The 57,120-nt window shown below is 64.0% G+C and carries 54 protein-coding genes and 1 riboswitch (1 of these 55 only partly in view); of the genes, 42 read left to right on the plus strand and 12 right to left on the minus strand.

Annotation, left to right across the window (positions count from 1 at the left end):
- Positions 1 to 13 carry the beginning of a 30S ribosomal protein S21 gene (rpsU, locus tag P9239_RS17220; RefSeq protein ID WP_159837708.1) on the minus strand. The gene continues 200 nt to the left of window position 1, outside the view, so the window shows 13 of its 213 coding nt (coding positions 1-13); it begins with the start codon at positions 11 to 13; the stop codon falls past the left edge of the window.
- A 370-nt stretch (positions 14 to 383) separates the two neighbouring features.
- Positions 384 to 1,334 (minus strand): aldo/keto reductase, encoded by a 951-nt coding sequence (locus P9239_RS17225; RefSeq protein WP_309753004.1) that lies wholly within the window; start codon positions 1,332 to 1,334, stop codon positions 384 to 386.
- Between the two features lie 182 nt (positions 1,335 to 1,516).
- On the opposite strand from P9239_RS17225, the gene P9239_RS17230 reads away from it, so the two are divergent.
- The 9 genes from P9239_RS17230 (at position 1,517) to P9239_RS17270 (ending at position 11,161) form a co-directional block, all read left to right on the plus strand.
- Entirely contained in the window at positions 1,517 to 3,850 is a 2,334-nt protein-coding gene (locus P9239_RS17230) for a tetratricopeptide repeat protein (RefSeq protein ID WP_309753006.1), read from the plus strand.
- Positions 3,847 to 5,010, plus strand: a complete 1,164-nt coding sequence (vioA, locus tag P9239_RS17235; RefSeq protein ID WP_309753008.1) for a dTDP-4-amino-4,6-dideoxy-D-glucose aminotransferase VioA — start codon at positions 3,847 to 3,849, stop codon at positions 5,008 to 5,010. The genes P9239_RS17230 and vioA overlap by 4 nt, the downstream gene beginning before the upstream one ends.
- 2 nt (positions 5,011 to 5,012) lie before the next feature.
- Entirely contained in the window at positions 5,013 to 5,537 is a 525-nt protein-coding gene (locus P9239_RS17240) for a GNAT family protein (RefSeq protein ID WP_309753010.1), read from the plus strand.
- Positions 5,538 to 5,550: 13 nt separating this feature from the next.
- Positions 5,551 to 6,330: a phytanoyl-CoA dioxygenase family protein gene (locus P9239_RS17245; RefSeq protein ID WP_309753013.1), complete on the plus strand. Its 780-nt coding sequence runs from the start codon at positions 5,551 to 5,553 to the stop codon at positions 6,328 to 6,330.
- Positions 6,331 to 6,366: 36 nt separating this feature from the next.
- The gene (locus P9239_RS17250) at positions 6,367 to 7,089 is read left to right on the plus strand and encodes a class I SAM-dependent methyltransferase (protein WP_309753014.1); all 723 of its coding nucleotides are present in this window, start codon (positions 6,367 to 6,369) and stop codon (positions 7,087 to 7,089) included.
- A complete protein-coding gene (locus P9239_RS17255; RefSeq protein ID WP_309753016.1) occupies positions 7,086 to 7,781 on the plus strand; it encodes a WbqC family protein in 696 nt (231 codons plus the stop codon). The genes P9239_RS17250 and P9239_RS17255 overlap by 4 nt, the downstream gene beginning before the upstream one ends.
- Before the next feature lie 217 nt (positions 7,782 to 7,998).
- Positions 7,999 to 9,129 (plus strand): flagellin, encoded by a 1,131-nt coding sequence (locus tag P9239_RS17260; RefSeq protein WP_309753017.1) that lies wholly within the window; start codon positions 7,999 to 8,001, stop codon positions 9,127 to 9,129.
- Between the two features lie 180 nt (positions 9,130 to 9,309).
- Positions 9,310 to 10,851 carry a flagellar filament capping protein FliD gene (gene fliD / locus P9239_RS17265; protein WP_309753020.1) on the plus strand — a complete coding sequence of 514 codons (1,542 nt, stop codon included), beginning with the start codon at positions 9,310 to 9,312 and terminating at the stop codon, positions 10,849 to 10,851.
- 10 nt (positions 10,852 to 10,861) lie between these two features.
- Positions 10,862 to 11,161, plus strand: coding sequence for a flagellar protein FliT (locus P9239_RS17270; RefSeq protein WP_309753022.1), 300 nt, complete (start codon positions 10,862 to 10,864; stop codon positions 11,159 to 11,161).
- Between the two features lie 106 nt (positions 11,162 to 11,267).
- Here P9239_RS17270 and P9239_RS17275 read toward each other — a convergent pair whose 3' ends face one another.
- The gene (locus tag P9239_RS17275) at positions 11,268 to 12,278 is read right to left on the minus strand and encodes a sodium:calcium antiporter (protein WP_309753023.1); all 1,011 of its coding nucleotides are present in this window, start codon (positions 12,276 to 12,278) and stop codon (positions 11,268 to 11,270) included.
- Positions 12,279 to 12,373: 95 nt separating this feature from the next.
- A riboswitch (yybP-ykoY riboswitch) is annotated at positions 12,374 to 12,542 on the minus strand.
- 220 nt (positions 12,543 to 12,762) lie between these two features.
- Between P9239_RS17275 and P9239_RS17280 the strand changes: the two genes are divergently transcribed.
- Positions 12,763 to 14,358 (plus strand): ABC transporter substrate-binding protein, encoded by a 1,596-nt coding sequence (locus tag P9239_RS17280; RefSeq protein ID WP_404979994.1) that lies wholly within the window; start codon positions 12,763 to 12,765, stop codon positions 14,356 to 14,358.
- Between the two features lie 18 nt (positions 14,359 to 14,376).
- Here the strand turns inward: P9239_RS17280 and P9239_RS17285 are convergent, their stop codons facing one another.
- Positions 14,377 to 15,450, minus strand: a complete 1,074-nt coding sequence (locus P9239_RS17285; protein ID WP_309753025.1) for an MBL fold metallo-hydrolase — start codon at positions 15,448 to 15,450, stop codon at positions 14,377 to 14,379.
- Positions 15,451 to 15,555: 105 nt separating this feature from the next.
- On the opposite strand from P9239_RS17285, the gene P9239_RS17290 reads away from it, so the two are divergent.
- The 15 genes from P9239_RS17290 (at position 15,556) to P9239_RS17360 (ending at position 29,610) form a co-directional block, all read left to right on the plus strand.
- On the plus strand, positions 15,556 to 15,978 hold the full coding sequence (locus tag P9239_RS17290; protein WP_250532817.1) for a MerR family DNA-binding transcriptional regulator: 423 nt from the start codon (positions 15,556 to 15,558) through the stop codon (positions 15,976 to 15,978).
- A gap of 39 nt (positions 15,979 to 16,017) precedes the next feature.
- A complete protein-coding gene (gene aceK / locus P9239_RS17295; RefSeq protein WP_309753029.1) occupies positions 16,018 to 17,811 on the plus strand; it encodes a bifunctional isocitrate dehydrogenase kinase/phosphatase in 1,794 nt (597 codons plus the stop codon).
- A gap of 49 nt (positions 17,812 to 17,860) precedes the next feature.
- Entirely contained in the window at positions 17,861 to 18,625 is a 765-nt protein-coding gene (can, locus tag P9239_RS17300) for a carbonate dehydratase (protein ID WP_309754119.1), read from the plus strand.
- Positions 18,618 to 19,811, plus strand: coding sequence for an acetyl-CoA C-acetyltransferase (locus P9239_RS17305; protein ID WP_309753033.1), 1,194 nt, complete (start codon positions 18,618 to 18,620; stop codon positions 19,809 to 19,811). The genes can and P9239_RS17305 overlap by 8 nt, the downstream gene beginning before the upstream one ends.
- Before the next feature lie 22 nt (positions 19,812 to 19,833).
- Positions 19,834 to 20,511, plus strand: coding sequence for an SDR family oxidoreductase (locus P9239_RS17310; protein WP_309753035.1), 678 nt, complete (start codon positions 19,834 to 19,836; stop codon positions 20,509 to 20,511).
- A 28-nt stretch (positions 20,512 to 20,539) separates the two neighbouring features.
- Positions 20,540 to 21,148: a glutathione S-transferase family protein gene (locus P9239_RS17315; RefSeq protein WP_309753037.1), complete on the plus strand. Its 609-nt coding sequence runs from the start codon at positions 20,540 to 20,542 to the stop codon at positions 21,146 to 21,148.
- Complete coding sequence (locus P9239_RS17320; protein ID WP_309753040.1) at positions 21,145 to 21,564, plus strand: YchJ family protein; 420 nt, start codon at positions 21,145 to 21,147, stop codon at positions 21,562 to 21,564. The genes P9239_RS17315 and P9239_RS17320 overlap by 4 nt, the downstream gene beginning before the upstream one ends.
- Positions 21,565 to 21,888: 324 nt before the next feature.
- The gene (locus tag P9239_RS17325) at positions 21,889 to 23,133 is read left to right on the plus strand and encodes a prolyl oligopeptidase family serine peptidase (RefSeq protein WP_309753042.1); all 1,245 of its coding nucleotides are present in this window, start codon (positions 21,889 to 21,891) and stop codon (positions 23,131 to 23,133) included.
- Between the two features lie 293 nt (positions 23,134 to 23,426).
- A complete protein-coding gene (locus P9239_RS17330) occupies positions 23,427 to 24,731 on the plus strand; it encodes an adenosylmethionine--8-amino-7-oxononanoate transaminase (protein WP_309753044.1) in 1,305 nt (434 codons plus the stop codon).
- Entirely contained in the window at positions 24,728 to 25,918 is a 1,191-nt protein-coding gene (bioF, locus tag P9239_RS17335; RefSeq protein ID WP_309753046.1) for an 8-amino-7-oxononanoate synthase, read from the plus strand. Before P9239_RS17330 ends, bioF begins: the two co-directional genes overlap by 4 nt.
- Positions 25,915 to 26,616: a dethiobiotin synthase gene (gene bioD / locus P9239_RS17340; protein WP_309753048.1), complete on the plus strand. Its 702-nt coding sequence runs from the start codon at positions 25,915 to 25,917 to the stop codon at positions 26,614 to 26,616. The genes bioF and bioD overlap by 4 nt, the downstream gene beginning before the upstream one ends.
- Positions 26,617 to 26,622: 6 nt before the next feature.
- Positions 26,623 to 27,666: a biotin synthase BioB gene (gene bioB, locus P9239_RS17345; RefSeq protein ID WP_309753050.1), complete on the plus strand. Its 1,044-nt coding sequence runs from the start codon at positions 26,623 to 26,625 to the stop codon at positions 27,664 to 27,666.
- A gap of 288 nt (positions 27,667 to 27,954) precedes the next feature.
- Positions 27,955 to 28,518: a PAAR domain-containing protein gene (locus P9239_RS17350; RefSeq protein WP_309754122.1), complete on the plus strand. Its 564-nt coding sequence runs from the start codon at positions 27,955 to 27,957 to the stop codon at positions 28,516 to 28,518.
- A 1-nt stretch (position 28,519) separates the two neighbouring features.
- Positions 28,520 to 29,293: an N-acetylmuramoyl-L-alanine amidase gene (locus P9239_RS17355; RefSeq protein ID WP_309753052.1), complete on the plus strand. Its 774-nt coding sequence runs from the start codon at positions 28,520 to 28,522 to the stop codon at positions 29,291 to 29,293.
- Positions 29,290 to 29,610 carry a hypothetical protein gene (locus P9239_RS17360; protein WP_309753054.1) on the plus strand — a complete coding sequence of 107 codons (321 nt, stop codon included), beginning with the start codon at positions 29,290 to 29,292 and terminating at the stop codon, positions 29,608 to 29,610. Before P9239_RS17355 ends, P9239_RS17360 begins: the two co-directional genes overlap by 4 nt.
- A 93-nt stretch (positions 29,611 to 29,703) precedes the next feature.
- On the opposite strand, the gene P9239_RS17365 is transcribed toward P9239_RS17360, so the two are convergent.
- Together P9239_RS17365 and P9239_RS17370 are read right to left on the minus strand one after the other, a co-directional pair.
- Positions 29,704 to 30,702 carry a sulfate ABC transporter substrate-binding protein gene (locus tag P9239_RS17365; RefSeq protein ID WP_309753056.1) on the minus strand — a complete coding sequence of 333 codons (999 nt, stop codon included), beginning with the start codon at positions 30,700 to 30,702 and terminating at the stop codon, positions 29,704 to 29,706.
- A gap of 73 nt (positions 30,703 to 30,775) precedes the next feature.
- Complete coding sequence (locus tag P9239_RS17370; protein WP_309754124.1) at positions 30,776 to 31,384, minus strand: alpha/beta hydrolase; 609 nt, start codon at positions 31,382 to 31,384, stop codon at positions 30,776 to 30,778.
- Between the two features lie 146 nt (positions 31,385 to 31,530).
- On the opposite strand from P9239_RS17370, the gene P9239_RS17375 reads away from it, so the two are divergent.
- From P9239_RS17375 to P9239_RS17400, 6 genes are read left to right on the plus strand one after another with little or no spacing between them, the layout of a single operon-like run.
- Complete coding sequence (locus tag P9239_RS17375; RefSeq protein ID WP_309753058.1) at positions 31,531 to 32,013, plus strand: VOC family protein; 483 nt, start codon at positions 31,531 to 31,533, stop codon at positions 32,011 to 32,013.
- Positions 32,014 to 32,018: 5 nt separating this feature from the next.
- On the plus strand, positions 32,019 to 32,963 hold the full coding sequence (locus P9239_RS17380; protein WP_309753060.1) for a glyoxylate/hydroxypyruvate reductase A: 945 nt from the start codon (positions 32,019 to 32,021) through the stop codon (positions 32,961 to 32,963).
- A gap of 37 nt (positions 32,964 to 33,000) precedes the next feature.
- A complete protein-coding gene (locus P9239_RS17385; protein ID WP_309753062.1) occupies positions 33,001 to 33,921 on the plus strand; it encodes a hydroxymethylglutaryl-CoA lyase in 921 nt (306 codons plus the stop codon).
- A 23-nt stretch (positions 33,922 to 33,944) separates the two neighbouring features.
- Positions 33,945 to 34,457, plus strand: coding sequence for a YbaK/EbsC family protein (locus tag P9239_RS17390; protein WP_309753064.1), 513 nt, complete (start codon positions 33,945 to 33,947; stop codon positions 34,455 to 34,457).
- A 35-nt stretch (positions 34,458 to 34,492) separates the two neighbouring features.
- Entirely contained in the window at positions 34,493 to 35,050 is a 558-nt protein-coding gene (locus tag P9239_RS17395) for a MaoC family dehydratase N-terminal domain-containing protein (RefSeq protein ID WP_309753066.1), read from the plus strand.
- Positions 35,047 to 35,958 (plus strand): MBL fold metallo-hydrolase, encoded by a 912-nt coding sequence (locus P9239_RS17400; protein WP_309753067.1) that lies wholly within the window; start codon positions 35,047 to 35,049, stop codon positions 35,956 to 35,958. The genes P9239_RS17395 and P9239_RS17400 overlap by 4 nt, the downstream gene beginning before the upstream one ends.
- A gap of 144 nt (positions 35,959 to 36,102) precedes the next feature.
- Here P9239_RS17400 and P9239_RS17405 read toward each other — a convergent pair whose 3' ends face one another.
- Positions 36,103 to 36,990: an alpha/beta hydrolase gene (locus P9239_RS17405; RefSeq protein WP_309753068.1), complete on the minus strand. Its 888-nt coding sequence runs from the start codon at positions 36,988 to 36,990 to the stop codon at positions 36,103 to 36,105.
- 219 nt (positions 36,991 to 37,209) lie between these two features.
- On the opposite strand from P9239_RS17405, the gene P9239_RS17410 reads away from it, so the two are divergent.
- On the plus strand, positions 37,210 to 38,172 hold the full coding sequence (locus P9239_RS17410) for a nitronate monooxygenase family protein (RefSeq protein ID WP_309753070.1): 963 nt from the start codon (positions 37,210 to 37,212) through the stop codon (positions 38,170 to 38,172).
- 73 nt (positions 38,173 to 38,245) lie between these two features.
- On the opposite strand, the gene P9239_RS17415 is transcribed toward P9239_RS17410, so the two are convergent.
- Both P9239_RS17415 and P9239_RS17420 read right to left on the minus strand, forming a co-directional pair.
- Positions 38,246 to 39,352 (minus strand): porin, encoded by a 1,107-nt coding sequence (locus tag P9239_RS17415; RefSeq protein WP_309753072.1) that lies wholly within the window; start codon positions 39,350 to 39,352, stop codon positions 38,246 to 38,248.
- Between the two features lie 510 nt (positions 39,353 to 39,862).
- Entirely contained in the window at positions 39,863 to 40,249 is a 387-nt protein-coding gene (locus tag P9239_RS17420) for a hypothetical protein (protein ID WP_309753074.1), read from the minus strand.
- A gap of 484 nt (positions 40,250 to 40,733) precedes the next feature.
- Between P9239_RS17420 and P9239_RS17425 the strand changes: the two genes are divergently transcribed.
- The 8 genes from P9239_RS17425 to P9239_RS17460 all read left to right on the plus strand — a co-directional run bounded on the left by P9239_RS17425 (position 40,734) and on the right by P9239_RS17460 (position 47,183).
- Complete coding sequence (locus P9239_RS17425) at positions 40,734 to 41,753, plus strand: bile acid:sodium symporter family protein (RefSeq protein ID WP_309753075.1); 1,020 nt, start codon at positions 40,734 to 40,736, stop codon at positions 41,751 to 41,753.
- A 529-nt stretch (positions 41,754 to 42,282) separates the two neighbouring features.
- Positions 42,283 to 42,810, plus strand: a complete 528-nt coding sequence (locus tag P9239_RS17430; protein WP_309753076.1) for a PIG-L family deacetylase — start codon at positions 42,283 to 42,285, stop codon at positions 42,808 to 42,810.
- Positions 42,810 to 42,959, plus strand: coding sequence for a hypothetical protein (locus P9239_RS17435; RefSeq protein WP_309753078.1), 150 nt, complete (start codon positions 42,810 to 42,812; stop codon positions 42,957 to 42,959). Before P9239_RS17430 ends, P9239_RS17435 begins: the two co-directional genes overlap by 1 nt.
- Before the next feature lie 416 nt (positions 42,960 to 43,375).
- Positions 43,376 to 44,395 carry a LacI family DNA-binding transcriptional regulator gene (locus P9239_RS17440; RefSeq protein ID WP_309753080.1) on the plus strand — a complete coding sequence of 340 codons (1,020 nt, stop codon included), beginning with the start codon at positions 43,376 to 43,378 and terminating at the stop codon, positions 44,393 to 44,395.
- Positions 44,392 to 45,654 carry an AGE family epimerase/isomerase gene (locus tag P9239_RS17445; protein WP_309753082.1) on the plus strand — a complete coding sequence of 421 codons (1,263 nt, stop codon included), beginning with the start codon at positions 44,392 to 44,394 and terminating at the stop codon, positions 45,652 to 45,654. Before P9239_RS17440 ends, P9239_RS17445 begins: the two co-directional genes overlap by 4 nt.
- 5 nt (positions 45,655 to 45,659) lie before the next feature.
- The gene (locus P9239_RS17450; RefSeq protein ID WP_309753083.1) at positions 45,660 to 46,571 is read left to right on the plus strand and encodes a carbohydrate kinase; all 912 of its coding nucleotides are present in this window, start codon (positions 45,660 to 45,662) and stop codon (positions 46,569 to 46,571) included.
- Positions 46,572 to 46,667: 96 nt separating this feature from the next.
- Complete coding sequence (locus P9239_RS17455) at positions 46,668 to 46,889, plus strand: hypothetical protein (protein ID WP_309753085.1); 222 nt, start codon at positions 46,668 to 46,670, stop codon at positions 46,887 to 46,889.
- A 48-nt stretch (positions 46,890 to 46,937) separates the two neighbouring features.
- Positions 46,938 to 47,183: a hypothetical protein gene (locus P9239_RS17460; protein ID WP_309753087.1), complete on the plus strand. Its 246-nt coding sequence runs from the start codon at positions 46,938 to 46,940 to the stop codon at positions 47,181 to 47,183.
- Between the two features lie 16 nt (positions 47,184 to 47,199).
- Here P9239_RS17460 and P9239_RS17465 read toward each other — a convergent pair whose 3' ends face one another.
- Positions 47,200 to 47,838, minus strand: a complete 639-nt coding sequence (locus tag P9239_RS17465; RefSeq protein ID WP_309753089.1) for a glutathione S-transferase — start codon at positions 47,836 to 47,838, stop codon at positions 47,200 to 47,202.
- Between the two features lie 243 nt (positions 47,839 to 48,081).
- On the opposite strand from P9239_RS17465, the gene P9239_RS17470 reads away from it, so the two are divergent.
- Positions 48,082 to 51,660, plus strand: coding sequence for an indolepyruvate ferredoxin oxidoreductase family protein (locus P9239_RS17470; RefSeq protein ID WP_309753090.1), 3,579 nt, complete (start codon positions 48,082 to 48,084; stop codon positions 51,658 to 51,660).
- 6 nt (positions 51,661 to 51,666) lie between these two features.
- Here the strand turns inward: P9239_RS17470 and P9239_RS17475 are convergent, their stop codons facing one another.
- Positions 51,667 to 52,986 (minus strand): EAL domain-containing protein, encoded by a 1,320-nt coding sequence (locus P9239_RS17475; protein WP_309754126.1) that lies wholly within the window; start codon positions 52,984 to 52,986, stop codon positions 51,667 to 51,669.
- A 320-nt stretch (positions 52,987 to 53,306) separates the two neighbouring features.
- Here P9239_RS17475 and P9239_RS17480 point away from each other — a divergent pair, with 320 nt between their 5' ends.
- Positions 53,307 to 54,974, plus strand: a complete 1,668-nt coding sequence (locus P9239_RS17480) for a Na+/H+ antiporter (RefSeq protein ID WP_309753092.1) — start codon at positions 53,307 to 53,309, stop codon at positions 54,972 to 54,974.
- Positions 54,975 to 55,674: 700 nt separating this feature from the next.
- On the opposite strand, the gene P9239_RS17485 is transcribed toward P9239_RS17480, so the two are convergent.
- Positions 55,675 to 56,976, minus strand: coding sequence for a solute carrier family 23 protein (locus P9239_RS17485; RefSeq protein ID WP_309753094.1), 1,302 nt, complete (start codon positions 56,974 to 56,976; stop codon positions 55,675 to 55,677).
- Between the last annotated feature and the right edge of the window lie 144 nt (positions 56,977 to 57,120).

The following is a 57,120-nucleotide window of genomic DNA, read 5'->3' on the forward strand; positions in this document are numbered from 1 at the left end:
CAATAGTGGTCATGAAAATCCTGATTTGCTAAACGTATTTCTAAGTGCGCAACGGAAAACCCGCCGCGCGCCGGCACTCCGATCGTCCGCCGGGCGAAATTGGCCGAATAGCCCAAAGACGCAGCGGACACGAGCAAAGCGGCCACGGAGGCCGGAAAAGAGAGAGTTGAGATTCAACCGCAGAGCGGCATGTGCGGTGGAAAGAACAGCCTGACCGCACACTTTCGGCGCCGTTCCCCGCTGGCGATTAACGTTTTGACGTTGTCATTTTCAGCGGAAGAAGGCGAGAAATCGGACACATTTCTCGATTCGGGCGCGATGTTACCAGAACACCGCGCCGCTGCCAACACTTCGAAGCACGCCAACTCGTTGATGCAACAGATTTATTTCTGCCAAGCGCTCGCTTCGTCGAGCATGTTGACTTCTTCCGGGTCCAGCTGAAGGCGCGTGGCGGCCGCGAGACTTTCCAGCTGCTGCACCGACGTTGCGCTCGCAATCGGCGCCGTCACGCTGGGCCGCGCGATGATCCACGCGAGCGCGACCGTCGCGGGTGTCGTGTCATGGCGCTTCGCGGCTTCGTCGAGCGCATCGAGAATTTTCAGGCCGCGCTCGTTCAGATACTTCTCGACACGCGAGCCGCGCGCCTTGCCCTGCATGTCTTCCTTCGAGCGGTACTTGCCCGACAGAAAGCCGCTCGCCAGGCTGAAATACGTGACGACCGCGATCTTGTGCGCCTCGGCGACGGGTTCGAGATCGGATTCATAGCCTTCGCGGTCGTAAAGGTTGTACTCCGGCTGAAGGATCTGATACGCCGGAAGCGCCGATTCCTTTGCCACCTTCAGCGCCTCTTCCAGCCGCGCGCCCGTGTAGTTCGACGCCCCGATCACGCGCACCTTGCCTGCCTGAATGAGCTTCTGATACGCGCTGAGCGTTTCGTCGAGCGGCGTCTGGTCGTCGTCGAGGTGAGAGAAGTAGACGTCGATGTAATCGGTCTTCAGACGCCGCAGGGAATCGTCGACGGCTGCGGCGATGTTCGCTGCCGACAGCCCTTTGCGCGTGCCCAGCATGCCGACTTTTGTCGCGAGCACGATTTTCTGGCGCTTGCCGCTCTCCTTGAACCACTTGCCGATGATCGTTTCCGACTCGCCGCCCTGGTGCCCCTCGACCCACGCGGAGTAGACATCCGCCGTGTCGATGAAATTGAGGCCGTGGTCGACGAACGCGTCGAGGATGGAGAACGAGGTGCGCTCGTCCGCGGTCCAGCCGAACACGTTGCCGCCGAAAACGAGCGGCGCGACTTTGAGATCCGATGTGCCGATGCTGCGAGTTTGCATGGGGACTCCGTGTGCAAGAGGAAACGGATAGGCAAGCATACGCGGTGTCGGCGGCGGCTGCCGAATGCGTCACGACAAATCCCCTGAACAGAACCGGTTTTTCCGCGCAGTTCCCCGATTTCGATCGCGCGGCGGCGTCTGATAATTCTTCTCGAACCACTATCAGGCGCAATCCGCACACCATGACTGCTTCGACCGAGCTCCCGGACGCACCGGCCTCCACCCACGATCCAGAATTCGAGCAGGCGCTGGCGCACGTGCTGTGCGCCGCGATCGAGCATCATCAGAAGAACGAAGTGGAAGAGGCGCAGGCACTTTATCGCATCGTGCTCGATGCCAGCCCCGCTCATGCCGATGCTCATCACAATCTCGGCGCGCTCGCGTTGCAGCAGCACGATTTCGAGCGCGCGATCCCGCACTTCGAAGCGGCCGTCGGCGCGAATCCCGATCAAGGCCATTACTGGGCCAGCTATATCAATGCGCTGACCGTGAGCGGACAGACATCGGCGGCGTGGGTCGCGCTCGAAATGGCGCAGCAGCGCGGGATGAAAGGACCGGCGGTCGATCGGCTGATTCAGCAACTCGTGTTGTCCGGGAACGCGCCCACGCCCGCGCCCGCTGCGCTCGCCGCGCCTGCGCCGGTCGAGACAGCCGTCAGCGCGCCCGAGAAGAAAGAGGCGTCCGCCATGCGCATGGCCGTGCCGCCGCAGCAGCAGATCAACCGCGTGACGACGCTCTATCACCAGGGCCGCACTGCCGAAGCGCTTGAAATCGCGCGTCAGATGACCGAGCGATTTCCGAATTTTGCGCTCGGATGGCGAGCGATGGGCAGTTCCCTGCACTCCCTCGGACGCACATTCGAGGCAATCGAGCCGTTCGCGCGGACCGTGGAGCTCGAGCCGACGGACGTGGAATCGCGCAAGGTGCTCGCCGACTGCTTGCGCCTGCATAACCGTTTTGCCGATGCCGAAGCCGCGTGCCGCGAAGTCCTTGCGCAGGCACCGGAGCACGCGGAAGCGTATCGCATTCTCGGCATGACGTTGCAGTCGATGGGCCGCCACGAGGAAGCCGAAGCGTGCTGCCGCAAGACGGTGGAACTCACGCGCTCGGTGGTGGCGTACAGCACGCTCGGCGTCATGCTGCTCGACCAGGGGCGCCTGAAGGAAGCGCAGATCGAACTGCGCCGCGCGCTCGAGATCAAGCCGGACTACGGCATCGCGCACGAAAACATCCTCTTCTGCATGAGTCACGACGAAGACGTCGACGCAAATGCGCTCTTCGCGCAACACGTCGCATTCGGCGAGCAATGCGAGGCACCGTTGCGCGCGCAGTGGAAACCGCATGCCAATTCGCGTCATCCGGAGCGGAAACTGAAGGTCGGTTTCGTGTCCGGCGACCTCTTTCACCACGCAATCTCCACGTTTATCGAGCCTATCTTCGAGCACCTTGCGCATGACGCCGGCCTGGAGATTCACGTCTACTACAGCCACTCGATCAACGATGACGTGACCGCGCGCCTGCGCCAGAACGCGGCGCGCTGGAATCCGGTCAACGGACTGACGGACGTGCAACTCGCCGACAAGATTCGCGCCGACGGCATCGACGTGCTGATCGACCTTTCCGGGCACACCTCGCGCAATCGGCTGCTCATGTTCGCGCGCAAACCGGCGCCGATTCAGGCGAGCTGGATGGGATATCCCGGCACGACCGGTCTGACGGCGATGGACTATTACCTCGCCGACTCGTTCCACGTTCCCGAGCACCACGCACAAGGTCAGTTCGTCGAGAAGATTGCGTATCTGCCGGCCAACGCTCCGTTCCAACCGGCACGGTACGCGCCGCCCGTCAACGGACTGCCCGCGCTGCACAACGGCTATCTCACATTCGGCAGTTTCAACCGCATCAACAAGATCCAGCCTCGCGCCATCGCGCTGTGGGCCGAACTGCTTCGCGCGCTGCCCGACTCACGCATGTTGCTCGGCGCGATGCCGCCGGATTCGGGCCACGAGACGCTCACCGAATGGTTCGCCAGAGAAGGAATCGCGCGCGAACGGCTCGATTTCCGCACGCGCTCGAACATGCCCGTGTACTTGCAGCAGCATCATCACGTGGATCTTTGCCTCGACACGTTCCCGTATTCGGGCGGCACCACGACGCTTCACGCCATGTGGATGGGTGTCCCGACGATCACGTTGCCGGGCCGTCTGATGGCAAGCCGCGGAAGCACCGCCGCACTGTCGCTGGCGGGGCTGGGCGACTTCGTCGCGAAAGACAACGCCGACTTCGTCGCGAAGGGCCTGGCGTGGGCAAACGATCTCACAGGGCTCGCGCAGTTGCGCGCCAGCATGCGCGAGCGCTGTGCCGAATCGCCGATGCTTCAACCGGCCGTCATCGCAGCGGGCCTGTCCGCTTCGCTGCGCGAAATGTGGCGCCGCTGGTGCGCGGGGCTCGCGCCCGCCGCGCTGGAGGCGCAACAGCCCGGCGAAACCGCGCGCAACTCTCAGGAAAAGTCATGAGCAGCCTTCCCGTCCGTATCGTAGAGCCGATCGTAGACGAACGCATTTACGTCACGCAGCCGCATCTCGCGCCGCTTGCCGAATTCCTGCCGTATCTGGAAAAGATCTGGGACAGCAAGGTACTGACCAACGGCGGCCCGTTCCATCAGCAACTGGAAAAGGCGCTGTGCGAGTACCTCGGCGTCGAGCATCTCGCGCTGTTCGCCAACGGCACGCTCGCGCTCGTGACGGCGCTGCAGGCGCACCGCGTGACGGGCGAAGTCATCACGACGCCGTATTCCTTCGTTGCCACCGCGCATTCGCTGTTGTGGAACGGCATCAAACCGGTGTTCGTCGATATTGATCCGAACACGCTCAATCTCGATCCCGCGAAGATCGAAGCGGCCATCACGCCCCAAACCACGGCGATCATGCCGGTGCACTGCTATGGCCGTCCGTGCGATGTCGAAGCGATTCAGAAAATCGCCGACAACTACAACCTGAAGGTGATCTACGACGCAGCGCATGCATTCGGCGTGAAGACGCTCGGCGGGAGCGTGCTCAAACACGGCGATCTTTCCGTGTTGAGCTTCCACGCGACGAAGGTGTTCAACACGTTCGAGGGCGGTGCGATCGTCTGCCCGGACGCGAAGACGAAGCAGCGTATCGACCATCTGAAAAACTTCGGCTTCGTGGACGAAACGACGGTTGTCGCGCCGGGTATCAACGGCAAGATGAGCGAGATCAACGCGGCATTCGGCCTGCTCCAGCTCAAGCATATCGACGAGGCGCTCGAACGCCGCCGGCGGATCGACGCCAGATACCGCGCCATGCTCGCCGATGTGAAGGGCGTGCGCTGTCTTCCGGAACCGCGAAGCGCGGACGAATACGTCGCCAATCACTCGTATTTTCCGATACTCGTCACGGACGAGTATCCGCTCGAGCGCGACGCGCTGTTCGAGCATCTGCGCGATCACGACATTTACGCGCGCCGCTACTTTTACCCGCTCATCTCCGAGTTTCCGATGTATCGCGGCCTGCCGTCGGCGCAACGCGCGAATCTGCCCGTTGCGGGCGATGCGGCGCGTCGCGTGCTGTGTCTGCCGATTTATCCCGCGCTGGAAGATCACGACGTGGATCGTATCGTCGGCCTGATCGCGAAGCCGCCACGCCGAGCGTAAAGATGAACATTTTCCTGCGCGAAATTCAGGCCTCCGATCTGCCCGCCATCACTGCATGGCGCGCCGATCGCGAGGTGGTCGACGCTCTCGTCGGCAACTTCCGGCACGTGAACGAGGACGTCGACCGCCGCTGGTACGACGCGTATCTCGCGAGCCGCGCGAACAACGTGCGCCTCGCAATTTGTCTGCGCGAAAGCGGTGAATGCGTCGGCGTGGTGTATCTCCTTCAGATTCACTGGATCAACCGGACCGGCGAGTTCGGCATTCAGATTGGCGACGCGGCGGCGCGCGGCCGGGGTATCGGCGAAGCTGCAACGCGGCTCATGCTGCGGCACGCGTTCGCGGATCTGAATTTGCGCCGTGTCTCTTTGTCGGTGCTGGCGGACAACACGCGTGCCATTCGCCTGTACGAACGCGTCGGCTTTCGCCACGAAGGCGTGCAGCGCGAAGCGGTATTCAAAGGCGGACGCTACGTCGACTTGCTGATGATGGCGACGCTTGCCGACGATCAGGACGCACAGCAGTAAGGAGCAACACGCAATGGACATGACCTCGTTCGACCACAGGCTCGCCGAGCACGGCTGGGTTGTCTTTCCCGATGCGCTCGACGCCGGTTTCGTCGATCGTCTGCGTCGCGATTGCCTGAAATGGGTCGATATCTGCACGCAGTATCAGATCGCGAGCGGCATCAATGCGAACGGCGACGGTACCGCGCATCACAGCATCGGCGCCAACGACAGCATCGACGAATTCGTCGCAATGCATCTCTTTCATCCGTGGCTCACGCATTTCTTCTTGAACAAGCCGTACATCCTGCACGCGTGTAACCCCGTAGGCGGCTTTCCGCGCGCGCAGAACTATGTGCATCGCGTGCATCGCGATGTCGCGACGTTCATTCCGAACTTCAATCTGCGCATGAACATGCTCGTGATGCTCGACGATTTCACGATCGAGAACGGCGCCACTCAAGTGCTGAGCGGCTCGCACATGCAGAACGAACAACCCGACGAGGCGACCTTTTCCGCCCGCGCGGAATACGTGACAGGCCGCGCCGGCTCCGTCGTGCTCTTCAACTCCTACTTGTGGCATCGCGGCACGCTCAACACGACGGCGCGTAATCGCGTCGCACTGACGCTCAGCTACGGACCCGCGTTCGTAAAACCGCAGATGGACTACGCGCGACTCGTCGGCGAAGAGCGCGGTGCGCAGCTCGCGCCGCTGACGCGTCAGGTGCTCGGCTTCAATTCCCGGGTACCGGTGAGCTTGTCGGAATGGTATCGACCCCGTACTGAAAGACTCTATCTGCCCGACCAAGGCTAACCCGGCCAAGACCCAACCAGACATACAAGGCAAGCGATGCGTGACTACAATGCCGAGGCCCAGTCGCGGCCCGACAAGCGATACGACTACAACTTCGACGAGATCGTGCGCGACTACATGATGAAGCGGTTCGCGCCGCATTTCGAACCCGGTCCCGCGCTGGAACTCGGTTGCCATGAAGGCCGCTCGACGACCCTGCTCGCGCAACACTTCCCGGACCTCACGGTCATCGAAGCGTCCTCCGATGCCATCGCCATCGCGCAGCGCAATTCACCGGATCACGTGCGCTTCGTCAACGCGACGTTCGAAGTGGCCGAGCTGGACCGCAAGTATCGCTCGATCTTCCTGATCAACACGCTGGAACATCTGGAAGAAACGGGACCCGTGCTGCGCAACATTCACGACTGGCTCGCGCCCGACGGACGCTTCTACGTCCTCGTCCCAAACGCCGACGCGCCCTCGCGGCAGATTGCCGTGCGCATGGGACTCATCGCATCGAACAACGCGGTCACGCCCGGCGAATGGGCGCACGGGCATCGCCGGACGTATTCGTTCGATACGCTCGAAGCCGACGTGCGCGCCGCCGGTTTCAAGGTCGAACAGCGCGGCGGCCTCATGTTCAAGGCGCTCGCGAATTTCCAGTTCGATCGCGCGCTCGAAGCGGGCATCATCGACAGTAAATATCTCGACGGCATTTACGACCTCGGCATGATCTATCCGCAAATGTGCGCGAGCATTTACCTCATCTGCGGCAAATGAAAGTCGCGATCATGCAGCCTTACTTTCTGCCCTATATCGGCTACTTTCAGCTGATCGGGGCAGTCGACGTGTTCGTCGTCTACGACAACATCAAATACACGAAGAAAGGCTGGTTCAACCGGAATCGCTTCCTGCAAAACGGCGGCGATGCGTATTTCAGCATTCCGCTCGTCGCCGATTCCGATTCGCTCGATGTCGTCGCGCGCTCGATCGCCCCTTCTTTCGACCGGCAAAAGCTGCTCAATCAGATACAGGGCGCATATCGGCGCGCGCCGCATTTCGCGCAAGGGTTCGAATTGTTGCGCGAATGCGTCGAGCAGGAAGAGCGCAATCTTTTCCATTTCCTGCATCACTCGATTCGCGCGACGAACAAAAGGCTTTCGCTCGACACGCGGATCGTCGTTTCGTCGACATTGCCGATCGACCATTCGCTTCGCGCGCAGGACAAGGTGCTGGCGATATGCGGCGCACTCGGCGCGACGACGTACATCAACGCAATCGGCGGCACCGCGCTTTATTCGGCGCCGGATTTCGCCGAACGCGGAATCGAGCTGCGTTTTTTACAGCCGCGCGCGCTCGAATACCGGCAGTTCGGCGAGCCGTTCGTGCCCTGGCTTTCCATTCTCGACCTTTTGATGTTCAACCCGGCTGACGAAGTTGAGGCCATGTTGGGCGAATTCGATCTCGTTTGAGCGACGCGACACGGGCGCCAACCCGGCGCGCGACCGCGCAGCAGGGCGGCGCAAACCGCGCAAAGCATCGTCCAAAAAATTTCTGAATTGCCTCAACGTCGAGCCTAAAGTTTTCTTCGAACGCCGCCGAAAACCTAAACAAGCGGCCAAGCAACTAGCCGCCCCGACCAAAAACGGCGTTGTTTGAGATACAGCGCCAGACCCTTGGAGATTGAAAATGATCGGTATCAACAGCAACATCAACTCGCTGGTTGCCCAGCAAAACCTGAACGGCACGCAAAGCGCACTGTCGTCGGCCATCACGCGTCTTTCGTCGGGCAAGCGCATCAACAGCGCAGCAGACGACGCAGCCGGCCAGGCAATCGCTTCGCGCATGACCTCGCAGATCAACGGCCTGAACCAAGGCGTGTCGAATGCGAACGACGGCGTGTCGATGACGCAAACGGCATCGAGCGGTCTTAGCCAGATCACCGACAACCTCCAGCGTATTCGCCAGCTGGCTGTTCAGTCGGCAACCGGCTCGCTGTCGCCGAGCGACCAGACCGCGCTGCAAAAGGAAGTCGCCCAGCGTATCGCTGAAGTGAACCGCATTGCATCGCAGACGACTTACAACGGCACGAACGTGCTGGACGGTTCGGCAGGCGTGGTGAGCTTCCAGGTTGGCGCGAACGTCGGCCAGACGATCTCGGTCGACCTGAGCCAGAACGTGTCGTCGGCCAAGATCGGCGGCGGTTTCGCGCAGTCGGGCACGGCCATCGGTTCGATCACGGGCCTGAGCCTCGACGCATCGGGCGCAGCAACGACCGGCACGGCAGCAATCACGACGATCAACGTTCTCGCGGACGGCAAGGGCGGCTTCACGTACACGGACCAGAACAACCAGGCGATCACGTCCGGCGTGGCAACCGCCTCCGAACTCTCCGTGACGGCTGCTTCGGGCACGACCCCGGGTTCGATCGCGTTCAAGACGCCGACGGCTGCAACCAGCGCGCAGACCACGCAACTTGCGTCGCTCAACTCGAACAACAACCCGCCGCTCGTTTCCGCCATCGACATCAGCACGACCAACGGCGCGAACGGTGCAATCGAAGCGATCGACAACGCGCTGAACTCGGTCAACGCCATTCAGGCAAACCTGGGCGCCGCGCAAAACCGCTTCACGTCGATTGCCGCCACGCAGACGCAACAAGCGACGAACCTGTCGTCGGCACAATCGCAGGTCACCGACGCGAACTTCGCGCAGGAAACCGCGAACCTGTCGAAGGCTCAAGTGCTGCAACAAGCTGGTATCTCGGTGCTGGCTCAAGCCAACTCGATGCCGCAGCAGGTTCTGAAGCTCCTCGGCTAAGCATTTCGCCGACGCTGTAAGGCGCGCATTCGCTGTCCAATGCGCGCCGCTGTAGAAATAGCCGCAACAAGAAGCACCGCAGTCAGCGCCCGGGGAGCTCGTCTCCCTGTGCGCATTTCCGGGAGATGACGACTCCCGCCCAATTCGAACGATCGCGAACACGTAAGCACCGGAGTACACATGACCACCGTAGCCACGACAACGGGTTCCACTGTCGATCCGACGAGCGCCGTCCAGCAGGCGGCGCAGTCCATCATCAGCGGCTCCACGAACTCGACGATGGATGTCAACTCGCTCGTGAGCGCGATCGTCAACTCGAAGGTCGCAGGCCAGACGGACGCGCTCAACAACAAGAAAACGACCGATAACACGCAGCTCACCGCCATCGGCACGCTGAAGTCGATTCTCTCGTTGCTGCAAAGTTCGCTCGCGAATCTCGCGAACGGCACCACGCTCTCCCAGTTCACGGCCACCGCCAGCGGCAAGGGGCTTTCGGCCACCGCGGCGACCGGCGCGGTGACGGGCAGCTACGCCGTGAGCGTGCAGAACATCGCGGCGTCGCAGTCCATCACGTCGGGCGCCTTCCAGTCGACCGATACGCTCGGCACCGGCTCGTTGACGTTGAGTGTCAACGGCAAGAGCAGCACCATCAAGATCGACAGCACCAACGACACGCTATCGGGCATCGCCTCGGCGATCAACTCGGCGTCGGACAATCCGGGCGTCACGGCGACCATCGTCAACGGCACGGACGGCGCGCACCTCGTGCTGCGCTCCTCGTCGACGGGTTTGGCCAACGGCATCAACGTCGCGGTCAATGCAGACGACAGCACGTCGTCGATCAACAAGCTGGCAGTCACCACGACGACCGTGGCCGCCAGCACGACGACCGATCCCAACGATTCGACCAAGACGATCTCCACGCCCGCGCAGACCTCCATCGGCGGGTCGACCAACTGGACGCAGAACACGGCGGGCCAGGACGCCAATCTGACCATCGCGGGCACGGCGGTTTCGAGCGCGACCAATTCGGTCAACAATGCGATCACGGGCGTGAACATGACGCTCACGTCGGACGCGGTCGGCACGTCGCAGACGCTCACGATCGGTCAGGACGTCAGCGGCCAGAAGACGACCATCGACGCGTTCGTCACGGCGTACAACAACTACGTCAGCACGGTTTCGTCGCTGACTTCGTTCGATTCGACGCAGGCGGCAGGCTCGCAAGGCGGCGCGCTGCTCGGCGACTCGATGATGAACACGATCAAGAACACGATCGCGAGCACGATCAGCAAAGCTATCGGAACCGGTACGAGTCAGGTCAACCTGGCGTCCATCGGCATCGCGCTGCAGCCCGACGGTTCGCTCAAGACCGATGAAGACGCGCTCACCAATGCGCTCACGAACAACACCGGCCGCGTGGCTTCGCTCTTCAACTCGACCGACGGCGTGGCCGCGCAGTTGAACACCAGCCTGACGTCGTTCCTGCAGACGGGCGGCGTCATCGACACGCGCACGACCGCGCTCAATGCCGACCTGTCGAGCATCGCGGATCAGCAGACGCAGTTGACCACTTACACGCAGCAATTGACGACGTCGTACAACGCGCAGTTCACGGCGCTCAACACACTGATGTCCCAAATGGCGACGCAGGGCAGCTATCTGACTGCGCTCTTCGGCGGCACCAACAGCGCAGGCGCGCTGGCAACCAACAAGTCGTAAGGACAGCGTCATGCAACAGCACGAGATCATCCAGCGCGCGTGGGCCCTCACCGAGGCGATCGAAGCGGCCGCGCAGGCGCAAGACTGGGCGCGCGCCGCCGAAATCGACGCAGCGCGGGCTCCGCTCGTGATGGCGCTAACGGCCGATCAGCCGGAAGACGCGCTCGCCGTCGTTGGCAAGATTCAGGCGAGCATCGAGGCCGTCACCGCACGTGCGCAGACGGCACAGACGACGCTCGCAGCGACGTATCGGCGCGCGATGGACGGAGCGAAAGCCGCAAGCCGCTACCATCAGGCCGCGCGGTTCTAAAGTTCCGCTTTTTCGCGCCGTTATAGAGACTAACAACAACAACGACGCGTCGATGTCATGACGCAGCTTCGCTCTCGATGCCCGCCTCGCGCGGGCATTTTTGTTTTCACCGTCCGAGCGTCAGCGTCAGATACGCCGCATACAGCACGCCGTTGCCCAACAGCGCCCACAGCGCGACACCCTTCCCCCTCGCATTGAAACGCAGCCACGCCGCCGCCGCGAGCGTGATGAGCACGCCGGTCAGCACTTCCACGCGCGGCTCCCACGGCGTCAGCATGATGCCGATGGACGGCAGCAACGTGCCTTGAAACACCATCGCGCCGGTGATGTTGCCGAACGCGAGCGTGTCCTTGCCGCGACGCGCCCAGAGAATGCTGTTGACCTTCTCCGGCAACTCCGTCGCGATCGGAATGATGATGAGCGACAGCAGCAGCGCCGAGACGCCCAGCGCCTCAGAAACGCCCTCGACGCCGTGGATGAAGCCTTTCGCGCCGCCGACGAGCAACACGATGCCGATCAGAAATTGCAGCATGATCGAGCCGAGATTCGTCTTCAATCCCACGCGGGAAATGAAGAGCGTCTCGGGCGCTTCGGTGCCGTGTCCGCTCTCGACGAGATTCGCCGATGCCCTGAACGTCGCAATCACATAGATCACGTACAACGCGACGAGTCCCGCCGCGAAGAGCGCGCGCACTTGCCATGCGTGATGCGGCACGAACATCGCACCGGCCGCGATCAGAAATGCGAACAGGAAGAAGTTGAGGTCGCGCGTGAAGCCGCTGCGTTCGGGCTCGATCACGCCGCGCAAGCCGCGCGACTTCACGATGGCGAGCGTCATTAGGAACGTGGAGAGCGTCGCGAGCATCAGCGGTGCGCCGAGAATGGCGCCGACGCCGATCTCTTCGTTGACCGCGCGGCTGGCCGTGCCGCCGAGGAGCGCGATAATCGGTACCGTCGTTTCCGGCAATGCCGTGCCGACCGCCGCGAAGAGCGAGCCGGTCACGCCTTCCGAAATACCGAGCCGTTCGCCGAGATGCTCGAGCGCGTTAGTGAACAGCTCCGATGCGATCAGAATGATCGCGAGCATCAACGCGAGTTCGAGGAAAAGCATCGTCATGCGGCACCTCGCATGGTACGACGCGGCACGCAGACACTGTCGGCGCGTAAGCGAATGAAGTCTTGTAGTTGTGGGGACACGATAATTCCACGGTCGGACGTCAGCGAACCATGATGCGCCACGCGCCGTCCGACCGAGAACGACATAGCGCATCAGTGGTCTCGCCAAACCGGACCGGTCGAACGCGCCACGGCAGCAGAGCCGAGGATGTTGACGCGTTCTCCTTCGCAAGCGGAAGGAAGGCTACTCCCCAAAGACCGGGGCAGTGTAGCGTGACGCGTGGCATTCGGCAAGCCGATGCGCCATGCGCGGGCATATGGGTATGCGCAACCGTTCGTTGTCGTGCTCACGCGCGTTCGCTAAGCTACGCGCGCGGGCGCGGTGCTTGCTCGGCATCGCGCGACTGCAACCATCGAGCAACAAGAACGAACGATGTGATTCACGGGGTGCGCGAAAGCGCGCGCGCCTGTCGACCGGAGAACCCATGCGCATGAAACGCTTGCCTGCCCTTCTCGCTGCCTTCGCCATGGCCGCGCCCATGCTCGCGCAGTCCAAGCCCCTCACCGTCTGCACGGAATCGAGCCCGGACGGCTTCGACGTCGTGCAGTTCAATTCGCTCGTCACGACGAACGCATCGGCGGACGTCGTTTTCAACACGCTCGTCTCCTATGACGAAGCAGCGAAGAAAGTGGCGCCGTCGCTGGCGCAGAAGTGGGACGTATCGAGCGATGGCCTGACCTACACGTTTCATCTCCGGCCGAACGTGCAGTTCCAGAGCACCGACTACTTCAAGCCGACGCGCCCGCTGAATGCCGACGATGTCGTCTTCACGTTCGAGCGCATGCTTTCCGAGAGCAATCCGTGGCACAAGGTGGCGGGCGCGAGCGGCTTTCCGCACGCGCAGTCGATGGGCCTCGTCAAGCTGATCAAGAGCGTGTCGAAAGTGGATAACAACACCGTCAAGTTCGAACTGAACGAGCCGAACGCCACCTTCGTGCCGATTCTCACGATGGGCTTCGCGTCCATCTATTCGGCGGAATATGCGGATCAGTTGCTGAAGGCGAACAAGCAGGTGGATCTGAACAGCAAGCCCATCGGCACGGGTCCGTTCGTGCTGAAGAGCTATACGAAGGATGCCGTCATCCGCTATGACGTCAATCCGACGTACTGGGGCGCGAAGCCGAAAATCGACCGTCTCATCTACGCGATCACCCCGGACGCCACCGTGCGCGCGCAGAAGATCAAGGCCGGCGAATGCCAGATCGCGCTTTCGCCGAAGCCGCAGGACGTGCTCGACGCGAAGAAGGACACGTCGCTCAAAGTCAGCGAAACGCCTGCGTTCATGACGGCGTTCGTCGCGCTCAACACGCAGAAGAAGCCGCTCGACAACCCGAAGGTGCGTCAGGCGCTGAACATGGCGTTCGACCGCACGACGTACATGAAGACGGTCTTCGACAACACCGCGACGGCCGCCGTCAATCCGTATCCGCCGAATACGTGGAGCTACGACAAAAACGTGCAGGCGTATCCGTATTCCGCGGACCGCGCGAAGAAGCTGCTCGCCGACGCGGGCTTTCCGAACGGCTTCGACACGACCATCTGGGTGCGCCCGAACGGCAGCGTGCTGAACCCTAACCCGAAGGCGGGCGCGGAATTGCTGCAAGCCGATCTCGCGAAGATCGGCGTTAAGGCGCAGGTGAAAGTGATCGAATGGGGCGAGCTGATCAAGGAAGCGAAGCAAGGCCAGCACGACATGCTGTTCATGGGCTGGGCCGGCGACAATGGAGACCCCGACAACTATCTGTCGCCGCTCTTTAGCTGCAACGCGGTGAAGTCGGGCATCAACTTCGCGCGCTTCTGCGACGCGCAACTGGACAAGCTCATTGCGGACGGCAAGGCGACGCCCGATGTCGCCAGGCGCACGAAGGCGTATGTGGATGCGCAGAAGATCATCCACGATCAGGCGCTGTGGATTCCGCTCGTCTATCCGACCGCCGCCGCGCTCGCGCGCGCGAACGTCAGCGGCTATAACGTGAGTCCGTTCGGGCGGCAGAACTTCGGCGTGGTCTCAGTGCAGTAAAGCGTTCAGCGCGAAGGCTCAGGCCGGCGAGAAGCGGATCACGCCGTCATCGCCGGTCCGGCACGCGAGCGTGCCGTCGAGCCACAGCAGATTGAGATGTGCGAGCGCCTCGCCGAGCGCGAACGTCATCTGATGAATATCGAGTGCGCGCCTGAACATGATCGGCACGATATCGGCGGCGCTGCACGGCTTCGCAGCGCACGCCTCGCGCACTTCCGCAAGCCGCGCCCGATGATGTTCGCGAAGCTGCGCGATTCGCGTGTGCACACCGCGAAACGGCTTGCCGTGCGAGGGCAACGCGAGCACGCCGGCGGGCATGGTCTCGTAGCGCGCGAGCGATTCCAGATACAGCGCGAGCGGATTGCCTTCCGGCTCAATGGCGAACACCGACACGTTCGTCGAGATGCGCGGCAGCACCATGTCGCCGGAAATGAGCAGCGCGTCGGTCGCGCAGTAGAGCGCGGCATGTTCCGGCGAATGGCCGTAGCCCGTCACCACTTCCCACTCGCGCGCACCGATGCGCAGCCGGTCGCCGTCGCGGATACGGCGGAATTCGCGCGGCATCGAAGGCACGAGCGTCGGGTAATAGCTGTCGCGTTTCTTCAGCGCATCGAGCGATGCAGCGTCCGTCAGGCCGTGCGCCGCGAAGTGCTGCGCCGCGCGCTCGCCGCCCGCGTTCGAGCCGTCGCCCGCAGCCATCACGCGGCCCATCGCGTATTCGCCGAGCGAGATCCACAGCCGCACGTTCCAGCGCTTCTTGTCGCCGCCCTGACAGATCCAGTCCGCGAGCCCGAGATGATCCGGATGGCAATGCGTGACGATCACTCGCAGCACCGGCTGACCGTCGAGCACCGTGTCGAACACGCGTTCCCAGTTGGCGCGAATGCCCTCGTTCGCGATGCCGCAATCGATAACCGTCCAGCCCTTCACGCCGTCGATTTCATCGCGCAGAAGCCACAGGTTGATGTGATCGAGCGCGAACGGCAGCGGCATGCGCAGCCAGTAGACGCCCGGCGCCACTTCCTTCGCGCCGCCGGGTGCAGGCAATTCGTCGGCAAAGACATAGTCGAGCTGATGTTCGAGTGCATTCATCGGTCGTGGCTCTGAGGGTTTGCGCCGCCGTTGCAATCAGGCGAAGTTGACGATAACGTAAACGTCATTCTAACGTTGCATGCGCTTGCGCGCCGCGCTTTTCCGATGACTCAGCCCACCCATTTCACGATCACCGAACTGGCGCGCGAGTTCGACATCACGCCGCGCGCCATCCGTTTTTACGAAGATCAGGGTCTTCTCGCGCCGCGGCGAGAAGGCGCGAACGGCTTGCGGCGCGTGTATTCATCGCGGGATCGCACGCGGCTGAAGCTGACCTTGCGCGGCAAGCGGCTCGGCTTCACGCTCTCGGAAATTCGCACGCTGCTGGACCTTTACGATTCGCCTACCGGCACGACCGCGCAATTGCGCGGATTCGTCGATACCATCGCGGCGCATCGGCAAGTGCTCGAACGACAGCTGGAGGACATCAACACGACGCTTGCCGAACTCGCCGCCTACGAAAAGGAAGGCCGCGCGCTGCTCGCAGCCGGCATGGACAAGCGCGCCCGCAGAGCGAAAGCCGCATGATGTGACCTGACCCTCGACCCACGACCCGCGCACGCCGACATGAACCACTTCCCCAAGCTGCTTTCGTCGCAGATCGGCTTCGATGTCGCAGAGACGCTGCTCGATGGGTTCGACCGCCATTACCGCGTGTTTTGCGATGCCGCCATCGAAGCGAAGCCGCTTTTCGAGCGCGGCGACTGGCATGCATTGGCGCGGCTGGCTCGCGAGCGCATTGCGTCGTATGACGAGCGCGTGGCGGAATGCGTGGCGCGGCTAGAGGACGAATACGATGCCGAGCATATCGACGACGGCGTCTGGCAGCAGATCAAGCTGCATTACATCGGGTTGTTGACGACGCATCGGCAGCCGGAATGCGCCGAGACGTTCTTTAATTCGGTGTGCTGCAAGATTCTGCATCGCTCGTACTTCAACAACGATTTCATCTTCGTGCGCCCGGCTATCTCGACCGAATATATCGAGAACGACGAGCCCGCCGCGAAGCCGACGTATCGCGCGTATTATCCGGACACCGACGGCCTCGCCGCGACGCTTGCGCGCATCGTCACGAACTTTCAGCTCGAGCCGCCGTTCGAGGATTTAGCGCGCGACGTGCAGTGCGTGATGCAATCGCTGCATGACGCGTTCGGCGATTTCGCGCCTGCGCCGAACTTCCAGATTCACGTGCTCTCGTCGCTGTTCTTCCGCAACAAGGCCGCGTATATCATCGGGCGCATCATTCACGGCGATTCGCTGCTGCCGTTCGCCATCGCCATTCGCCATACGCAGCGCGGGCTTCTCGCGCTCGACACCGTGCTGACCGAACGTCAGCAACTGCTCATCATCTTCAGCTTCGCGCACTCGTATTTTCTGGTGGATATGGAAGTGCCGTCCGCATACGTGAACTTTCTGCGCACCATCATGCCGGCCAAGCCGAACGCGGAAATCTACACGTCGCTGGGCCTGCAAAAGCAGGGCAAGAATCTGTTTTACCGCGACCTGCTGCATCATCTGAAGCATTCGAGCGATCAGTTCATCATCGCGCCGGGCATCAAGGGACTCGTGATGATCGTCTTCACGCTGCCGTCGTTCCCTTATGTGTTCAAGCTGATCAAGGACGCGTTCCCGCCGCCCAAGGAAACCACGCGCGAGAAGATTCAGGACAAGTATCAGCTCGTGAAGCGGCATGACCGGCTCGGGCGCATGGCCGATACGCTCGAATATTCGAGCGTCGCGCTGCCGCTTGCGCGCCTCGATCACGCGCTCATCCGCGAACTGGAGAAAGAAGCGCCCTCGATGATCGAATACGAAGGCGACAATCTGGTGATCCGCCACGTGTATATCGAACGGCGCATGGTGCCGCTCAATCTGTTCCTGACGAACGGCCAAGCAGACGACATCGACCACGGCATTCGCGAATACGGCGACGCCATCAAGCAGTTGATGCAGGCGAACATCTTCCCCGGCGACATGCTGTACAAGAACTTCGGCGTGACGCGGCACGGGCGCGTGGTGTTCTACGACTACGACGAGATCGAGTACCTCACGGACTGCAACGTGCGCCGCGTGCCGCCGCCGCGCACCGAGGAAGACGAGCTTTCCGGCGAACCGTGGTATACCGTCGGGCCGCACGACATCTTTCCCGAAACGTACGGCACGTTCCTGCTGGGCGATCCGCGCGTGCGCGAAGCGTTCATGCGCCATCATGCGGATCTCCTCGACCCTGCTTTGTGGCAGCGTCACAAGGAACAATTGCTGCAAGGCGAACTCGCCGATTTTTTCCCTTACGACCGTGCCATTCGCTTTTGCATCCGCTATCCGGAGCGATTCGATAAGGCACCGGCGCGCGCCGCTTAATGCGCGCGCCAATCGAAACAAGAAACACGAACACGACATGACTGACCGAATCAACGAAGCCGCCCATCCCCTCGTTCATCTTTTCGAGAACAATCAGACCTGGGTCACGCGCAAGCTCGCGGAAGACGCCGAGTTCTTCGAGCGCCTCGCCCATCAGCAGGCGCCGGAGTATCTGTGGATCGGCTGTTCGGACTCGCGCGTGCCCGCGAACCAGATCATCGGCTTGCCGCCGGGCGAAGTGTTCGTGCATCGGAATATCGCGAACGTGGTCGTGCACTCGGACCTCAACTGTCTTTCCGTCATCCAGTTCGCCGTCGATCTCCTGAAGGTCAAGCACATTATGGTCGTCGGCCATTACGGTTGCTCGGGCGTAGGGGCGGCGCTCGTCGGGCGGCGCGTGGGCCTCGCGGACAACTGGCTGCGCCATGTCGAGGACGTGCGCGAAAAGCACGCCGCCTTGCTCGACGAATGGCCGATGGGCGAAGCGCGGCATCGCCGGCTGGTCGAGCTGAATACCATCGAGCAGACGCTCAACGTCTGCCGGACCACCGTCGTCAACGACGCCTGGTCGCGCGGGCAGGCGCTGACCGTGCATGGCTGGACCTACGGCGTTCACGATGGCCGCCTGCGCAACCTCGGCATGATGATCAGCGAGCAGGAAAGAGTGGATTCGACGTATCAGGCGTGCCTCGCCGCGTTGAAGCGCGACGGCGCACATGCAGCGGAGAACGACGTGATCGCGTCCGACGCGGCGCGCCTCGGCGATGTTCCCGCAGTCATTCAGGGCGTCATTCAGGAGCTAAAACATGAGTGAGACACAGAACGATCCGGTGGTCATCGTTTCGGCCGCGCGCACGCCGATGGCCGCGTTTCAGGGCGATTTCGCCGCGCTGACGGCACCGCAACTGGGCGCGGCCGCGATTCGCGCGGCGGTGGAACGCGCGGGGCTTACACCTGAGCAGATCGACGAAGCCATCATGGGCTGCGTGCTTCCGGCAGGGCAAGGCCAGGCGCCCGCGCGACAGGCTGCGCTCGGCGCGGGCTTGCCGCTGTCCACCGGTTGCACGACCATCAACAAGATGTGCGGTTCCGGGATGCGCGCCGCGATGTTCGCGCACGACATCTTGCTCGCGGGCTCGGCGGATGTGATCGTCGCGGGCGGCATGGAGAGCATGACGAACGCGCCGTATCTGCTGCCGAAGGCGCGCGGCGGAATGCGCATGGGTCATGGGCAAGTGCTGGATCACATGTTCCTGGACGGCCTCGAAGACGCCTACGAAAAGGGCCGTCTGATGGGTACGTTCGCGGAGCAGTGCGCGTCGTCGTATGAATTCTCGCGCGAATCGCAGGATGCGTTCGCCGTGGAATCGCTGCGCCGCGCGCAACGCGCGAACGAAGACGGTGCGTTCGCGTGGGAAATCGCGCCGGTGACGGTGGCGGGCAGGAAAGGCGATACCGTCATCGACCGCGACGAGCAGCCGTTCAAGGCGAATATCGAGAAGATTCCGTCGCTGAAACCGGCCTTCGCGAAGGACGGCACCGTGACGGCGGCGAATTCGTCGTCGATATCGGATGGCGCAGCCGCGCTCGTGATGATGCGCGAATCCACCGCGAAGCGCCTCGGCGCGACGCCCATTGCGCGTGTCGTCGGACACAGCACGTTCGCGCAGCAGCCCGCGCTCTTCACGACCGCGCCCGTCGGCGCCATTCGCAAGCTCTTCGAGAAGAACGGCTGGCGCGCGAACAATGTCGATTTGTACGAGATCAACGAAGCCTTCGCCGTCGTGACGATGGCCGCGATGCGCGAGCACGATCTGCCGCACGACAAGGTCAACGTGAACGGCGGCGCGTGCGCGCTCGGGCATCCGATCGGCGCGTCGGGCGCGCGCATTCTCGTGACGTTGATCGGCGCATTGCGTGCGCGCGGCGGCAAGCGCGGCGTGGCGACGCTGTGCATCGGCGGCGGAGAGGCGACGGCGATGGGTATCGAACTGGTTTGAGACAGACAACCAAGGACGACTGATGAAAACCGCTCTGATTCTCGGCGCGTCTCGCGGCATCGGCCACGAATTCGTGCGTCAATATGCCCGCGACGGCTGGCGCGTGCTCGCCACTGCCCGCGATAAAGCCGCGCTATCCGCGCTCGACGCGCTCGGCGCGCAGACGTTCTCGCTCGATGTCACGCAGCCCGAGCAGATTGCCGCGCTCGCGTGGCAGCTCGACGAGGAGCGGCTCGATGCGGCGATCATCGTGTCCGGCGTCTACGGCCCGCGTACCGAAGGCGTCGAGACGATCGGCGCCGAAGATTTCGATCACGTCATGCACGCCAACGTGCGCGGTCCGATGCAACTGATACCCGTGCTGCTGCCGCTCACCGACGCCGCGCATGGCGTGCTCGCTGTCGTATCGAGCAAGATGGGCAGCATTAGCGAGGCGAGCGGCACGACCGGCTGGCTGTATCGCGCGAGCAAGGCGGCGCTCAACTCGGCGCTGAAGGTGGCGTCCTTGCAATCGCGGCATTCGGCGTGCATTGCTCTGCACCCCGGCTGGGTGCGCACGGAGATGGGCGGACCGTCCGCGGCCATCGACGTCGCGCGCAGCGTCACCGGTATGCGCGCAATCATCGCAGAAGCGCACGCACTGCACGACGACTACAACGGCCGCTTCATTCAGTACGACGGCACGCGGCTCGACTGGTAAGCGCGGCGACAAACATGAGAAACGCGAAGTGACTTATCACGTGCATGGCGTGGCAGCGTCCGGCAACTGCTACAAGGTGCGGCGCGCGCTCGAACAACTGAACCTGCCCTATGTCTGGCACGAGGTAGACATGATGCACGGCGCCACGCGCACCGACGCCTTCCGCAAGCTGAACGCGAACGGCAAGGTGCCGGTGCTCGTCATCGACGAAACGACGACGCTTTGCGAATCCGACGCGATTCTCTGCTATCTGGCCGAAGGCTCCGCGCTGCTGCCCGACGATCGCCTCGAACGCGCGCAAGTGCTCCAATGGATGTTCTTCGAGCAGTACAGCCACGAGCCGTATGTGGCGGTGGCGCGCTTTATCCGCGAGTTCCTCAAGCAGCCGGACGATCCGCGTCTGCCCGAGAAGACCGCCGGTTCGTATCGCGCGCTCGACGTGATGGAGCAGCATCTTGCGACGCGCACGTTCTTCGTCGGCGAGCGGTACACGGTGGCCGACATCGCGCTGTACGCCTACACGCACGTGGCGGACGAAGCGGGGCTCGATCTGTCGCGCTATCCGGCCATTCGCGCGTGGCTGGAACGCGTGCGCAATCAGCCGGGCCATGTCGAAATGCCGGGAGTCGATGCATGAAGCCGGCGGAGTGTCCTTGCGGCGGCGCATCAATGTCGCAGCGCCCGAACACGCGCGCACCGCGCTACGAAGAATGCTGCGGCCGTTTCATCGACGGTCATGCTTTTCCGGCGAACGCCTTGGAGTTGATGCGTTCGCGCTACAGCGCCTATGTGCTCGGCGACACCGCCTATCTGCGCGCGACGTGGGACGCCAAAAACTGCCCGCCGGATCTCGACGCCTACGGCGACGGCACCCGCTGGCTCGGCTTGCAGATCAAGCGCCACACGGTGATCGACGGCGATCACGAAGAGGTGGAATTCGTCGCGCGGTATAAGGTCGGCGGGCGCGCGCATCGTCTGCATGAAGCCAGCCGTTTTACGCGCAATGCTGATGGGCATTGGATTTATATCGACGGAAGAAGCATCGAGAAGTAAATCTTCGCTTAATATGACGCGGTATTAATTTCCTGAAGTTTCCCTTTCAGGTTAAGCGGTTACGGGGTTTCCTTTATTGTGCAGTGCAATTTTGAGCGGGTAATCTGTGTTTGCGTCAGGCGCTGTCATTTCTCGCGCCCGGCCAAATGCGGCAACCCGTTTTTTCCAGTCTGAAGCCATTTGTCATGCCTTATCGAGGCATGACTCCAAAGCCCGGCATTCGATACTGCTCATCATCAGCAGCGCGGCCAGCTTGTGACTTCAACCGGCGTTTCCGGGCCCGCGTCATATCAACATATCGATGAGTGCGGTCGGAGTTCACGGATGGCGATCAGAACCTGGTTGGTCGGATGCAGCATGGCGTGCTCGCTCGCGGCGTCGCTTGTCACGTCCGTCGTCCACGCCGAACCGATCGGCGGCATCCGCCAATCCGAAGGGCTCACGGCACCTGTCTTCAGCCAGATTCCCGATGCGCTCGACGCGCGCCTGCCGGTGGTCGCGAACGGCCTGAACGAAACGGTCATCGACGTGCCGGAAGACGACATCGCGCTCGAAACCACCGTGTTCAAGCCGGACGGCGCGGGTCCGTTTCCGATGATCGTCTTCAATCACGGCAAGCTCCCCGGCGATTCGCACGCCCAGCCGCGCAACCGGCCGGTCGCGCTCGCGCGTGAGTTCGTGCGCCACGGCTATGTCGTGGTGGTGCCGAACCGCCGCGGCTTCGCAGGCTCCGGCGGCGACTACGCGGGCCACGGCTGCAACGTCGAAGCGAACGGCTTTGCGCAGGCGCGCGATGTCGCCGCCACTGTCGAGTACATGAGCGCGCAGCCATACATCGACAAGACGCATATCGTGGTGGCGGGCACGTCGCACGGCGGGCTGACGACCATCGCTTACGGCGCGCGCGATGCGCTGTCCGCGCCGGGCGTGCGCGGTCTCATCAATTTCTCGGGCGGCTTGCGTCAGGACGAATGCGCGGGCTGGCAGAAGAATCTCGTCGATGCCTTCGGCGCTTACGGCGAAAACGTGCGCCTGCCGTCGCTGTGGCTCTACGGCGATAACGATTCGGTCTGGCAAGGCGATCTGTCATCGCAGATGTATGCCGCGTTCGTCTCGCACGGCGCGCGCGCGAACATGATCGACTTCGGCAACTACAAGAACGACGCACACCGGCTCGTCGGCGATCGCGACGGCGTGCAGGTCTGGTGGCCGCGCGTGAAGGCGTTTCTCGCGCAAATCGGCATGCCGACCACCGTGCAGTATCAGGTCGCCGAGCCGCACGCGCCGAACGCGACAGATTTCGCGAGCCTCGACGCGGTGCAGTCTGTCCCGTTCGTCGATGAAAACGGCCGCGCCGGGTATCGCAATTTCCTGAACCAGTATTCGAGCCGCGCGTTCGCCGTGTCGGACTCGGGCGCGTGGTCATGGGCGGAAGGCGGCGACGATCCGATGGCCGTGGCCATTGCCGGTTGTCAGAAGCAGAGCAGCGACCCGTGCAGGCTGTACGCGGTCGATAACGCGGTGGTCTGGAAGGACAAGTCCGCCGACACGCAGACGGCTTCGCGCTGAACACGCGCACTCGACACCGCCAGACACGCCGGCCGCTGCGCCGGCGTTTTTGCATCTTGCGGCGGCAATGCCTCTTTTAAGCGTCGCGTTCAGCGACGTTGTGCGCCGAAGTGTGTTTTCGCACGTCGGATGCGCGCGGCTCTATTGTCCAAAACGTGGGCGAAAAGCGAAGGCCGCGCTCAATTTCGGGATAATTGCAGCGCGCGACAGTCTCGCGCAGTTTCCTTGAAAAGCGCAGGCCGCCGCGCCTGCCCGATGTACCGGTTCGCGCTCGCGCGGGCCTGGGAGCCGTTTTGAACACAGAAGCCAATCAAGACTGGGTCGCGCGTTCGCTCGCCGCCGTGTGGCACCCGTGTACCCAGATGAAGCATCACGAGCGCATGCCGCTCGTGCCCATTGCACGCGGCCAGGGCGCGTGGCTCTACGATCCGGCGGGCAACCGCTATCTCGACGCCATCAGTTCGTGGTGGGTCAATCTTTTCGGCCACGCGAATCCCGACATCAACCGCGCGCTCAAAGATCAACTCGACACGCTGGAACACGCGATGCTCGCGGGCTGCACACACGCGAGCGCCGTCGAACTGGCCGAGCGCCTTTCCGCGCTCACGCAACAGACGCTCGGCCACGCGTTCTTCGCATCGGATGGCGCGTCGGCGGTCGAGATCGCGCTGAAAATGAGCTTTCACTTCTGGCGTAATCGCGGCCAGAGCGAGAAGCGCGAGTTCGTCTGTCTCGCGAACAGCTATCACGGCGAAACCGTCGGCGCGCTCGGCGTGACGGACGTCGCGCTGTTCAAGGACGCATACGATCCGCTGATTCGTCATGCGCATGTGGTCGCGTCGCCGGCTGCGGGCGTGGACCAAGCGATCGACGCGATGCGCGCGCTCTTCGCCGAACGCGCGACGCATCTCGCCGCCGTGATCGTCGAGCCGCTCGTGCAGTGCGCGGCAGGCATGGCGATGTATGACGCGTCGTATCTCACGCGCCTGCGCGCGCTCTGCGACGAGTTCGACGTGCACCTGATCGCGGATGAAATCGCGGTCGGCTGCGGGCGCACCGGCACCTTCTTCGCGTGCGAGCAGGCAGGCATATGGCCGGACTTGGTATGCCTTTCGAAGGGCATCAGCGGCGGCTATCTGCCCCTTTCGCTCGTGCTCACGCGCGATGAAATCTACGCCGCCTTCTACGACGACGACCTCACGCGCGGCTTCCTGCATTCGCATTCGTACACTGGCAATCCGCTCGCGTGCCGCGCCGCGCTCGCGACGCTCGACTTGTTCGAAAGCGCGAACGTGCTCGCCGAAAATCGCCGCAAATCGGCGCTACTGCGCGAAGCGTCGCAGCCGCTCGCGAAGCACGCGCGCACGCGCAACTTCCGCGAGCGCGGCACGATCTTCGCGTTCGATGTCGATACCGAAGACCGCGCGTTCTCGCGGCGCTTCTTCGCGAACGCGTTGCAGCGCGAACTGCTGATGCGCCCCATCGGCAAGACGGTGTACATGATGCCGCCGTACATTCTCTCCGACGACGAACTCGCGTTGCTCGCGCAGCGCACGCTGGATACGCTCGACGCCACGCTCGCGGAGTGCGCCGCATGAACGACACCACGCAGGCGCTTTTCGACACGCTGAACGAAGGTCTCGCCGATATCGATGCACGCGATTTGCGCCGCCGTCGCAGGATCATCGACGGGGCGAATTCGGCGCACATGACCGTCGATGGCCGCGCGATGATCGGCTTCGCGAGCAACGATTATCTCGGCCTGGCCGCGCACGAAGCGATCCGCGCGGCGCTCGCCGAAGGCGCTGCGCTTTACGGCGCGGGCAGCGGAGGTTCGCATTTGCTGGGCGGCCATTCGCGCGCCCATGCTCAACTCGAAGACGATCTGGCCGCATTCTCGGGCGGCTTCGTCGACGACCCGCGCGCGCTCTACTTCAGCACCGGCTACATGGCGAATCTCGCCGTGCTCACGACGCTGGCCGGGCGCGGCACGCTCGTGTTCTCGGACGCGCTGAATCACGCGTCGCTGATCGACGGCGTGCGGCTTTCCCGCGCGCAGACGCAGATTTATCCCCATGCGGACGTGGCTGCGCTCGACGCGATGCTGGACGCCTCGCGCGACGAGACCGCGACGAAACTCATCGTCACCGACACGGTCTTCAGCATGGACGGCGACATTGCGCCGCTCGCGCGTCTCGTCGAGCTGGCGGAGAAGTACGGGGCGTGGCTCGTCGTCGACGATGCTCACGGCTTCGGCGTGCTCGGCCCGCAAGGTCGCGGCGCGCTTGCGCACTTCGCGCTGCACTCGCCGCATCTCGTCTATGTCGGCACGCTCGGCAAGGCGGCGGGCGTCGCGGGCGCGTTCGTCGCGGCACACGCCACGGTCATCGAATGGCTCGTGCAGCGCGCGCGTCCGTATATCTTCACGACGGCCGCGCCGCCTGCGGTCGCGCATGCGGTGTCGGCCAGCATCAAAATCATTGCCGGCGATGAAGGCGACGCGCGCCGCGGGCATCTCGCGTCTTTGATCGACACTACGCGCGCCATGCTCAGGCGCACGCGCTGGCTTCCGGTGGATTCGGAGACAGCGGTGCAGCCGCTCGTGATCGGCGGCAACGACGAGACGCTCGCCATTGCCGCCGCGCTCGACGCGCAGGGCCTTTGGGTGCCCGCCATTCGACCGCCGACGGTGCCGTCCGGCACGTCGCGCCTGCGCATATCGCTTTCCGCCGCGCACAGCCGCGAAGACCTCGACCGTCTCGACCACGCATTGAATACGCTATGACCGCTTTATCCCTTTTCGTCGCCGGAACCGATACGGAGATCGGCAAGACGTTCGTCTCCTGCGCGCTGCTGCACGGCTTCGCGCACCACGGGCTTCGCGCCGCCGCGATGAAGCCGATCGCCTCGGGCGCCGTCATGCGCGACGGCGTGCTGCACAACGAAGACGCCGACCAACTGGACGCCGCCGCGACCGTCGCGCTGCCGCCCGACATGCGCACGCCGTTCATGATGCGCGAGCCGATCGCGCCGCATATCGCGGCCGCGCGCGAAGGCATCGCGCTGGATATCGGGCGCATCGTGGAGGCGCATCGTGAGGCTTCGACGCTCGCCGATATCGTCGTGGTGGAAGGCGTCGGCGGCTTTCGCGTGCCGCTCGACGAAACGCACGACACCGCCGATCTCGCCGTCGCGCTGAACGTGCCGGTGGTGCTCGTCGTCGGCATGCGGCTCGGCTGCATCAGCCATGCGCTGCTCACCGCCGAAGCGATTGCTGCGCGCGGGCTGACGCTTGCGGGCTGGGTGGCCAATCGCGTCGATCCGAATATGCTGTATCCCGAAGAAAACATCGCCACGCTGAAACAACGCATCGCCGCGCCGCTCCTCGGCGTGATCCCGCATCTCACGTCGCGCGATGCGGCGCTCGCCGCCGATGATCTCGACGTGCGCACGCTGCTCGACACGCTTCATCTCAAGGACTGAACTCACATGACGCAGACTCTCACTGCCGGCACCGCTCAACACGCTCAAGCACAACCGCAAACGCCGGCGCAAACGCAAGCGCCCGCGCGCTGGCGCGTCGCGGATGTCGTCGCGCTCTACGAACTGCCGTTCAACGATTTGCTGTATCGCGCGCAGACCGTGCATCGCGAGCATTTCGATCCGAACGCCGTGCAGCTTTCCACGCTGTTGTCGATCAAGACGGGCGGCTGCGAGGAAGATTGCGCGTATTGCCCGCAGTCCGTGCATCACGAAACGGGCGTGAAGGCCGACAAGCTGATGGAAGTCGATGCCGTGCTGAAGGCCGCCGAAACCGCGAAAGCCAACGGCGCGACGCGCTTCTGCATGGGCGCAGCGTGGCGCAATCCGAAGGACCGCCATCTGGAGCCGATCAAGGAAATGATTCGCGGCGTGAAGGCGATGGGCCTCGAAACGTGCGTGACGCTCGGCATGCTGGAGTCGCATCAGGCGCAGGCGCTGCGCGATGCGGGCCTCGATTACTACAACCATAACCTCGACACGTCGCCGGAGTTCTACGGCCAGATCATCTCGACGCGCACGTATCAGGATCGCCTCGACACGCTGGAGCACGTGCGCGACGCGGGTATCAACGTGTGCTGCGGCGGGATCGTGGGCATGGGCGAATCGCGTCGCGAACGCGCCGGGCTGATCTCGCAGCTCGCGAACATGGAGCCGTATCCGGAATCGGTGCCGATCAACAATCTCGTGCAGGTCGCGGGCACGCCGCTGACCGGCACGGAGGCGCTCGATCCCTTCGAGTTCGTGCGCACGATCGCGGTGGCGCGCATCACGATGCCGAAGGCGATGGTGCGTCTGTCGGCGGGTCGCGAACAGATGGACGAGGCGTTGCAGGCGCTTTGCTTTGCGGCGGGCGCGAATTCGATCTTCTACGGCGATCAACTGTTGACGACGAGTAATCCGCAGGCGGAAGCGGACCGGAAGCTCATCGAGCGGCTCGGGATGCGCGCGGAAGCGGCGCAGGATACGGCGGCGCGGCACTGCGGGGAATAAGCGTTGATGGCGGGGCTTGCGTCGATGGTCGCGAGCCCCGCGGGTCTTATTCGGCGAAACGCTGAAGACTGTGACCGGGCGGGACTTCCCCATGTCGTCACAGTTTGACGATTTCGACAAACCTCAACCGACCTTTACTTGCGGCCTTTCGCTGTTGTCGTATTCTGATGGTTTCGTTTAAGACGCGAAGCGTTTGGGTACAGGATCGCGATACATGCCACAAATCAAGCAGAACGAATCGTCGTCCGAGCTCTTCTGATGATGCGCCGAATAGCTGTCGTCGGCGACATGTTGAGTAATGGAGGCCAGATCTGCTCCGGCATAGGGCCGCTTTTTACGTTGGGCGATGCCGGAACGCGAGCGGCACTTATTAATGGGTCTGCCTACTGTCCGGTCTGCCGGACCACGGGTTACATCGCGAAAGACGGGGGTCCGCGTCGCATGACCATTGGCGGCAGCGAGATAGCTCTGGACAATGACGTAGTTGTCTGTGACTGCGCCGAGTATCCACGTCTCTTCGCGCGGCTCGCAGGAGAGGCTTGGTACGACGATCTCGCAGAAAGCCTTGGCGTGGTCGGCGCTACGGCGATCGCGGCAGGTTCAGCCCAAAGCGCTGGGCGCCAAAACAAACAACGCTCAACATGCGCTGCTTGGTTCTGCGTGCGGGACAGTGCGAGCGGCCTTCCTTTGCGACACCAAAATTTCATCGCCGTTGTATCGGGCGTCGAACACGCATCTAAGACGGATGGGAATGGCTTCGCGATGGTCGAAACCGACGGTCCACAAAGTATTGATTTACACGTCGTGTTTTCATCTCCCAAGCGCAAGCTGATTCCAGTGCAAGGAGACTGAAGTGGCGTCGGACTATGAGATTAGCCATTGGACGACAGCGCATACTGCCGCAGGCAACAGCCGCGACACGGCCGCTGCAATTACGGTAAACAATCAAGGCGCGACTCGGAAGGCGGTTATCAACGCGCTGGCCCGCAGCGGCTACCCTCTGATCGAGCGTTCCGCATGGCACGCGAAACCGCCGAGAGGAGCGTTGCGCGAGAGTCATTGGGACTATCACGACATCGTGCTGCATCACGCGGGCCGCAGTTACTCGTGCGGTTCGCCTTCCATTCAGCAGATGCAACGTGTACAGGCGGAGGATATGGGAAGGAGCCCGCCGTTCGACGATGCAGGGTATCACTATGCGATATCGTGCCAGGGCGAAATCTACGAGGCCCGAGACGTGAGGTTCACCGGCGAACACGTTGCTGGCGATAACACCGGAAAGTTGGGAATCGTTCTTCTCGCCGATCTCGTACAGGCAGGGGAGGCGTACGACCAGGAATACAGTCGCCTGTCACTTCCGAACAAGCTCAAAAATATCGGCGGAATCCTCACGGATCGAGTTGTAGTTTGGCACGACGAGCCAACACACCGTCAGATTACGGCGTGCCGCGCGCTGTGTAGCGTGCTCATGGACTTCTTCCATATCGAGCGGTTAGGCGGCCATCGAGAGTATCAACAGCTTGCAACGCATAAGGGACGAGCATGCCCAGGCAACCTCGGAATGGACGTGGTCAAGCTGCTACGCACAGAACTATCGCTATCTGCGCCGCAAGCGAACGGCTCATGAAGAGAAGAAAGGTGGCAACCGTGCTCCTCGGCGTTGCCGCATTGCTATCGCTCTGGTTTTACTTGGGCGTCGGCTACTACTACTCGTCAATCGATCACGAGGAACACGCCGTCTACTTCATCAAGAAAGGCCTGACGCGCGAGAGAGCGTTCATCAACCCTTTCGCGAATGAAGGTGATCCATCGCCCGTCAACCGGTTATCGCCTCAAGTTCGAAGCGACCTTGCTGTGTTGTGCAAGTACGCGTATGGGATAGAGCACTACGACAATAGGTCGCTTGAGGACTGCCGAACTCGGATCATTGAAGATGTGCAATGAGCGACGCGCAGTCCCCTTGATGCGGGCGTTAAAAGGTAAGCCAGCCCTTGCTTCGTCAGCCTCGCTGAGTCGATTGCCGGCCGCGCGCCGATCTCACTTCTTCTCCGCCACCACCTGATCAAACGTCCCCCCATCGGCAAAATGCGTTTGCTGCGCCTTCTGCCAACTCCCGAACACCTGCTCCACCGTAAACGTCTTCAGCGGCTTGAACTCGCTTGCATGCTTCGCGAGCACGTCCGCGTTGCGCGGCCGCAAGTGGTGCTGCGCGATGATCTCCTGCGCTTGCGGGCCGTATAGGAAGTCGAGATACGCCTGCGCTTGCTTGCGCGTGCCGCGCTTGTCCACCACCTTGTCGACGATGGACACCGGCGGCTCCGCCAGCAAGCTCGACGACGGATACACCGCGTCAAAATCCTTCGCGCCCGCGCCGGTTTCGATCAATCCCACTTCGTTCTCGAACGTCACGAGCACGTCGCCGATGCCGCGCTGCGTGAACGTCGTCGTCGCGCCGCGCCCGCCCGTGTCGAGCACCGGCACGTTCGCGAAAATGGCTTTCTCGAAGTCCTGCGCCTGCGCATCGGTCGCGCCCTGCTGCTTCTTGTAGCCCCACGCCGCGAGATACGTGTAGCGTCCGTTGCCCGATGTCTTCGGATTCGCGATGATCGCCTGCACGCCGGGCCGCGCGAGATCGCTCCAGTCCTTGATGTGTTTCGGATTGCCGTGGCGCACGAGAAACACCATCGTCGTCGTGTACGGCGCGCTGCCGTTCGGCAGGCGCGTGCGCCAGTTGGCCGGCACGAGCTGTCCGCGCTCGGCGAGCAGGTCGATGTCGTTCGGCTGGTTCATCGTCACGACATCCGCCTGCAAGCCCTGCATCACGGACAACGCCTGCGCACTCGACGCCCCATGCGACTGTCTCACTGACACGGTCTCGCCCGTGCGCTTCTTGTAGTCCGCGACGAACGCCGCGTCGATGTCCTTGTATAGCTCGCGCGTCACGTCGTAAGAGACGTTGAGCAGCGTGGTGTCCGCGTGCGCGACGCCCGTCGCCATGATCAATGTCGCGAGCGCGACTTGCCTGAATGCCGCCATGAGTCTCCCCGTCATCAAAAGCGAAAGGCCGCTCGGAGGCGGCCATCTATGTTATCGAATGCGCGGAGAAGCATCAGCCATACGCATGTTCACGCTGCAACCGCTCGCGCTCGCCGTTCGCTTCGCGCGGCGCGTAATGCGCGAGCGTATCGACGAGATACTTCGCGTGCGGCCACGGACCGAAGCCCGCCGCCGTGTTGATGTGCCCGGCATCGCCGAAATTCACGAACGCGCTGCCGAGATGCTGCGCGAGGTCGCGCGCCCGGTCGACGGGCATCCACGGGTCCGTTTCGCTGCCGACGAGAACCGACGGCACGGCAAGGCGCGCTGGCTCGAAATACCCCGCGAGCCTGAACTTGTCAGGGCTCGCCGGCGCGACCAGCAGTACGCCGCTCACGCGGTTGAGCGCACGGCTGCGCGCTCGCCTGAACGCATGGGCGACCGCGAGACAGCCGAAGCTGTGCGCGGCCAGCACGACGGGCCGCTGCAAGGCATCGAGCCGCGTTTCGACAGCGCGCGCCCACTCGTCGAGATGCGGCGCGTCCCAGTCGGCCTGCTCGACGCGCGACGCGTCCACGTATTGCCGCTCCAGCCAGCTCTGCCAGTGCGCGCCTTCGCTGCCATGCAGTCCCGGCACGGTCACGAGCACGGGCCGCCGCAAGGGTTCGTCGTTCATGTTCATGCGTGCCTCGGCTGCTTTCGATTCAGGCTTCATTCTCGCGTGATGCAGCGCCGCCGCGAACGATTCAATCGTCATTTGGTTATTCGAAGCCGCGCGCCGGGCGCGCCGTCACCGTAAAATGATCCGAATCGTCACAGGGAGGCACCATGTCCGATCTACCCGATGAATCCGCCGGCCGCTTCGAGCACGCGGACCATTCCAGGACGCAACGCACGCTGCAGCCGTTTCACCTGGCCTTTCCCGTCACGAGCCTCGAGAACGCCCGCGCGTTCTACGGCGAGTTGCTCGGCTGCCCCGAAGGCCGCAGTTCGCCCGACTGGGTCGATTTCGATTTCTTCGGGCATCAACTGGTCGCGCACCTTTCGCCCGACGAGGCGCGTCCCGCCCCAAAGAACGCCGTCGATGGCGACGCCGTGCCGGTGCGCCACTTCGGCGTCGTGCTTTCGATGAGCGACTGGCACGCGCTCGCCGAGCGCCTGAAAGGCGTGGGGACGAAGTTCATCATCGAGCCGCATATCCGCTTCAAGGGCGAAGTCGGCGAGCAGGCCACGATGTTCTTCCTCGATCCCTGCGGCAACGCGCTCGAATTCAAGGCATTCAACGACATCGGCCAGTTGTTCGCGAAATGAGCCGCATGAAAATCATCTTCCACGAAGAGAACACGGACACGGACGCGTGGCTTGGCGACTTCGCCCGCGAACTGCCGCAAGCCGACGTGCGCGTCTGGCAGCCGGGCGACACCGCGCCCGCCGACTATGCGGTCGTGTGGCGCGCGCCGCGCGAGCTGTTCGCGAATCGGCCGGATCTAAAGGCGGTGTTCAATCTCGGCGCGGGCGTCGATGCCATTCTCGATGTCGAGCGCAAGGAGCCCGGCACCCTGCCGCCCAACGCCGTGCTCGTGCGGCTGGAAGACACCGGCATGGCGCAGCAGATGGCCGAATACGCGAACTACGCGGTGCTGCGCTTCATGCGCCGCTTCGACGAATACGAAGCTCTGCAACGCGAAGGCCGCTGGCAGAAGCTGCCGCAACATGCGCGTAAGACCTTCACGGTCGGCGTGCTGGGTCTGGGCGTGCTCGGCGCGGAAGTGGCGCGTTCGCTCGTCCTGCTTGGCGTGCCGGTGCGCGGCTATAGCCGCACGCCGAAGGACATCGCAGGCGTCGAGGTTTTTTTCGCCGGTCCCGCGCAGTTCGACGCGTTCCTCGAAAACGCGAAGGTGCTCATCAACCTGCTGCCGCATACGCCGGATACCGAAGGTATCCTGAACGCTCGCGCGTTCGGCAAGCTCGCGCGCGGCGCATATCTGGTGAATGTGGCGCGCGGCCCGCATCTGGTCGATGCCGATCTGCTCGCCGCACTCGACAGCGGCCAACTCGCCCGCGCGATGCTCGACGTGTTTCATACCGAGCCGCTGCCGCGCGATCATCCGTTCTGGCGGCATCCGCGCATCGGCATCACGCCGCACATCTCGGCGGAGACGTTACGCGAGGAGAGCGTCGTGCAGATCGCCGCGAAGATCAAGGCGCTCGCGCGCGGCGAAGCGATCAGCGGCATCGTGGATTTCAAGCGCGGTTATTGAATCGCGCCGGCCTATACGAAGGAGACAGGAGACAGCCATGCTTCCCGCCAAAGTGAAAATCGTCGAGGTCGCGCCGCGCGACGGTCTGCAGAACGAGAAGGAATTCGTCGCCACGGAAACCAAGATCGAACTCGTGAACCGGCTCGCGCGTGCGGGCATCGTGAATGTCGAGGCGACGTCGTTCGTATCGGCCAAGTGGGTGCCGCAAATGGCCGACGCCGCCGCGGTGATGGCGGGCATCGAGCGCCGTCCGGGCACCATCTACTCCGTGCTCACGCCGAACATGCGCGGCTTCGAAGGCGCGCTCGAAGCCAAAGCCGACGAAGTCGTGATCTTCGGCGCGGCGAGCGAGGCGTTCTCGCAGAAGAACATCAACTGCAGCATCGCGGAGAGCATCGCGCGTTTCGAGCCGGTTGCGAAAGCCGCGAAGGACGCCGGCATGCGGCTGCGCGCGAGCATCTCGTGCGCGCTCGGCTGTCCGTATCAGGGCGAAGTGAGCGTGGCGTCGGTCGTGGACGTGATCGAGCGGATGAAGGCGCTCGGCTGCGACGAGATCGATATCGCCGATACCATCGGCGTCGCCACGCCGAAGCGCACGCGCGAAGTGGTCGCGGCGGCGTCGAAGGTGTTCCCGCGCGAGCGTCTGTCCGGCCATTTTCACGATACCTACGGCCAGGCCATCGGCAACATTTATGCGGCGCTGCTCGAAGGCATCGAGATTTTCCATGCGTCGGTGGCGGGGCTCGGCGGCTGTCCGTATGCGAAAGGCGCGACCGGAAACGTTGCGACCGAAGACGTCGTGTATCTGATGGACGGACTCGGCATCGAAACGGGCGTGAATCTCGATGAACTCGTTCAGATCGGCGACTTCATTTCGCGCGCAATCGGCAAGCCGAGCGCCTCGCGCGCGGGCCGCGCGTTGCTCGCGAAGAAGAAGAGCGGCGAAGTCTGCGTCTAAGCGGCGTCCAGAAGGGGAACACCATGATCGAACCGACTCCTGTCGAAGCCCTGCCCGATTCCGCGCGCCGCGTCGCGCTGCTGTTGCAGGAACGCGGCCATCCGCATCCGGTCGTGATGTTGCCGGAGACCGGCAAGACGTCGGCCGAAGCGGCGGCCGGGCTCGACTGCTCCATCGCGCAAATCGCCAAGTCGATTCTTTTTCGCCGCCGCGAAGACGATGCGCCCGTGCTCGTCATCGCGAGCGGCGCGAATCGCGTCGATGAAGCGAAAATCGCGGCGCGCGTCGGCGCACTCGCCCGCGCCGACGCGAAGTTCGTGCGCGAGAAGACCGGCTACGCGATCGGCGGCGTGTGCCCCATCGGGCATGCCGTCGAGCCCGTCACGCTGATCGACGAAGACCTGCTCGCGCTCGACAGCCTGTGGGCCGCGGCCGGGCATCCGCATGCGGTCTTCAACCTGTCGCCGCGCGAATTGGTCGACCTGACCGGCGCCCCGGTCGCCGATGTCGCGCTGCGCGAGACAGCCGCGCAATGAACGGCGTGCCGTCGCCCTGCGTCGATGTGTGCCGCATGAATCCGCAAACAGGCTTCTGCGACGGCTGCTTTCGCACCATCGGCGAAATCGCGGAATGGAGCGCGTATGACGACGCCGCGAAACGCAGCGTGCTCGCGCGCATCGAGAGCCGCCGGCAAGGCGCGCGCGTCGTGATGCTGGGCGAATCGTTCGAGGCGACGCTCGCGCTGCCCGCCGATTCCATTCGCCAGTTCGCGACGCTCGTCAACGACACGAACCCGCTGCATCACGACGAAGCCTATGCGCGCGCGAGCCGCTTCGGCGCGCTCATCGCGTCCGGCACGCAGCCGACCGCGCATCTCATGGCGATGATCGCCGATCACTTCGCGCGATACGCGCAGCCGCTCGGCCTGGAATTTGGCATCAAGCTCACGCGCGCCGTGAAAGCCGGCGACGTGCTCACCATGCGCTGGCAGGTCATCGAGGCGAAGTGGAAGGCGAGCCTCGGCGGCGATCTAACGAAGCTCGAAGGCGGCGCCCAGAATCAACTCGGCGAAACCGTGATGAAGGCGACGGCGACCATTGTCGTCATGCCGAAGGAGACCACGCCGTGAACGTGCTACCCGACTCCATGACCGTCTTCGAGCGCGGCTGGCTCTCGTCCAACAACGTGCTGTTTTCGAGCGAGGAGTGCGCGGCGCTCGTCGATACGGGCTACGTCTCGCACGCCCCGCAAACGTTGGCGTTGGTCCGGCAGAAGCTCGGCGCGCGCAAGCTCGATCTCATCGTCAACACGCATCTTCACTCGGACCATTGCGGCGGCAACGCGCTGCTTCAGCAAACGTATGCGTGCGACACGCTGATCCCCGCCGCCGACGCCGACGCCGTGCGCGAATGGAACGAATACGCGCTGACCTTCAACGCGACCGGCCAGCGGTGCGACCGTTTCGGGTTCACGGGCACCATCGCGAGCGGCGCGACGCTCACGCTCGGCGGCCTGTCGTGGTCCGTGCTCGGCGCGCCGGGGCATCATCCGCATTCGCTGATGCTCTATTGCGCCGACGCCCGCGTGCTCATCAGCGCCGACGCGCTCTGGGAGAACGGCTTCGGCGTGATCTTTCCGGAACTGGAAGGCGCGAGCGGCTTCGCCGAAGAGCGCGCGGTGCTCGATCTCATTGCGCAGCTCGACGTCGGTCTCGTGATTCCCGGTCACGGCGCGCCGTTCACGGATGTGGCGCGCGCACTCGAGGTCGCTTCGTCGCGGCTCGATTACTTGCAGGCCGATCCGGCACGCAACGCGAAGAACGCGCTGAAAGTGCTGATCGTATTCAAGCTGATGGAGGTGCGCGCGATGAGTTTCGACGCCCTCATCGCCACGACCGCGACCGCCCGCGCCATGCGCGCCGCCGCGAATGCGCTTGCGGCGCCGGGCGAGCGCCGCGCGTTGCTGGAGAAGATCGTCGGGGAACTGGCGCAGGCGGGCGCAGTGAAGATGGAGGCGGGCGTCGTGGCCATCGCGTAGAAGACGTGAGGCCAAAAAGAAAGCCGCTTGTCAGCTACGGCAAGCGGCGAACATAGACGTGATCAACGTCGAGTCGATCCTAACCCGACGATATACCCCGTGCATCGGTGCTTTCCCTACAGATGGTTGACGGGCGCTCGCCCGTCAAGCCGTTGTGTCGAAGAAGGCCAGCATCTCTTCGATCAACATGTCCGGCTGTTCCTCGGGAATGTAATGCCCGCACGGCAGCGCGCGGCCGCTCACGTCGCGTGCGACGCGCCGCCATTCTGCGAGCGCGTCGAAGCATCGCTCGATCACGCCCTCTTCGCCCCACAACACGCGCAACGGACACGCGATCCTGAGCCCGCGCTCCAGATCGGCGCGATCATGTTCCAGATCGATGCTCGCGGACGCGCGATAGTCTTCGCACATGGCGTAGACCGCGCCCGGTTGGGCGAGCGAATCGCGATACGCCTGCAACGCGTGCGGCGCGAACGGCGCGAGCCCCGCGTGGCGATTGCCCATCACGCGGTCGATATACGCGTTCGGATTGCCGCCGATGAGTAACTCCGGCAGCGGCGACGGCTGAATCAGCAGAAACCAGTGGAAATACGCGGTCGCGAACTCGCGGTCGGTCGCTTCGTACATGGCGAGCGTCGGCGCAATATCGAGCAGCATCAGGCGATCGACGGCATCGGGGAAGTCCATCGCCATGCGATGCGCGACGCGCGCGCCGCGATCGTGCGCGCACACGAGAAAGTGGTCGAAGCCGAAGTGCCGCATCACCGCGACCTGGTCGGCTGCCATCGCGCGCTTGGAATACGGCGTGTGCTGTTCGTCGCTCTCGGGCTTCGCGGACGCGCCGTAGCCGCGCAGATCCGTCGCGATCACCGTGAAGTGGCGCGCGAGAACGTCCGCGCACTTGTGCCAGATTTCGTGCGTCTGCGGATGGCCGTGCAGCAGCAGAAGCGGCGGGCCGTCGCCGCCCTTCATGCCGGCGATCCCGACGCCCGCAGCGTCGACTGTAAAGGGCTCGAAGGCGGCGAAAGACATGATGCGTTCTTGTTGTTACTGTGCGGGTCATTGTAGGCGTGGCGCTTCGAATGCTCACTTGTGCAACGCCCGAATTGCGCGAAAACCGAGGATTCACTCGGATTTGCCCCGGTTCACAGAAAGCTCGCGCTGCCTATAATCGAACGATCGTTCCTAATCATCGCTTCGGGGCATTCTTATGCTGCGTCGAACGAGATGACACATCAGGAGACTCGTCTCATGGCCCTTCCCGCCGTCCTCGAAAATCTGACGCTTCCCGTTATCGGCTCGCCGATGTTCATCGTCAGTTATCCCGAACTCGTGCTCGCGCAATGCAAGGCGGGGATCGTCGGCTCCTTTCCCGCGTTGAACGCGCGGCCGGCCGAATTGCTCGATGAATGGCTCGCGCAGATTCAGGCGTCGCTTGCAGAACACAAGGCGGCGAACCCGGATGCGGCGATCGGGCCGGTTGCGGTGAATCAGATCGTGCACCAGTCGAACGCGCGGCTCGAGCACGACGTGCGCGTGTGCGTCGAGCACAAGGTCCCGATTTTCATCACGAGCCTGCGCGCGCCGGTCAAGGAGATGATCGACGCGGTGCATTCGTATGGCGGCATCGTGCTGCACGACGTCATCAATTTGCGCCATGCGCAGAAGGCGCTGGAGGCGGGCGTCGACGGGCTGATTCTCGTCGCGGCGGGCGCGGGCGGCCACGCGGGCACGACCTCGCCGTTCGCGCTCGTCGGTGAAGTGCGGCGCATCTTCGACGGACCTATCGTGCTGTCCGGCTCGATCGCCAATGGCGGCTCGATCCTCGCCGCGCTGGCGATGGGCGCGGACCTCGCGTACATGGGCACGCGCTTCATCGCGACGCGCGAGGCGCATGCGCTCGACAGCTATAAGCAGGCGATCGTCGAGTCGAGCGCGGCGGACATCGTCTATACGAATCTCTTCACGGGCGTCCACGGCAACTACATTCGCCGCAGCATCGTGAACGCGGGGCTCGATCCGGACGCGCTGCCCGAATCCGACAAAACCGCGATGAATTTCGGCGACGGCGCAAGCAAGGCGAAGGCGTGGAAGGACATCTGGGGCGCGGGTCAGGGCGTCGGCCTGATGCACGACACGCCGAGCGTCGCCGAACTGGTCGCGAGACTGAAAGAAGAGTATGAGGACGCGAAGACGCGGCTCGGGATTCGTTGAGCCGGTTTCGCAGGCCTGGAAAAAAACACCGCGCACTCGGCGCGGTGTTTTCGTTTGCGGCTTGGCGCTGCGCTTAGAACTTCGCGCGAATGCCGACGCCGAACGTGTCGCCCGACGACATGCCCGTGTACTTGTCGTTGAGGTACGCGGCGTAGACGTCGGTGCGCTTCGAGAGCGGGTAGTCGTAGCCGACGGCCCAGCTCTTGTGCGTCTGATCGAGACCGCCGTTGCTGCGCGAGTATGCGTAGGACGCCATCACTGTGCCGGGGCCGACCGGCACCGTCACGCCGCCCTGCCCCGTGTTGACGTGGAACGAGGTCGGCTCGATGTCGTTCTTCGTGTACATGTACTGCGCGAAGAACTTCACGTACTTCATGTCGAACGACGCGCCCAACTGCCCGACGCTCTGGCTCTTGAAGCCGGGAGTGGTGAACGCATTGGAGGTCGGCAGATCGCCCGGCGTGTTGTTGAAGTTCACGTACTGGTAGACGCCGGTCGCCGCGAACGGGCCGTGGAAGTACAGGAACTGCACGCTGTACTTCTTCGAGCGATTGTCGCCGGCGCTGTTGCCGAACGCGTACATCGCGCTGCCCGAGAGGCCGTTGAAGTCGGGCGTCGTGTATTGAACGGCGTTGTTCCAGCCGGAGTCGCCGGTGACGCCCTGATCCGTCGTGTAGGTCGGGAACGTGCCCTGACCGAGGAACACGTGGTAGACCATCGGCGAGAAGACATACGAGTCGACGAACGGGTTGAACAGAATCGTCGAGACGAAGAGTTGCGTGGTCAGACGGCCAGCGGTGAACGTACCGATCGGGCCCTGAATGCCGACATACGAGTTACGAGCGAAGAACGTGTCGCCGTCGAAGCGGCCGTAGTGGCCGTTCTGCGCGCGGAAGAAGCTCTCGAGGGTGAAGATCGCCTTGTAGCCGTTGCCGAGGTCTTCGGCGCCCTTCATGCCCCAGTACGACGTCGACATGCCGCCGCCGCTGACATTCCATGCGCGTTGGCCGCCCGGAAACTTCGTTGCGCCGACCCATTCGTCGACCTGGCCGTACAGCGACACGCTCGACTGCGCGTGAGCCGCGCCTGCGGCGAAAAAGCCGATCATCGCGGCGATCGCGGTGGCCTTGACGGCTGCTTTCACCGTTTTCTGCGGCGCACGGTTGACGGTTGGCTTCATGAACTCTCCTGTCGTTTGTCGAAAATTAAATGCGTGGCGGGCGAGGAACGTGACGCTCGCCTCGTCTGACCGGCGTAATGGGCTTCTGGCGAGAGGCATCGCGTGTGGAGCGGCACCATCTTCACGGACCATTTCTCCGGTCAAAAATCTTTCTCGTTATTGCGGGTATAGCGTTTCGAGTACTCCGTGACGCGAAGGCCGGGCAAGGCGCTCGTTCATGCAAAGGCCGAGTGCGTCGAGCGAATGCCAACAAGGCGATTCGCCCGGCCGGGGGCGCGCACCGGCGCGACTTCCGACGCGATGAAAGGAGTTTCGAATCTAAGCAAAACGCGCAAAAAGCCGAAGGCCGCATTGTCCTTGCGCGGAAAAAAGAGGGGAACGTCTGACAGGAAAAGTGACGCCCGATTGTGGTGAGATTACGTCACCGTGACACGCGCGCTGGACGCGCCTTTTATTTTTCGTTAACTGCCACGAAACACGCGTTCGCGCGAAAAGCGAAGCACGGGTCGATCAATTGCGGAAGTTCGATGCGGCGGGCGCGCGGCCGTCGTCCGACGGGCGGCCCTGCGGTCGCGGCAGGTTGCGTTCTTCGTTATAGCGGGTGATGTCGGCGCGAATGGAGCCTGTGCCACGGAACGGCGCGGCCTGCTCGGCGCGTGGCGTCGCGCGCATTTCGGCGCTCACGGGCGTGAGGCCTTCCTTGGCGGCAACCGGGGTGGCATGAAGAGACTCGCGGCTCGACGCGGAATCGCTGAAAACGGCCGGGGACAGCCACTCGGCGCGCGGTCCCGCGAGCGCGAGCGTTCCCGTTGCCGCGAGCCCGAGGAGCGCGGCGGAAGCGAGAAACCGAGTCGTCTTGCGAAAGCCTGTGGGCGCCATGTCGATACTGCCTTGCATCCAAACGAATATCCGACCGTACAACCGCAGCGTTGCCATGCCGAACCGCCGAACGGGACGCTAGCCAAGTTTCATGCGGAGTAAGCGCGCATCGGGCAGAACGACCCGACGGCGCGCCGCACTGACCAGCGCAAGCAACAATTTATTAACGTTCGCGGCAGCAGTCGAGCCAAAAAGTGTTATGCCGGCGCGATGGTTGTAACACCATGTTACGTCAGAGTTTTTTTACTTCGATCTCCTTAGTTGCGCCTCAATTCATAGGACGATTGATACCAGCGTTTCCCGTTCGCCAGACGACGGTCGAGGCTCGCAAGTTGCTAGCGCCTTCCTGGCTCCAGAGTGTTTTAATGCGAAAATGGAATCAATCGATCGATTGAATGAATTTGCCAATTCAATCGACCGCAGGCGAAAATCATGGTTTTCCCTAACCTGCCGCCCGCCCGGCCTGTAAGCCCGGCAGCGTCCGAGTGCGAGACCTTTCTTGATGGCACGGCCCAAACTCCTTCCTGACAACTTCACACTGGCGCTGATCGGCACCGTCGTCATCGCTAGCTTGCTGCCGTGCCGCGGCAGCGCTGCGGTGGCATTCAACTGGATCACCGACATCGCCATCGGGCTGCTGTTCTTCCTGCACGGCGCGAAGCTGTCCCGCGAAGCAATCGTCGCGGGCGCGACGCACTGGCGCCTGCATCTTCTGGTGCTGCTCAGTACCTTCGTGATGTTTCCGCTGCTCGCCGTGGCGCTCAAGCCCGTGCTCAGTCCGCTCGTGACGCCCGCTCTCTACACCGGCATCCTCTTCCTGTGTACGCTGCCATCGACCGTCCAGTCGTCCATTGCTTTCACGTCCATGGCCAAGGGCAACGTGCCGGCGGCCGTGTGCAGCGCGTCGGCGTCCAGTCTGCTCGGCATCTTCATCACCCCGGCGCTCGTCGGGCTGCTGGTGAGCAATCATGGCGCGACCGCCGGGTCGCCGTGGCACACCGTCGGCAATATCGTGCTCCAACTGCTGGTGCCGTTCGTTGCCGGACAATTGCTGCGGCCCGCCATCGGCAAGTGGGTGGATCGGCACAAGCCGGTGCTCAAGTTCGTCGATCAGGGTTCCATTCTTCTGGTCGTCTACGTCGCGTTCAGCGAAGCGGTGAACGAAGGCATCTGGCATTCGATCTCCGCGTCGGCACTGCTCGGCCTGCTCGTCGTGAACGTTCTCCTGCTGGCGGTGGCGCTCTTTATCACCGCCTTCACCGCGAAGCGGCTCGGTTTTAGCCGCGCCGATCAGATCACCATCATCTTCTGCGGCTCGAAGAAAAGTCTCGCGTCCGGCATCCCGATGGCGAAGGTCATCTTCGCCTCGCACGCAGTCGGGGCGGTTGTGTTGCCGCTCATGCTCTTCCACCAGATCCAGTTGATGGTGTGCGCGGTGCTCGCGCAGCGTTGGGGCTCGCGCAGGACCGCCGCCGAACCCGCACGGGAAAGCAAAAGTGTCGGAGCGCCCGCGCGCCGCTGATCGCTGCATCGTCTCTTCTCGCTTCAAAGAAGGCCGCCCCGTGCGGCCTTTTCGTCATTTGAGCGCAGAGGTCACCCGACGTCGACTCGGCCGAACGGCATAGGCGAAACAACCTGACTGCGAGCAGCGTCGTGCAACGTTCGTATGCCTATCGTCCGGCGCTTTTGCCTATGTCGTTCGGCCGGGTATCGCTCGGGTACATGACTTGCCACACTGCGGTCACATCACGCATATGCGACCACGGGGAAAGCCATGCACAGCGCGCCATACATCCACGAACTCCTGTTGCGACGAGCCGCGCATCGCGGTCATCCGGCATCGCGCATTGGCACCCGCCGCGCCGGGCCTTGCCCGCGCCGCGCAAAGGCGGTTGAGTGAGTCTGCGCGCGAGTGAAAGGAGAGCATTGAATGGCTACGCTCAAAGCGCAGAGTTCGCCGACGCGGCAAGACGAGCCTTCCGCCCACGGCACGCCGGAGGACGCATGGCAGAGATCGGGACGTCTCGGCGCCTTGCCGGAAGTACGTTCGATTGAGCTCGTGCCGCCCGGCGCTCGTGCCGCCCGGCGCTCGCGCGGTCGTCATCGCGCCGCATCCGGACGCCGAAGTCCTCGGCACGGGTGCATTGCTCGCCCAGCTATCGGAGACGAGCAGGAACCTCTTCATCGTCGCGGTTACGGACGGCACCGCGAGTCACCCGAATTCCACCGAGTGGCCGCCGGAGCGCCTTGCCGCCGTTCGTCCCATGGAAACGCGCGAGGCGCTGCAACGGCTGCATCTACGAAACGTGCAGGTGGCGAGGCTCGGCCTGTTACACGGCAGCGCGGATAAGATGGAGCCGATCTTGTCGGCGTTTCTCGCGAAGCATCTGGAGCCGGACGACGTCGTCTTCGCGCCCTGGCGTCACGACGGGCATTCGGACCACGAAGCGGTCGGGCGCGCCGCGTTCTCGACCGCCGCTTCGCTGGGGCTGCCATTCGTGGAAGTGCCGCTTTTCACCTGGCATTGGGCGTCGCCCGACGATACTCGCGTACCGTGGGCCGCGCCCGCCGAATCGTGATGGACCACGCCACGCATGCCCGCAAGCTGCGAGCGGTGCAGGCTTTTCGCAGCCAGCTCGAGCCGGACACCGCGACAGGACAGGCGGCCGTTTTGGCCGAACATGCGCTGGCAAGGCTTACGCGGCCTTACGAAGTCGTCCTGATATGAGCGGCGGCGAAGCGAGCGGATGCATCATCGCTCGCGGGACGGACGCTGCGAGCAAGCGTGGAAACGATCTGAGCGACGACGATCGGCGAGCAAATGTCCCATGGCTCTCGGGGACGGAGTCGCGAGCGAATGCGCACGCGCCGTCGTACGATGCCGCCGGAAAGCAACGTCGTTACATTCACCTCCTGATGACACGAGCCGCAGCGCAGTCGCCAGCACGAGTACGCGCGGTACCGCCCCAGTCGGTTTCCAGCGTTTTACTAAACAGACGATGACGCCGAGAACCGCTTTTTAGAAGGCTTAGTGGTTTTCTCTAGGCGCTTCCGCACGCGTCGCACGCCCCTTTTACTATACAATCCGGCCCGGCAAGCGCCTGCACCTGCATACGCTCTCGCCTCATCCTAGAGAACAACACGATGGCCACTACCATCCGCGACGTCGCACGCGCGGCGAGCGTCTCCATCGGGACGGTTTCGCGTGCGCTCAAGAACCAGCCGGGGCTGTCCGAGGCCACGCGCGTGCGCGTCGTCGAAGTCGCGCAGCGCCTCGGCTACGATTCCGCGCAGTTGCGCACGCGCATCCGTCGCGTGACCTTTCTGCTGCATCGGCAGCACAACAATTTCGCCGTCAGCCCGTTCTTCTCCCAAGTGCTGCACGGCTTCGAAGATGCATGCCGCGAACGCCGTCTCGTGCCGTCCGTGCTCACCGCCGGTCCGACGCAAGACCTCGCGCAGCAACTGCGGCTGCATGCGCCCGACGCCATCGCGGTCGCGGGCTTCGTCGAGCCGGAACTGCTTGCGCATCTGCAATCGCTCGCGCGCCCCATCGTGCTCATCGATCTGCGCGCGCCCGGGTTTCGCTCCGTCGATATCGACAACGCGAAGGGCGCGGCGCTCGCCATGCAGCATCTCTTCGCGCTCGGGCGGCGGCGCGTCGCGTTCATCGGCGGGTCGCTCGCGCATCACAGTATCGCGCAGCGGGCGCTCGGGTATCGCAAGGCGTATTTCGATGCGGGCCTGCTCTTCGATCCGACGCTGGAAGTCACCGCGCAGGCCGGCGTACCTGCCGATGTCGCCGCCGCCGACGCCATGGAGCGCCTGATCGCCGAGACGCGCGCGCAATCGAATCCGCTGCCCGACGCCGTTTTCGCCTATAACGATGCAGCGGCCCTCGCGGCCATGCGCGTCTGTCTCGCGCACGGCTTGCGCGTGCCGGAGGACATCGCGTTCGTCGGCTTCGACGACATCCCCGCCGCCGCTCACAGCGCGCCGCCGCTTTCGACGGTCGCCGTGGACAAGGAAGCACTCGGGCGGCGAGGCGTCGAATTGCTGCTCGACGATCATTCGACACCGCCGGACCAGGCCGACTCGCTGATGAGCGTGGAATTCATCGCTCGCGCGAGTTCGGGCACGAAAGAGGACATCCGCACGCCATGAACATGACCGCTTCACCCGCCGTCGCCGCCGTCGCCTCGGGCCAGGCGCCGGAAGGTCGGATCGACTTCCGCAGCCGCGACTTCCTGCTCTCGCACGTGCGGGACACGCTCGCTTTCTACGCGCAGGCCGGCCGCGACCCTTCAGGCGGCTTTTACCATTTCTTCAAGGACGACGGCTCGGTCTACGACCGCACCACGCGCCATCTCGTCAGCAGCACGCGCTTCGTCTTTAACTACGCAATGGCGTACCGCCACTTCGGCGATGGGCAGTTCCTGGACGACGCGCGGCACGCGTTCCGTTTCCTGCGCGACGCGCACTGGGACGCCGCGCACGAAGGCTACGACTGGGAAATCGAATGGCGCGACGGCCAGAAGCGCACGCTCGACGGCACGCGCCACTGCTACGGCATGGCCTTCGTGCTGCTCGCGTGCGCCCATGCGGCGATGGCGGGCATCGACGAAGCGCGGCCGATGATCGACGAAACCTTCGCGCTGATGGAGCGCCGTTTCTGGGACGCCGAAGCGGGTCTCTACGCCGACGAAGCCACGCCCGACTGGCAGCTTTCGGACTACCGCGGGCAGAACGCGAACATGCACGCCACCGAAGCGCTGCTCGCGGCCTTTGATGCGACCGGTCACGTGCTCTATCTCGATCGCGCGGAGAAAATCGCGGGCAACATCACGCTGCGGCAGGCGCGCTTGTCGAACGGCCTCGTGTGGGAGCATTTTCACCGCGACTGGTCCGTGGACTGGCATTACAACGAATCGGACAGCTCGAACATCTTCCGCCCGTGGGGCTTCCAGGCGGGGCATCAAACGGAATGGGCCAAGCTGCTGCTGATTCTCGAACGGCATCGCGCGCTGCCGTGGCTCGCGCCGCGCGCCATCGAACTGTTCGATGCAGGCTTTTGCCGCGCGTGGGACGACCGGCACGGCGGCCTGTACTACGGCTTCGGCCCGGACGACAGCATCTGCGACCACGACAAGTACTTCTGGGTGCAGGCGGAGAGCTTCGCGGCGGCGGCGCTTCTCGGCGCGCGCACCGGCAGCGAACGCTTCTGGGACTGCTACGACGAACTCTGGCGCTATAGCTGGGCGCATTTCGTCGATCACCGCTACGGCGCGTGGTATCGCATTCTCACGTGCGACAACCGCAAGTACGGCGACGAAAAGAGTCCCGCCGGCAAGACCGACTATCACACGATGGGCGCGTGCTACGAAGTGCTGAACGCGCTCGCCTCGCCGCACAACTCACGGTAAGCACGATGGCAACCGATCACACCACTTTCCCGCAGTTCGTCTCGGCTGGCGACATCCTCACCGACCTGATCCGCACCGGAGACGAGAGCTGGCTGTCGCGTCCGGGCGGCGCGGGCTGGAACGTCGCGCGCGCCGTCGCCCGGCTCGGGCTGCCGACCGCGAGCGCCGGTTCGCTCGGCACCGACAATTTCTCCGACGACCTCTGGCACGCGAGCGTCGCCGCGGGCCTCGACATGCGCTTCATGCAGCGCGTCGAGCGTCCGCCGCTGCTCGCCATCGTCCACAAGACGCAGCCGCCGACCTATTACTTCATGGGGGAGAACGGCGCGGATCTCGCCTTCGATCCGGCGAAGCTCCCGCAAGGCTGGATGGAGCGCGTGAAGTGGGCGCACTTCGGCTGCATCAGCCTCGTGCGCCAGCCGCTCGGCGCGACGCTCGCCGCGCTTGCCGCGACACTGCGCGAGCACGGCGTCAAGATCAGCTTCGATCCGAACTATCGGAATCTTATGGAGCACGGCTACGAGCCGATTCTGCGCAACATGGCGGGCCTCGCCGATCTCATCAAGGTGTCGGACGAAGACCTGCACATGCTGTTTCGCGGCATTCCCGAGGAAGACGCGCTCGCGCAACTGCGCGCGATGAACCCGCAAGCCACCGTGCTCGTCACGCGCGGCTCGTCGGAGGCGACGCTTTATGCCGGTGATGAAGCGTTCAGCGCGCGTCCGCCGGCCATCGAGGTGGCGGATACGGTCGGCGCGGGCGATGCGTCCATCGGCGGGCTGCTCTATAGCCTGATGGCGCGTCACGGCGGCTGGCCCGAGCATCTGAAGTTCGCGCTCGCGGCGGGCGCGGCGGCGTGCCGTCATTCGGGCGCGCATTCGCCGTCGCTCGACGAGGTCGAGGAATTGCTCGGCTAAGCATCGAGCAAGCGCGCGCCGCTGTCATACGCGTCGCGCGGTCGCGTGCTAGCATCAATTTCATGCTTGCGTCCCGGGACTTGAGGCGAATCCATCATGGAAGACACGACCTACACGAAAGGCATCTATACCGCGAAGATCGGCGTACGCGCCATCGACGGCGGCAAGTTCCAGGGGCTCGTCTCGCTCGCGCGCGACGACGGCGAGCAGCCCGACGCGACGCTCTACGAAGTGGAAGCTGCATCGGAAAACGAGCACGAAGCGCTCGACGAAGCGCGGGCGCTCGCGCACCGCATCCTCGGGGAAATCGAACTGTAACTGGCGCGATCGCGGCGTGTGCGCGCCGCCCACTGCATCGGAGGCGACATGCCGGACCAGGTCTTCCTATATGGCGTCTATTCCATCCACGTGAGGCCGATCGAGCTTCAGGGCCCGCGCTGGGACGCCGAGTACGAGATTCGCCATCTGGACAAAGCCGTGCAGGACTGGAAGACGGTCGGCGGCGACGACGGCCTTCCCACATCGCACGAAGCCGTTCAGCTCGCGCACCTGCGCGCGGTCGCGGACATCGATGCCGGCGCGGGCATTCCAAAGCCTCGCACGTTTCCCTGACCAGCGGCTCGACGTCTTAATCCACCGGCATTTTCGGGTGCGGCCTGAGTCCGAGGCGCTCCGCCTCGCGATGGTCGATCTCAGCCGCGCGCTCGTAGCCCTCGCGCGCCACCGCCCGTTCGACGTAATCGAAGAGCACGCCTTGCGGCTCGATCAGCCTCGCGACGAACGCAATCTGCAACGTGCTCGCCAGCAGGATGTCGGCGGCGGTAAACAACTCGCCGAGCAGCCACGGCCCTTCTTCCAGCGCGCTTTCGACTGCATGCTCGACGCGCGCAAGATCGCCCCAGCCAAAGCTGAACGTATTGCCCTGCGCGCCCGTCATGCGTTCGGCCATCGCCGGTTCCAGACATGAGCCGGTGAAGAACATCCATTGCAGGAACCGGCCGCGCGCCGGGTCCGAAGGCGGCACGCCCAAACGCGCGTCCGGGAACCGGTCCGCCAGATAGAGCAGCACCGCGCCGGATTCCGCCACGCGCACGCCGCCGTCGTCGAGCGCCGGGAGCTTCGACATCGGGTTGACGCGGCTGAACGCGGCTTCATTCTGCGCGCCCGCGCGAATATTTACGAACGCCAGTTCATACGGCTCGCGCAGTTCTTCGAGCATCCACAGCGCGCGAAACGCGCGCGTCTTCGGCCAGTAGAAGAGTTTCATCGGCGGCGGCCTTCTCTCGTTTTCGGAAGCGATCAGGTTAGTCCTAATCAGCGCCGCCACGCGAGCGCCACGGCTGCGGGTTTACGCCGACGCGCGCCCGGATCGAGCAGATTTCTCCCGCATATCTCGAAAAAGCCTGCGTCGTTTCTCAACGCCTGCCGAATTGCAGCGAGTGCGAAAAAACATTCCGCTTTCGGTGACAAAAAATGACGTATCGCCTCACATACAAAAAACGAGACAACCATGAACGCACGCGTCCCCGCCGATGCCCTGTCGCCTCGCCTCAACGAACCCGCGCTGTCCGACTACCAACTCGGCGACAACCTGAGCGCCACGGGCGGCCGAATCTTCCTGACGGGCACGCAGGCGCTGGTGCGTCTCGTGTTGATGCAGCGCGCGCTCGACCGCGCCGCGCACCTCAACACCGCCGGTTTCATCAGCGGCTATCGCGGCTCGCCGCTCGGCATGGTCGATCAACAACTGTGGAAGGCGAAAAAGCTGCTCGCGTCGCACGACGTGCGCTTTCTGCCCGCGATCAACGAGGAACTCGGCGGCACTGCCGTGCTCGGCACGCAGCGCGTGGAGAGCGATCCGGAGCGCACCGTCGATGGCGTCTTCGCAATGTGGTACGGCAAAGGTCCGGGCGTGGACCGCGCGGGCGATGCGCTCAAGCACGGCAACGCGTACGGCTCGTCGCCGCACGGCGGCGTGCTCGTGGTGGCGGGCGACGACCACGGCTGCGTCTCATCGTCCATGCCGCATCAGAGCGATCAGGCGATGATCGCGTGGCATATGCCGGTGCTGAATCCGTCGAACGTGGCGGACATGCTCGAATTCGGCCTGTACGGCTGGGCGCTCTCGCGCTTTTCGGGCGCGTGGGTCGGCTTCAAGGCCATTTCCGAGACCGTGGAATCCGGCTCGACCGTCGATCTCGATGCGTTAAAGACCGACTGGACCGCGCCCGACGGCTTCACGCCGCCGCCCGGCGGCCTGCACAACCGTTGGCCCGACTTGCCGAGCCTCACCATCGAAGCGCGCCTGCACGCGAAGCTCGACGCCGTGCGCCACTTCGCGCGCACCAACAGCATCGACAAGTGGATCGCGCCGAGTCCGCGTGCGAACGTCGGCATCGTGACGTGCGGCAAGGCGCATCTGGATCTGATGGAGGCGCTCCGCCGCCTCGAACTCACCGTCGACGATCTCGACGCCGCCGGCGTGCGCATCTACAAGGTCGGGCTGTCGTTTCCGCTCGAAACGACGCGCCTCGACACGTTCGTCGAAGGGCTCGCGGAAGTGCTGGTGATCGAGGAGAAAGGACCGGTCGTCGAGCAGCAGATCAAGGATCACCTGTACAACCGCGTTCAGGGCGCGCGGCCCGTCGTGATCGGCAAGACGACGCAGGACGGCGCGCCGCTGCTCTCCGCGCTCGGCGAATTGCGGCCCTCGCGCGTGCTGCCGGTGTTCGCGCAATGGCTCGCGCGCCACAAGCCGGCGCTCGACCGCCGCGACAAAGTGGTCGATCTCGTCGCGCCGCAGATTTTGTCGAATATCGCCGATGCCGTGAAGCGCACACCCTACTTCTGCTCGGGCTGCCCGCACAACACATCGACGAAAGTGCCGGAAGGATCGGTCGCGCAGGCGGGCATCGGCTGTCACTTCATGGCGTCGTGGATGGAGCGCGACACGACCGGCCTCATCCAGATGGGCGGCGAAGGCGTCGACTGGGCCTCGCACGCGATGTTCACGAAGACGCCGCACGTCTTCCAGAATCTCGGCGACGGCACGTACTTCCACTCGGGCATTCTCGCGATCCGTCAGGCGGTGGCCGCGAAAGCCAACATCACGTACAAGATTCTCTATAACGACGCCGTCGCGATGACGGGCGGCCAGCCGGTCGACGGCAGCATTTCCGTGCCGCAGATCGCGCGGCAAGTAGAGGCGGAAGGCATCGCGCTGCTCGTCGTGGTCAGTGACGAACCCGAGAAGTACGAAGGTCACGAAGACCAGTTCCCGCGCGGCACGACGTTTCATCACCGCAGCGAACTCGATGCCGTGCAACGCCGCCTGCGCGACACGCCCGGCGTGACTGTGCTGATCTACGACCAGACGTGCGCCGCCGAAAAGCGCCGCCGCCGCAAGAAGGGCGAGTTTCCCGATCCGGACAAGCGGCTTTTCATCAACGAAGCCGTGTGCGAAGGCTGCGGCGATTGCGGCGTGCAGTCGAATTGTCTTTCCGTCGAGCCGGTGGAAACGGAACTGGGACGCAAGCGCCGCATCGACCAGTCGTCGTGCAACAAGGACTATTCGTGCGTGAACGGCTTCTGCCCGAGCTTCGTCACGCTGGAAGGCGCGAAGCTGAAAAAGGCCGACGGCCACGCTTTCGATCCCGGCGAACTCGCGCGCCGCGTCGATGCGCTTCCGCCACCGCGTGCGCATCTCGATCACGCGCCGTACGACATTCTGGTGACGGGCGTGGGCGGCACGGGCGTCGTCACGGTCGGCGCGCTCATCAGCATGGCGGCGCATCTGGAAGGCAAGAGCGCGTCGGTGCTCGATTTCATGGGCTTCGCGCAGAAAGGCGGCTCGGTGCTGTCGTTCGTACGCGTGGCGAGCGAGGACGCGCTGCTGAACCAGGTGCGCATCGACACCCAGCAGGCCGACTTGCTGCTCGCCTGCGACATGGTCGTCGGCGCGAGTCCCGAAGCGTTGCAAACGGTGCGGCATGACCGGACGAAGATCGTCGTAAACACGCACGCCATTCCGAACGCGAGCTTCGTGCAGAACCCAGACGCCAATCTGCACGCCGACGCGCTGCTCGACAAGATGCGCCACGCAGCAGGCGCCGATGCCGCTCACGCGCTGCGTGCCTGCGACGCGCAATCGCTCGCGACGCGCTTTCTCGGCGACACTATCGGCGCGAACATCGTCATGCTCGGCTTCGCGTGGCAGCTCGGGCTCGTGCCGGTGTCGCACGGCGCGTTGATGCGTGCGCTGGAACTGAACAACGTCGCGGTCGCGGCGAACAAGCTGGCCTTCGCGATCGGCCGGCTCGCATCGGCGGATGTCAACGCGCTGGATGCGCTGGCGTCGTCGGCGCAGCAGAAGCGCGTCGCGATGGCGGACATGCCGCTCGCCGATCTGATTCGTGACCGCGAGCAACGGCTTCTCGCGTATGGCGGCGCGAAATACGTCGAGCGGTATCGTTCGCTGCTCGCGCAGGCATCGCCGAATGAAGACGTGAAGCGCGCCGTGGCGATCACGTTCTACAAGCTGCTCGCGGTGAAGGACGAATACGAAGTCGCGCGCCTGCATGCGGACCCGGCATTCCGCGCCGCGCTCGCCGCGCAGTTCGAAGGCGCGCCCGGCGACGCTTACGCCGTGAAGTTCAATCTCGCGCCGCCCGCTTTGTCACACGGCGCGCCGAAGAAGAAAACCTTCGGCCAGTGGATGTGGCCGGTGCTCGGCGGTTTGTCGAAGTTGCGCGCGCTGCGCGGCACCGCGCTCGATCCGTTCGGCAGAACGCTCGAACGCCGCATGGAGCGCCAGCTCGCCAAGGACTACGAAATCACGATGCAGCGCGCACTTGCCAAACTCGACGCGGGCAACGCAAAAGACGTGGCGGCGCTCGCCGCGCTCTTCGAGCGCGTGCGCGGCTACGGCCACGTGAAGCTCGCGAATCTCGCGATGGTCAAGCGCAGCGAGCGCGAACTCGTCGCGCGGCTCGGCATCGAGGCGGCGACGGGCGAAGCGGTGCGCGCTTCCATCGAACGGATGAAGGGCGCGTCGTCGCTGAAGGGGATTCCGGTCGTCGTCGCGAAGTGACCGGCGTCAGTCCATGTCGTCGTCCGGCAGCCAGTCGATGTCGCCGCACAGCACGCAGCGCTTGCCGCCGGAACGCGTCTCCACCGATAGCGTGACGCACGGCATCGCCTCGTTGATCGACAGATAAGGCTTCGTCACATGCACGCGCTCGGGGTCGCCGAGCGCCGCGCGAAAGTACGGACGACGCAGCCAGTTCGCGCCCTGCGCATCGACGAGCGGCAGAAAGCGCGCTTCGTGTGCTGCGCGGTCGGCGCGCAGCACGACATTGCGGCCGGACTGCCGCCCGCTCTGGTCGAGCAGAAAGCAGCGCGCCGCGTGATCGAGCGCGAGGAAGTTCCAGCAAACCTCGTCGAGCGGTTCGCCCGCCGCAAGCCTTTCCGCCGCCCGTTCGAACGCGCGCACGTAGGGCTGAAGCCGCGTCGCGACGCGCCGCTCGCGCACTTCCGTCTGCAGGCGATACCGCTCCGTCAACTCGCCGATGATGGTCTGCGCGTGCACGCCGTCCGCGAGGCCCGGATGCGGCCGCGCGAAGAAAAAGCCCTGCACGAAGTCCGCGCCGCTCGCGAGCGCAAGCTGCGCCTCGTGCTCGGTTTCGACGCCCTCGATCAGCACGAGCTTGCCCGCCTCGTGCAGCAGCGAAACGATGCCCGACAGCACCGCTTCCATGTTGCGCCGCTGCTTGCGCGTGCGCTCCGACAGCGGCGCATGAACGTTGTGGCCGGCGTGAGACAGCATCACGCGGTCCAGTTTGACGATGTCCGGGTCCAGCTGCCAAATCCGTTCGATGTTCGTATGCCCCGCGCCGAAGTCATCGAGCGCGATCAGGAAACCCTGGTCGCGGAACTGCTGCACCGCCTGCGCGAGCCGTTCTATGTCCTCCGCGCTCTGCTCCAGCACTTCCAGCACCACGCGGCGCGGCTCGATATGCAGGCGCTTCAGGTTGGCGAGCAGCGCGGCCGCGTGATACGGCTCGGTCAGCGCGCCGGGATGCACGTTCAGAAACAGCCATTCGGTCTGCGCGCCGAGCATCTTGAAGTTCTCGAGATGCAGCGCCTGCGCAAGACGGTCGATCTGCAATGCTTCGCCCACGCGCGACGACTGCGCGAACACGTCCACCGGCGGCACGGGACGGTCGAGCGCATCGTGCGCGCGCAACAGCCCTTCGTAACCGACCGCGCGCATGTGCGAAAGACTGAACACCGGCTGGAACACGCTGGAGAGCGTCCACTCGCCATGCTCGACCGAATAGCGATCGAAGCCCGACATGACGCCGAGTTCGAAGCTGCGCGCGGCGAGCGTCGTCTTCTCCGGATTGGCGATCACCATGCGAATACCTCCGCGCGCGCGCCACGCGCTTTCTGCTCCGGCGCCCCGCCGGTCGTGCCCGATACCGTTTTCATAAGAACCGCCCTCGATGATCTCGTCGGGAGTCTCGTGTCCCGTGGCTCCCGATAAAGCAAGGTCCATGCGCGCGATGCCGCCGCATTTGTCGGGCGTTTGCATGCTTCATGCACCGGGAACAGGCGGTAAACGCATGCACGCGCACCGTCGATGTGCGTCGCCGGGACATGTCGTGGACCGAATGCCGGGCTACACTCTCGCGTCGCCTCGAACAACCAACGGACGCCGCGCGTCCCGCATCCGGCATGGAAATCGTCTTCACCGTTCTCATCCTGCTGATGATCGTGGCGCTGTCCGGCGTCGGCCTCAGCCTGCTGCCGGTCAAGCTGCCGCTGCCGCTCATTCAAATCGCCATCGGCGCCATGCTCGCGTGGCCCGGCTTCCGGCTGCACGTCACGTTCGATCCCGAACTGTTCATGCTGCTGTTCATCCCGCCGCTGCTGTTCGCGGACGGCTGGCGCATTCCGAAGCGCGAGCTGTATCTCGCGCGCCGCGCCGTTCTCATGCTCGCGCTCGGGCTCGTGTTCATCACCGTCGGCGCGCTCGGCTACTTCCTGCACTGGATGATTCCCGCGATGCCGCTGCCCGTCGCCTTCGCGCTCGCGGCCGTGCTGTCGCCCACCGATGCCGTCGCGCTCACGGGCATCGCCGGGCGCAACCGCATTCCGGCGAACCTCATGCACATACTGGAAGGCGAAGCGTTGATGAACGACGCCTCCGGTCTCGTCGCGCTGAAGTTCGCCATCGCGGCGGCGCTGACCGGCGTGTTCTCGCTGCACGAGGCGGCCATCAGCTTCGTCGTGATTTCGGTGGGCGGTCTTGCGATCGGCGCCGCGATCAGCTGGATCGTCACCGAGATTCCGGCGCGCGTGCTCAAATTTTCCGAAGACGACGATCCCGCCGCGGGCGTGATCCTCACCGTGCTGATTCCGTTCGCCGCCTACGTCATTTCGGAGCGCGCGGGCTGCTCGGGCATTCTGGCGGCGGTTTCAGCCGGGATGATGATGAACATCCAGAGCCTGCGCGCGACCATTCCGAGCGCCGTGCGCGTGCGCATGACGAGCACGTGGACGATGATCGAGTTCGTGTTCAACGGCATGGTGTTCATCCTGCTCGGTTTGCAGTTGCCGCACATCATCGGCCGCGCGCTGATCGAGGCGCATCAGGACGGCAACGCGCAAGTCGGCCTGCTGATCGGCTACGTGATCGCGACGGTGCTCGCACTCTACGCGCTGCGCTTCGTGTGGGTGTATTGCCTGCGCTGGGTCGCGAGCCGCAGCGCGGCAAAGGTCGGCATCGAAAGCGCCGCGCCGGGCATTCGCACGCTGGCGCTGACGACGATTGGCGGCGTGCGCGGCGCGGTGACGCTCGCGGGCGTGCTTTCGCTGCCGGTCACGCTCGACAACGGCGCGGCGCTCGCCGGCCGCGATCTGGCTATTTTCATTGCGTCGGCGGTGATTCTCGCTTCGCTGCTGATCGCTGTGGTCGGCTTGCCGGTGGTACTGCGCGGCGCGAAGCGCGAGCGCAATCCGCATGCGGCCGAGGAACGGCTGGCGCGCCGGCGCGCGGCGCAGGCGGCGATCCGCGCCATCGACGAAACGCACACGCTGCTCACAGACACCATGGACGAAACAGCGTCCGCCCGCTGCGCCGATTCGACGGCGCGCGTGATGGACGTCTATCGGCGGCGGCTGGAATCTCTCGGCGACGAAGAAGCGCCGCGCGTGGCGGCGAGAAAGAGCGAAATCGTGGAGACGCGGCTCAAGATGGCGGCGCTGCGGGCCGAGCGCGCGGAGCTGCTGCAGTTGAGAACGGACCAGGCGATCAACGATGAAACGCTGAACAAGCTGATGCGGGAGATCGATCTTTCGGAGACGGCGATCGTGAATCGTAAGCGGGGGATGACGGCTTGAGGGTTGGCGCGGCGTGAAGCCACGCCGGAGCTCATCGCGCACAAGGTGATGCGTACTGGCTTCGACGACGCATCAGACGAGCCGGCCTCGCGGAAGCGCGTCGAAGTGATGTCCGCGTATTGGCCGCCGCCCCGCCGTGGCTTGGCGCCGGCGGGAGTGGCGGTCGACGTTCCCATCGGCGCCAACGACACGTGAGTCACGCGCAAGCCGCGGGGACGCAGGAGATGTTGAGTTGATCGCGCGTACCGGTGTCTCAAGCGTTGGGCCACCGTTCGCGCCGCGAGCGGCAACGACGCGTCAGCTACGTCCGACCGGACCGGCGTCCGTCCGAATCGCTTGAGGAGCAATGCCCGGAGCTTACTGGCGCTTGGGCCTCGGTGCGGGCGCAACGCAGCTCGCAGCCAACGCTTGAGCAGGGTGGAGTTGATCGCCGTACCGGCATCTAGAGCGTTAGGCCACCGTTCGCGCCGCGAGCGCCAACGACGCGTCAGCTACGTCCGTCCCGACCGGCGTCCGTCCGAATCGCGTAAGGAGGAATGCCCGGAGAGTAGTGGCACTTGGGCCTCGGCGCGGGCGCAACGCAGTTCGCAGCCAACGCTTGAGCATGGTCGTCGAGATTAGCGTCGAACGTAATGGCACGCGCGAATCAACGCCTTGAGCGTCGACTTCGCGCCGCGCCGGGCGCGATGTCGACCAAACATCAAACCACACCCGCCCCGCGCCGGCGCAGGATCGCATAGAAAATAATCGCGCCGAACGTCGCGGTGCCGATGCCGCCGAGCGCAAAGCCGCCGAGCTTGAGCGTGAAATCGCCCGCGCCCAGCACGAGCGTCACCGCCGCGACAATCAGATTGCGGTTGTCCGAAAAGTCCACCTTGTTGACGACCCAGATGCGCGCGCCCGTTACCGCGATCAGCCCGAACACGACAATCGACACGCCGCCGAGCACAGGGCCGGGGATGGTCTGGATCAGCGCGCCGAACTTCGGCGAAAAGCCGAGCACGATGGCGAAGAGCGCCGCGATCACGAAGACGAGCGTCGAGTAGATTTTCGTGACCGCCATCACGCCGATGTTTTCCGCGTAAGTCGTGACGCCCGTGCCGCCCGCGAAACCGGAAACGATGGTCGCCAGGCCGTCGCCGATGAACGCGCGGCCGATGTATTTGTCGAGGCTGCGTCCGGTCATCGCGCCGACCGCCTTGATGTGGCCGAGATTTTCCGCGACGAGAATGATGGCGATGGGCGCAAGCAGCGTCATCGCCTGCGGCTGGAACACGGGCGCGGTGAAGTGCGGCAAGCCGAACCACGCGGCGTTCGAGACGATGGCGAAGTCGATGGGCTTGCCCATGCCCATGCCGTTCGTCAGCACCGCGTAGATGATGTAGGCAATCGCGAGGCCGATCAGAATCAAGAGCCGCTGCGCCATGCCGCGCGCAAAGACCGCGACGCCGCCCACGCACAGCACGGTGACGAGCGCCATCCACGAGTCGAAGTTGCTGCCGCTCACGCCTTTCACGGCGATGGGCGCGAGATTCAGGCCGATCACGCAGACGATGGAGCCGGTGACGACGGGCGGCATCAGCGCTTCGATCCAGCGCGTGCCGATGGCCGCGACGATTGCGCCGATGACCGCATACGCCACGCCGCACGCGATGATGCCGCCGAGCGCGACTGGAATGTTCGCGTTGAGACCGTGCCCGCCGTAGCCCGTGACCGCGATCACGAGACCGATGAACGCGAAGCTGGAGCCGAGATAGCTCGGCACGCGCCCGCCGACGAGCACGAAGAACAGCAGCGTGCCGATGCCGGACATGAAGATGCAGAGATTCGGATCGAAGCCCATCAGGAGCGGCGCGAGGACGGTGGAGCCGAACATCGCGACGACGTGCTGGACGCCCATCGCGATCATTTGCGGCCAGGGCAGGCGCTCGTCAGGCCCGACGACGCGCCCGCCTTCGGCATTCGGCTGCTCGGGCCAGCGCGGGAAATAGGAATCGGACATGGGCAGCTCTCCTTCTCGGCGATGATGCGCCGGCCACGCGGCGCGCTTGATTCTTCGGACAGGCGCGAGTGTACGGAGTGGGCTGAACGGAGGCAAGCGAGCCGAAAATCGGTGTTGCTTATGCGATGTTGCGAGGGATTTGGC

This window comes from Caballeronia sp. LZ062 (assembly GCF_031450785.1).
GTDB lineage: Bacteria > Pseudomonadota > Gammaproteobacteria > Burkholderiales > Burkholderiaceae > Caballeronia.

Coding starts and splice junctions, on each gene's coding strand:
- P9239_RS17225 (WP_309753004.1), bottom strand. CDS start 1,334: ATGCAAACTCGCAGCATCGGCACATCGGATCTCAAAGTCGCGCCGCTC.
- P9239_RS17230 (WP_309753006.1), top strand. CDS start 1,517: ATGACTGCTTCGACCGAGCTCCCGGACGCACCGGCCTCCACCCACGAT.
- vioA (WP_309753008.1), top strand. CDS start 3,847: ATGAGCAGCCTTCCCGTCCGTATCGTAGAGCCGATCGTAGACGAACGC.
- P9239_RS17240 (WP_309753010.1), top strand. CDS start 5,013: ATGAACATTTTCCTGCGCGAAATTCAGGCCTCCGATCTGCCCGCCATC.
- P9239_RS17245 (WP_309753013.1), top strand. CDS start 5,551: ATGGACATGACCTCGTTCGACCACAGGCTCGCCGAGCACGGCTGGGTT.
- P9239_RS17250 (WP_309753014.1), top strand. CDS start 6,367: ATGCGTGACTACAATGCCGAGGCCCAGTCGCGGCCCGACAAGCGATAC.
- P9239_RS17255 (WP_309753016.1), top strand. CDS start 7,086: ATGAAAGTCGCGATCATGCAGCCTTACTTTCTGCCCTATATCGGCTAC.
- P9239_RS17260 (WP_309753017.1), top strand. CDS start 7,999: ATGATCGGTATCAACAGCAACATCAACTCGCTGGTTGCCCAGCAAAAC.
- fliD (WP_309753020.1), top strand. CDS start 9,310: ATGACCACCGTAGCCACGACAACGGGTTCCACTGTCGATCCGACGAGC.
- P9239_RS17270 (WP_309753022.1), top strand. CDS start 10,862: ATGCAACAGCACGAGATCATCCAGCGCGCGTGGGCCCTCACCGAGGCG.
- P9239_RS17275 (WP_309753023.1), bottom strand. CDS start 12,278: ATGACGATGCTTTTCCTCGAACTCGCGTTGATGCTCGCGATCATTCTG.
- P9239_RS17280 (WP_404979994.1), top strand. CDS start 12,763: ATGCGCATGAAACGCTTGCCTGCCCTTCTCGCTGCCTTCGCCATGGCC.
- P9239_RS17285 (WP_309753025.1), bottom strand. CDS start 15,450: ATGAATGCACTCGAACATCAGCTCGACTATGTCTTTGCCGACGAATTG.
- P9239_RS17290 (WP_250532817.1), top strand. CDS start 15,556: ATGACTCAGCCCACCCATTTCACGATCACCGAACTGGCGCGCGAGTTC.
- aceK (WP_309753029.1), top strand. CDS start 16,018: ATGAACCACTTCCCCAAGCTGCTTTCGTCGCAGATCGGCTTCGATGTC.
- P9239_RS17305 (WP_309753033.1), top strand. CDS start 18,618: ATGAGTGAGACACAGAACGATCCGGTGGTCATCGTTTCGGCCGCGCGC.
- P9239_RS17310 (WP_309753035.1), top strand. CDS start 19,834: ATGAAAACCGCTCTGATTCTCGGCGCGTCTCGCGGCATCGGCCACGAA.
- P9239_RS17320 (WP_309753040.1), top strand. CDS start 21,145: ATGAAGCCGGCGGAGTGTCCTTGCGGCGGCGCATCAATGTCGCAGCGC.
- P9239_RS17325 (WP_309753042.1), top strand. CDS start 21,889: ATGGCGATCAGAACCTGGTTGGTCGGATGCAGCATGGCGTGCTCGCTC.
- bioF (WP_309753046.1), top strand. CDS start 24,728: ATGAACGACACCACGCAGGCGCTTTTCGACACGCTGAACGAAGGTCTC.
- bioD (WP_309753048.1), top strand. CDS start 25,915: ATGACCGCTTTATCCCTTTTCGTCGCCGGAACCGATACGGAGATCGGC.
- bioB (WP_309753050.1), top strand. CDS start 26,623: ATGACGCAGACTCTCACTGCCGGCACCGCTCAACACGCTCAAGCACAA.
- P9239_RS17350 (WP_309754122.1), top strand. CDS start 27,955: ATGTTGAGTAATGGAGGCCAGATCTGCTCCGGCATAGGGCCGCTTTTT.
- P9239_RS17360 (WP_309753054.1), top strand. CDS start 29,290: ATGAAGAGAAGAAAGGTGGCAACCGTGCTCCTCGGCGTTGCCGCATTG.
- P9239_RS17365 (WP_309753056.1), bottom strand. CDS start 30,702: ATGGCGGCATTCAGGCAAGTCGCGCTCGCGACATTGATCATGGCGACG.
- P9239_RS17370 (WP_309754124.1), bottom strand. CDS start 31,384: ATGAACATGAACGACGAACCCTTGCGGCGGCCCGTGCTCGTGACCGTG.
- P9239_RS17375 (WP_309753058.1), top strand. CDS start 31,531: ATGTCCGATCTACCCGATGAATCCGCCGGCCGCTTCGAGCACGCGGAC.
- P9239_RS17380 (WP_309753060.1), top strand. CDS start 32,019: ATGAAAATCATCTTCCACGAAGAGAACACGGACACGGACGCGTGGCTT.
- P9239_RS17385 (WP_309753062.1), top strand. CDS start 33,001: ATGCTTCCCGCCAAAGTGAAAATCGTCGAGGTCGCGCCGCGCGACGGT.
- P9239_RS17390 (WP_309753064.1), top strand. CDS start 33,945: ATGATCGAACCGACTCCTGTCGAAGCCCTGCCCGATTCCGCGCGCCGC.
- P9239_RS17395 (WP_309753066.1), top strand. CDS start 34,493: ATGAATCCGCAAACAGGCTTCTGCGACGGCTGCTTTCGCACCATCGGC.
- P9239_RS17405 (WP_309753068.1), bottom strand. CDS start 36,990: ATGTCTTTCGCCGCCTTCGAGCCCTTTACAGTCGACGCTGCGGGCGTC.
- P9239_RS17410 (WP_309753070.1), top strand. CDS start 37,210: ATGGCCCTTCCCGCCGTCCTCGAAAATCTGACGCTTCCCGTTATCGGC.
- P9239_RS17415 (WP_309753072.1), bottom strand. CDS start 39,352: ATGAAGCCAACCGTCAACCGTGCGCCGCAGAAAACGGTGAAAGCAGCC.
- P9239_RS17420 (WP_309753074.1), bottom strand. CDS start 40,249: ATGCAAGGCAGTATCGACATGGCGCCCACAGGCTTTCGCAAGACGACT.
- P9239_RS17425 (WP_309753075.1), top strand. CDS start 40,734: ATGGCACGGCCCAAACTCCTTCCTGACAACTTCACACTGGCGCTGATC.
- P9239_RS17435 (WP_309753078.1), top strand. CDS start 42,810: ATGGACCACGCCACGCATGCCCGCAAGCTGCGAGCGGTGCAGGCTTTT.
- P9239_RS17440 (WP_309753080.1), top strand. CDS start 43,376: ATGGCCACTACCATCCGCGACGTCGCACGCGCGGCGAGCGTCTCCATC.
- P9239_RS17445 (WP_309753082.1), top strand. CDS start 44,392: ATGAACATGACCGCTTCACCCGCCGTCGCCGCCGTCGCCTCGGGCCAG.
- P9239_RS17450 (WP_309753083.1), top strand. CDS start 45,660: ATGGCAACCGATCACACCACTTTCCCGCAGTTCGTCTCGGCTGGCGAC.
- P9239_RS17455 (WP_309753085.1), top strand. CDS start 46,668: ATGGAAGACACGACCTACACGAAAGGCATCTATACCGCGAAGATCGGC.
- P9239_RS17460 (WP_309753087.1), top strand. CDS start 46,938: ATGCCGGACCAGGTCTTCCTATATGGCGTCTATTCCATCCACGTGAGG.
- P9239_RS17465 (WP_309753089.1), bottom strand. CDS start 47,838: ATGAAACTCTTCTACTGGCCGAAGACGCGCGCGTTTCGCGCGCTGTGG.
- P9239_RS17470 (WP_309753090.1), top strand. CDS start 48,082: ATGAACGCACGCGTCCCCGCCGATGCCCTGTCGCCTCGCCTCAACGAA.
- P9239_RS17475 (WP_309754126.1), bottom strand. CDS start 52,986: ATGGTGATCGCCAATCCGGAGAAGACGACGCTCGCCGCGCGCAGCTTC.
- P9239_RS17480 (WP_309753092.1), top strand. CDS start 53,307: ATGGAAATCGTCTTCACCGTTCTCATCCTGCTGATGATCGTGGCGCTG.
- P9239_RS17485 (WP_309753094.1), bottom strand. CDS start 56,976: ATGTCCGATTCCTATTTCCCGCGCTGGCCCGAGCAGCCGAATGCCGAA.